We start from the raw sequence: 57339 nt of genomic DNA on the forward strand, positions 1-57339 counted from the left end.
AACCATCGAGGCAGCCGAATGCAGGAACTACTTCGAAAACGCAGGCTACGCTTCCGTCAAAACGTGAAAGGCTCTAGCCGGCCAAGGCGTGGTCTTTTTGCAACTTCAGATAGGAAAACATCCATGGGATACCCGGCCGTATTGCGCCGGAACCGAAGCAGTTTAGACTACAACACAGCTTCGGGGTGCTCCTATGAAATCGATTCTGCTCGCTTCAGCCATTCTTGCCGCCCTTCCGGGCAGCGCTTTTGCCGCGGATGCGCTGTCCTCCGGTCCGGCAGTCTATGAATGGAGCGGCCCCTATGTCGGCGTCCAACTGGGCTATGGCTGGGGCGATGTCGATAGCCACGATTCCCAGATAGGCAACGGCTTTTCGGACTGGGCTGACTCGTGGAGCTCCAACGGCGTGCTCGGCGGTATCCATCTTGGCTACAACCAGGCTTACGGTTCGTTCGTTCTTGGCGCTGAAGGCGACATCGAAGCCTCGGGAATGAGTGGCTCCGTCGATTCCGAATTTGCCGGCAATATCAAGACCAAGATCGACGTCCAAGGTTCTTTGCGGGCACGCCTTGGCTATGCGATGGGGCCGGCCCTGTTGTACGCGACTGGCGGTCTCGCGGTTGCTCACTTCAAGACCAAGTACGACGATGGTGGAACGACTGACGACTCGTCCAATACCAAAGCTGGGTGGACCGTGGGCGCCGGTCTCGAATATGCATTCATGCAGAACTGGACGACGCGCGTCGAATATCGCTACAGCGATTTCGGCAAATTCACCGACAATCCAGCGACCGACAGCGGCTTCCTGTACCCCACCGAGGTGAAGACTCAAGCTGTCCGCGTCGGCTTCAGCTACAAGTTCTGATATCGATTGAAGGCGGCGACATTGTCGCCGCCTTTTCTACTCCGCCGCGGCCCGTGCGCCAGCCTTTGCCGCCGCATGCAGGCGCACCGCATCACCGAAAGCGCGGAAGATCTTGGCCGAGTTGCTGTCCGATTTGACCCAGTATTCGGGGTGCCACTGGACGCCGACGGCGAAGGCGCGGGCTCCCTTGACCGAAACCGCTTCGACCGTGCCGTCGGTGGCGACTGCCTCGATCTCAAGCTTCGACCCCAACCGGTCGATCGCTTGCCGGTGCAACGAATTGACCTTGATGTCTCCGGCACCGAACACGCCGGCCAGGCAGCTGCCGGGCTTGATCGAAATGGTCTGGTGCATGGCGAAGCGCTCGTCTTGTTTGTCGCTCGCGGGAGCGCGATGGTCGAGCGAACCCTCGCGCTCCTGGATCTCGGTGCCCAGCGTGCCGCCGAGCGCGACGTTCAGCTCCTGGATGCCACGGCAAATTGCGAGCAGCGGCACGCCCCGCTCGATGGCCCGGCGGATCAGCGGCAGCGTGGTGGCGTCGCGCGCCGGATCATAAGGGCCGTTGGCTTCGCTGGCATCGCCGCCGTAGAGCGAGGGGTGCACGTTGGATTTCGAGCCGGTGACCATGACGCCGTCGACGGAGGACAAAAGCTCGTCGAAGTCGAGCCTGTCGCCGAACGATGGCACCAGCAGCGGGAACACGCCCGCACCGGCGATTGCGGCTTCGAGATATTGCTGAGGGGCGGCATGCCAGGTGTAGTTGTCGAACTGACGGACGTCGGTCGATATGGCGACGAGCGGCTGCTGCATTTTGGCTCTGGTTTCCATCTGGCAAGGTATGTCCTGGCTTCAAAATAGGCGATCCGCTGTGGTTTTTCCATGGCAAGTTTCGGCGTGTCGCATGGGCCACCAAATCCCTTGTTAGACTATAGTTGCAGGGTCGCATGGCTTGGTTACCAAATCAGGCCGCCGTGCTGGACTAGGCTTCTTGCCCGTGTATTGTTTCAGCCAACCGATATGGGAAGCCGAGGATTTCCCGAATGTCGGTCTGTTGATCCAAAAGGGAGGAACTGCATGGATCGTCGTTCGTTCATTCGCAAGGCCGGCGTGACCGGTGTCGGCGCCGCGGCGGCGGCGGCAACGCTTGCCGCCCCGGCAATCGCCCAGTCCAATCCCAAGATTACATGGCGGCTGGCATCGTCCTTCCCGAAATCGCTCGACACCATCTATGGCGGCGCCGAGGTCTTCTCCAAGATGCTGTCGGAAGCCACGGACGGCAATTTCCAGATCCAGGTCTTTGCCGCCGGCGAGCTCGTGCCCGGCCTGCAGGCGGCCGACGCCACCACGGCCGGCACAGTCGAAGCCTGCCACACGGTGGCATATTATTACTGGGGCAAGGACCCGACATGGGCGCTTGGTGCGGCGGTTCCCTTTTCACTCAACGCGCGCGGCATGAATGCCTGGCATTATCATGGCGGCGGCATTGACCTGTTCAACGAGTTTCTCGCCACGCAAGGTCTTTTCGGGCTGCCGGGCGGCAACACCGGCGTGCAGATGGGCGGCTGGTTCCGCAAGGAGATCAACACGGTCGCCGACCTCTCCGGCCTCAAGATGCGCATTGGCGGGTTTGCCGGCAAGGTGGTGCAGAAACTCGGCGTCGTGCCGCAGCAGATTGCCGGCGGCGACATCTACCCGGCGCTGGAAAAAGGCACCATCGACGCCGCCGAATGGGTCGGTCCCTATGACGACGAGAAGCTCGGCTTCTACAAGGTCGCGCCCTACTACTACTATCCCGGCTGGTGGGAAGGTGGTCCGACCGTCCACCTGATGTTCAACAAAGCGAAATACGAAGAGCTTTCGCCGACCTACAAATCGCTGTTGCACACCGCCGCGCAGGCCACGGATGCCGACATGCTGCAGAAATACGACTATGTGAACCCCGCAGCGGTGAAGCGGTTGGTGGCCGGCGGCGCGAAACTGCGTCCGTTCAGCCAGGAAATCATGGCGGCCTGCTTCGAAAAGGCGAACGAGGTCTATGCCGAAATGGAGGCCTCGAACGCGCCGTTCAAGAAGATCTGGGAATCGATCAAGGGCTTCCGCAAGGAGCACTATCTCTGGGCACAGGTGGCCGAGTACAATTACGACACCTTCATGATGGTCCAGCAGCGCAACGGCAAGCTGTAGAACTATCCGGAAAGACCTCGGGCTCGCGCCAGCTAATGGCTGAAGCCTGCGCCGCCCCTCAACCGCCTGCCGGCACCTTCTCCCCGTTTAGTGACGGGGAGAAGGTGGCTGCCGCACCCTTGGCGCATCTCCTGCAACGTTGGCAACTGGCGAAACCGGCGACGGAGGCGTCCTTCTCCCCGTCGCTATACGGGGAGAAGTGCCCGGCAGGGCGACGAGGGGCAGCGCTAACACTCGTAATTGACAATTTGCGAAGGCAATCGCTTCAGCCAAGGCCTGGCACCACCAGCACCTTGACCTCGCCCGGCGCCGGCGGATTGGCGATCACGTCAGCCGCCTCTTCGAGCGGCACCTGCCTGGAGATGAGACGGTCGATCTCGATCGCACCCGACGCGATCAGCTCGGCGGCGCGGCGGTGCGTGTAGGGGTTGAGGAAGGAGCCAACCACCTTCAATTCCCGGAACAGCAGGTCGAAGGGCTCGAATTCGACCTTCATGCCTTGCGGCGTCACGCCGACGATGACGACTGTGCCGCCGGCCCTTGCCAGCCGCATCGATTGCTCGACGGTCTCGCGCACGCCCGCGCATTCGAACACCACGTCGGCGCCGCCCGGCATCAGGCCCGCCGGTCCGGAAATGGCATCGATGACATCTTCGGCGGTGGGGTCGACCGTCGCCGTCGCACCGAGTTCCTCGGCAAGCGCGCGCCGCGAGGCCTGTCTGGTCGACAGGAGGATGGTCGTGGCGCCGGCCAGCCTTGCCAATTGCACGGTGAGCAGCCCGATGACGCCGCCGCCCAGCACGATCACCGAACTGCCGGGCTTGATCGCGGCAAGATCGATGCCATGCAGGCAGCAGCCGAGCGGCTCGCAGAATGCGCCATGCGTTGGAGGCAAGTCGGCGGGCAGGATGAAGGCCTGCTTCTGCGGCAGAACGACATACTCGGCAAAGCCGCCATCGCGATGGATGCCGATGGCATTGAGATTGCGGCAGAGATTGACCCGGCCGGCATGGCAATGCGGACATCTCCCGCAGGCGATGTTGGGATCGCCGGTGACGCGGTCGCCGACGGCAAAGCCGGAGACGCCGTTGCCGACCGCCTCGATGATGCCCGAAAATTCATGCCCGGGCGTCACCGGTGGCCGGCAGGGGAATTCGCCATGGAAGAGGTGGCGGTCGGTGCCGCAGACGCCGCAGGCTTCGATCCGGACCAGAAGCTCGTCCGGGCCAGGGACAGGTTTGACGACCTCGCGCAGCGCGATGCTGCCCACGGCCTCCAGCCGCACCGCTTTCATGGCATCGTCCCTCTCAATTGAAGCTCGGCGGTTGCGAGAGGTCTGGCGCCGGTGTCGCCGGCTTGGCCGGCGGCGCATCGCCGAAGCTCGGCGGTTGCGACAGGTCTGGCGTGGCGGGCGCGGTCGGTGCGCTGCCGCCACTGGCGGGCGCGCCACCATCCTGCGGGGCGCCGAGCCGCGACAGGCCGGGTACTTCCGGCACCTTGTAGTCGATCGTGCCGGGATCGATCGCCGTGCCCTTGTAGCGCATCACCATTTGCGGGAAGGCGATGGTCAGTCCGATCATCACCACCTGGATCAGGACGAAGGGCACCGCCCCCCAATAGATCTGGCCGGTGGTGACCGGCGCGATCTGCTTGCCGGTGATGCGGTCGAGATAGGGCACGCGCGCGGCGACCGAGCGGAGGTAGAACAGCGCGAAGCCGAAGGGCGGGTGCATGAAGCTGGTCTGCATGTTGACGCCGAGCAGCACGCCGAACCAGATCAGGTCGATGCCGAGCTTGTCGGCGGCTGGCGCCAAGAGCGGCACGATGATGAAGGCCAGTTCGAAGAAGTCGAGGAAGAAGGCCAGGAAGAAGACGAGGATGTTGACGCCGATCAGGAAGCCGACTTCGCCGCCCGGCAGCGAGGTCAGGAGATGCTCGACCCAGATCTGGCCGTTGACGCCGTAGAAGGTCAGCGAGAAGACGCGGGCGCCGATCAGGATGAACAGCACGAAAGACGACAGCCGCGTCGTCGAGGCCAGTGCCTGCTTGATCACGTCCAGCGACAGCCGGCCCTTTGCCGCGGCCATCGCCAGCGCGCCGACCGCGCCCATGGCGCCGCCTTCGGTCGGCGTGGCGATGCCGAGGAAGATGGTGCCCAGAACAAGGAAGATCAGCGCCAGCGGCGGGATCAGCACGACGACGACCTGCTGCGCCAGCCGCGACATCATGTTGATGTTCAACCTTCTGTCGGCGATCGCGACGACATAGATCAGGATCACGCCGACGCAGGCGCCAAGAATATCGGCATTGTCGCCATGGGTCGGTGCCAGATAGCTGTACGCCGCATAGGAGACGGCTACCGCCGCCGCCAGCGCCACCAGCAGCGAAATCACGCCATGGCCGAGCGTGCGCGCTTCGAGCGGCAGCGCCGGCATCATCTTCGGCCGGAAGATCGACACGATGAGAATGTAGAGTGCGTAGAGACCGGTGAGCACGAGGCCCGGGATCAGCGCACCCGCATACATGTCGCCGACCGAACGGCCGAGCTGGTCGGCCAGAACGATCAGCACCAGCGAGGGCGGGATGATCTGGGCGAGCGTACCGGAGGCGGCGATGACACCGGACGCCAGACGGCGGTCGTAGCCATAGCGCAGCATGATCGGCAGCGAGATCAGTCCCATGGCGATGACAGATGCCGCCACCACGCCGGTGGTCGCCGCCAGCAACGCGCCGACGAAGATCACCGCATAGGCGAGGCCGCCGCGGATCGGTCCGAACAGCTGGCCGATCGTGTCGAGCAGGTCCTCGGCCATGCCCGATCGTTCGAGCACGATGCCCATGAAGGTGAAGAACGGAATGGCCAGCAGCGTGTCGTTCGACATCACCCGGCTGCCGTAGAAATTGTCCGGCAACGCATGGAGCAGCGGCCAGGCGAGGTTGATCGCCCCGCCCGAATAGGGCGTCAAAAGCACGCCGATGAAGAAGAACATCAGGCCGTTGGCGGCCAGCGAGAAGGCGACGGGATAGCCGATCAGCATGAACAGGATCAGCGAGGCGAACATGATCGGCGCCATGTTCTGGGCGATGAACTCCATCACGAGCGCACCTCGTCGGCCAGCGCCTTGGCTTCGAGCTCAGCCTGTTCGTGCACGGAAATGAAGGGGTTGGGATCGTCCATGACGCCGCGCATGATGGCGATCTTCTTGATGATTTCGGAAATGCCCTGGAGTGCCAGCAGGAAAAAGCCGACCAGCAGGATCGCCTTGGCCGGCCAGACGATCAGGCCGCCGGCATTGGTCGACATTTCACCGCTGTGGAACGACAGCGACACGTAGGGCACGAAATAGACGACCATCAGCGTCACGAACGGCATCAGGAAGAGGATATGGCCGAGAAGGTCGATCCAGTGCTGCACGCGGCGTGAAAACAGGCCGTAGACGATATCGATGCGGATATGCTCGTTCTGCTTCAGCGTATAGGCGGCCGCCAGCATGAAGGCGGCGCCGAACAGGTACCATTGCAGTTCCAGCCACGCATTCGACGAGGTGTCGAACATCTTGCGGATGACGGCGTTGGCCGCGCTCACCAGGATCGCCAGCAGGATCAGCCAGGATACCGATTTGCCGATGAATTCGTTCAGGCGGTCGATGCCCCGCGACAGAGCGAGCGGCCCTTCCATGCAGTCCTCCCTTGTACCCGAGGCGTGCCGGCTCCCCCTTTTTCTGCCGTCACGCCGCGTGGCCCAACGGTATGCCGCGCGTGGCAGGACGGGTCAACACGGATGGCGGCGGCAAAACGGTATCGGATGAAGGGGGGCGCGGGACAAGGGCGGTCTGCCCCGGCGTCATGCAACCAAAGTCTGATGGGCAACCAAAGTCTGATGGGCTCAGACGACCTTGCCGGTATCGCGGCCGGCGCCGATCAGGATCAGCATGGCCACCAGGAACAGGTACATCCACGCATCGCGCCATTCGACCGGAAAATAGCCGGCCCATAGTGATTCGGCCATGCCGAAGGCGGCCGCGCCCACTGCCGCCCGAGGCGGCGAAAGATAGCCGCCGACCGCTGTCACGAACAGGATCTTCAGGCCGTAGACCAGACCTGAGCCGAAGCTGACATTGCCGTAGTAGAGGCTGGCCATGACGCCGGCCAGCGCGGCGCAGAAGCCGCCGAGCAGCACGGCACGCCGGAACACGCCGCGCACGTCGACGCCGCACAGGGCGGCTGCTCGTGGATCGTCCGAGACAGCGCGCCAGCACCGGCCGAAGTTGGAGTGGGCAAATGCTGAGGTGGCGAGTGCGACCGCCGCCAGCACCACCGCGCAGTCGAGCACCTGGATCAGCGTCAGCGTCGCCTTGAAACCGGAGCCTTCGGCGAAGACGATGGGCTGCGCCAACATTGGCGGCAGCCACAGATCATGCGTGTCGGCCGCGATACGGCTGGCCTCCGAAAGCACGAGCAGGATGCCGAGCGTGGTCACCACGATGGCATTGGGCGAGCGGTCCGCCAGCGGTTCGAAGATGCTGCGCGACAGGACATGGCTGATCAGCGCGGCATAGAGGAACGCCGCGACGACCCCGAACAGCACCGACGCCAGCAGCGTCAGCCACAGAACCTGATAGCCGAAGGCGACGCTCAGGATCATCGCCTGGCCACAGAACGCAAACAGCGCGCCATAGGCGAGGTTGGTGCGGTGCAGGATACCGTTGGTCAGCACGTAGCCGAAGGCGAGCAGCGCATAGAGCGCGCCCGAATGCAGCCCGTTCAGCACCTGCTGGAAAAAATAGAGCATGCTCAACACCAGAAGCGTATCGCCCGGAATGCGCGGTGGTCCGGGACGGCGAAAATGCTCAAGACAAAGCGACGATACCGTGCGCATTGGAGGTTTGCATCGTCGAATCTAACTTGTCAAACGCGATTTATCGGTTAGATTTTGCGATATGACAGTTGCCTGGACCCCGCACCGCTTCACCGGCGGCCTGCTCGCGCTCGACACGGCGAACACCGTCGTGCTGCGCGGCGATCCCCAACGCACATTCGACCGCTTCGACGATCAGGTCGAAATCGCCCGCTTTGCCGATGCGGCCAGCGGCTTCCGCGCCGCCGAGCTTGGCGACAGGCGGCTGGCTGTGTCCTCACCGGCGGCAATCGCGCCTGTCGTGCTGTCGATCCGCGAGGCGACCGACCGGCTGTTTCGCGGCGCGGTGTCGAAGGGCGCGCTCGCCACCGCTGACCTGCCGGATTTCCTGCGGGCCTGTGCCGAGGGCCTGGCCGGCAGCCGCACGGAGATCGGTGTACCGGGAAAGCCGTTCGGGAATCCCTCGACGCCGATCGCTTTCGAGGCGGCGCTGGCGGTTTCGGCGCTCTCGCTGCTGCGTGACGACACGATCGCGAGGCTCAGGATATGTCCCAACTGCACCTGGCTGTTTGTCGACAGAAGCCGCAATTCCAGCCGTCTTTGGTGCGACATGTCGGTGTGCGGCAACCGGCAGAAGGCAAGTCGTCACTATCGCCGCCGCCGCTTGGCGGCCCATGAGGTCAAGGATGCCTAGGGGATTTTCACGCGCGCTCGTTGCCGGCGCCATCTTGATCGCCGCCGCGGCGCTCGGCGGCTGCCGCGATACCGGCGGCGAGGGCAAGCTGTTCGAGGTTTCCGGCAAGATATTCGTCTTCAACTACCGTCTCGCCAGGGCAACCTACGTCGTGACGCTGCGGCCCTTGCAGCCGATGGGTGAGGGCCAGGTGGCGGTTGCCAGCTTCCAGAACCCTGCCGGCGGTGCGCCGTTGGTGGTCGAACAGAAGGTCTGGCCGAAGCTCGACAAGGTGAGCCTGGAGAGCCCGGCGCTGACCTGCATCGTCAAGAACAAGCCCTATGCCATCGCCATCAGCATCAAGGGCGCCGACGGTACCGTTTTGCAGACGATCGACACCACGCTGATGTCGACGGAGGACCAGTCGATCCTGCCCGACCGGCCGCTGGTCATCGACCAGCTCTATACGGCCAATCCCGACCTCGCCGGCCATCCCGACGGCAAGCTGCCGGGCGAGCCGAAGCCGGACTGCTCGAAAGCCGGCTGACAGCTTCCGACCGCACCGGTTTCGTCTGGAATTTTCGTGCGCCGTGGCGCTGTCGGCGCACGGTTTCATGCGTGGTCCGGTGCCCGCCGGACTGTTTGTTGCGCGTGGCCTGGCCCCTTCGATTTTGTTTGACCTGCCTTGCAAGGGGAGAAAGGATGCGCCATCCGATCCCGACGTTGGCTGCTGGCCGCGGCCTTCGCAGAGGAAATGCCCGATGACGCTGCATGATGTCGCGCTCGACGACAAGTTCGACCTTGGAAAGGAGCGCATCTTCCTGTCCGGCGCACAGGCGGTCATCCGCATGCTCCTGATGCAGCGCGAGCGCGACCGCCGCGCCGGCCTGAACACGGCTGGTTTCGTCTCCGGCTATCGCGGCTCGCCGCTCGGCGGGCTCGACATGCAGTTGTGGAAGGCGAAGAAGCAGCTCGCTGGGGCCGACATCGTCTTCCAGCCCGGCCTCAACGAGGAGCTTGCCGCCACCGCCTGCTGGGGATCGCAGCAGACGGAGCTGCTGGGCGAGGGCACTCATGACGGGGTCTTTTCGGTCTGGTACGGCAAGGGGCCGGGCGTCGATCGTTCGGGCGACGTGTTCCGTCACGCCAATCTCGCCGGCTCGTCCAGGCACGGCGGCGTGCTCGCGCTCATGGGCGACGACCACATGGCCGAATCCTCGACCAATGCGCACGCCACCGAATTCCTCTTCGTCGACACCATGGTGCCGATCCTCAATCCGGCCGGCGTCCAGGAGATCATCGACTACGGGCTGTATGGCTTTGCCATGTCGCGTTTCGCTGGCACCTGGGCGGCGATCAAATGCGTCAAGGACAACATCGAATCGACGGCCTCGGTCGACGCCTCGCTCGAACGGCTCAACATCGTCCTGCCGGAGTTCGACATGCCGCCGGGCGGCCTCAACATCCGCCACGAGATCGACATGCTCGGCCAGGAAGAGCGGCTGCACGAGTACAAGCGTGCCGCGGCCTCCGCTTTCATCCATGCCAACGGGCTGAACCACATCGTCTATTCGGGTGGCCGCAATCCGAAGCTCGGCATCATCACGCTGGGCAAGAGCTATCTCGATGTCCGCCAGGCGCTGGAGGATATCGGCATCGACGAGGCGGCCGCCAACCGCATCGGCGTGCGGCTGTTCAAGGTCGGCTGCCCCTGGCCGCTCGACCTGCAGCACATCGCGGACTTTGCCCGTGGCCTCGACGCCATCGTCGTCGTCGAGGAGAAGCGCTCGCTGATCGAGGTGCAACTGCGCGAGAACCTCTACGGTACCGCCATCCAGCCGGTCATCGTCGGCAAGAAGGACGAGCGCGGCGACTGGCTGTTTCCCGCCAAGGGCGCGCTCGACCCCAACGAGATCGCCATTGCCCTGGGCGAGCGCATCGTGAAAACCATCGGCCCTTCGGAAGAGATTTCGGCGCGGGTGGCGAAGCTGCGCCAGTTCCAGGCGATGCTGGCGGACGCCACCGACATCGGTTCGCGCACGCCCTTCTTCTGTTCGGGCTGTCCGCACAACTCCTCGACCAAGGTGCCGGACGGCTCGATCGCCGCCGCCGGCATAGGCTGCCATTTCATGGCGCTGTGGATGGACCGCAATACGCTGGGCTTCACGGCCATGGGCGGCGAAGGCGCGCAATGGGTCGGCCAGGCGCCTTTCTCCAAGCGCGATCATATCTTCCAGAACCTCGGCGACGGCACCTACAACCATTCCGGCACGCTGGCGATCCGCTTCGCGCTGTCGAGCGGAGCCAACATCACCTACAAGATCCTCTACAACGATGCCGTGGCCATGACCGGCGGCCAGCCGCACGAGGGCGGCCTGACGGTGGACATGATCGCCAGGCAGGTGCGGGCAGAGGGCGTCGACCGGATCGCCATCGTCACCGACGAACCCGACAAATATGCCGGCAAGGCCGAATTCCCCGCCGGCGCCACCATCCACCACCGCGACGACCTCGACCTCGTCCAGCGCGAGTTGCGCGACGTCAAGGGCGTGTCGATCCTGCTCTACGACCAGACCTGTGCGGCCGAGAAGCGCCGGCGCCGCAAGCGCGGCACCTTTCCCGATCCCGACAAGCGCGTCTTCATCAACGAACTGGTCTGCGAAGGCTGCGGCGATTGCGGCGTGCAGTCGAACTGCGTCTCGATCCAGCCGGTCGAGACCGAATTCGGCCGTAAGCGCAAGATCGACCAGTCGAGTTGCAACAAGGACTTCTCCTGCGTCAACGGTTTCTGCCCGTCTTTCGTCACCGTGCATGGCGCCAAGATCAGGAAAGCCGAGGGCCTGGCCGGCAAGACCGATCCGCTCGACGGCGTGCCGGCACCGGCCGAATTTCCTCTGGGTGCCGAGGGCTGGGCGGCGATCATCGATGGCGTCGGCGGCACCGGCGTCGTCACCGTCGGTGCCGTGCTCGGCATGGCGGCTCATCTCGAGAGCAAGGGGTGCGGCATGATCGACATGGCCGGTCTCGCCCAGAAGGGCGGCTCGGTGTTCACCCATGTCCGCATCGCCCGCACGCCGGACGATATCCATGCCATCCGCGTTTCGGCGGGGAAGGCCGACCTCGTGCTTGGCTGCGACCTCGTCGTGTCGGGCGCCAAGAAGGTGCTGACGGCGGTACGCGAGGGCCATACCATCTTCCTCGCCAACACCGCTGAGATCATGCCCGGCGAGTTTGCCCGCTCGGCGGATTTCTCGCTGCCCATAGAACGCCTGAAGAAAGCGATCCGCACCGCCGCCGGCGAGGACAAGGCGCATTTTTTCGACGCCACCCGCACCGCCACATCGCTGTTCGGCAATTCGCTGGGCGCCAACATGTTCATGCTCGGCTTTGCCTTCCAGCATGGCGGCCTGCCGCTGTCGGCCGAGGCCGTCGAAAAGGCCATCGAGCTCAATGGCGAAGCGGTGGCGATGAACATCGCCGCCTTCCGCTGGGGCCGCCGCGCGGCACACCAGCCGGATTTCGTGCGCGGCCTTGTCTCCCAGCAAGGCAAGGCGGGACAGACCGCCCCGGTCGCGCAGACGCTGGACGAGATCATTGCCCGCCGTGTCGCCTTCCTGACCTCCTATCAGAACGCCGCCTACGGCAAGCGCTATGCCGACAGGCTGGCGCAGCTGCGCGCCGCCGAGGCCAAGGCCGTGCCCGGCTCGACCGCCGTGACCGAGGCGGCGGCGAGGAACCTGTTCAAGCTGATGGCGATCAAGGACGAATACGAGGTGGCTCGGCTCTACACCGACGGCTCCTTTGCCGCCGAGCTTGGAAAGCAGTTCCAGAGCTACGAGAAGCTCGAATTCCATCTCGCGCCGCCGCTCATGGGACGTCGCGGCAATGATGGCAAACCGAGGAAGTCGAGCTTCGGCCCCTGGATGATGAAGGGTTTTCGGCTGCTGGCGGCGCTGAAGGGCTTGCGCGGCACTGCTTTCGACCTTTTTGGCTACACCGCCGAACGGCGTGCGGAGCGGCAGCTTTTGGCACAGTACGAGGGTGATCTGCAGCTCGTCGCCAAGTCGCTGGCACCCGATAAGGCCGATGCGGCGGTCGCTCTCGTTTCGGTTCCCGCGCTCATCCGCGGTTATGGCCATGTCCGGCAGGCCACCGCCGAAAAGGCCCTGGGCGAGCGCCAAAGGCTGCTCGATCGCTTGGCAAAAGCATCCGCAAGGCCGGAACTTCAGGCCGCCGAATGATCCAAAAAGCGCCTAAAATCAGGCGTTTCAGCCCAGGCTAAAGGTTTTTTAATGGGACTATGCCAAGGCTGGGGCTCATTGGGCGCCAGTAATGGGCAAAACAAAGACCGATAACATCCCAGTGGATGTTTATATCCAGTTTGTGCGCTCGTTGTTCGACAACGCGCATATGCTGGTTATCGGCGCGCTTTGCCACGCCACGATCAGCCTCATGGTCTACTGGCGCCACGGCCAGCCTATTTTCCTGGTTCTCGCCGGCGCTCTGCTCGGCATCGGCGTCTGGCGTTACTTCAGCCTGCGGCGATTCCACCGCTCGGGCGGCGAGATTCGCGACGCCGCCGATGCAACGAAGTGGGAGCGCGAATACATCCTGAAGGGTAGCCTTCAGGGGTTGTTGCTCGGGTTCTTTTGCTTCATTTCCATCTACGTCTATTCGGACTCCTATGCCGAGATCGGGGCGCTGTCGGTGACGATGGCCTCCCTGGTGACCGTCGTCGGCCGAAATTACGGCTCGCCGCGCATGGTCATGATCTTTGCGATCACCTTCGTCGGGCCGATCGCCGCGGCGCTCATCCTCAGGTTCGACTTACCCTATGTCGTGCTGGGCCTGCTGATCATCCCCTTCATGTTCATCATCAAGGGCAGCGCCGACCACGTCCGCAATGTGCTGTTTTCGGCCGTTGTCGGACACAAGCAGGCGAGACAGATCGCGCAGCGCTTCAACCGCGCCCTCAACACCATGTCGCATGGCCTGGTCATGCTCGGTCCGGACGGCAAGGTGGTCGTCGGCAACGCCGAGGCCGCCCGTCTGATGTCGCTGAAATCGCCCGACCAGTTGCTCGGGCGGTCGATCCATTCACTGTTGTTGCGCGGCGTTGCCGGCGGCATGCTGGCACCGAAGGACTGCCGCTATATCGAGGCGCAGCTGACGCGCGCCTTGCGCGAAGGCCGCGACCGCAAGGTGCTGGTTTCCTTTTCCAATGGCCAGCACTTTGAATTCTCCGCCCGCGAGGGCAACCAGGAATTGGGCGTCATCACCTTTGAAGACGTGACGGCGCGTGTCGAGACGGAGGAAAAAATCCGTTTCATGGCGCGCTACGACAACCTCACCGGCCTGCCGAACCGCGCCTATTTCCACGAACTGGTCGGCGAATTGATGGCCTCCGGCGAGCGTGACCGCCTGTGCGGCCTGGCGGTGATCGACCTCGACGATTTCAAGAGCGTCAACGACACGCTCGGCCATCCTGTCGGCGATGGCCTGATCTATGCCGTCGCGGAACGGCTCTCGGCGATCGCTGGGCAAGGCATTGCCGTCAGCCGCTTCGGCGGCGACGAATTCATGATGTTCTTCGATCGCATAGAGGACGAAAGCCATCTCGCCAGCCTGCTCGACCAGATTTTCGCCGACCTGCAGGGTGAGGTCGACGTCGCCGGCCACGGCTTGCGGATCCAGGCCAGCGCCGGCGCGGTGCTGTCGAAGGTCGAGGGAACCGACGTCGACGCCATGATCGTCAAGGCCGACCTGGCGCTCTACAAGGCCAAGGAACTCGGCAAGAACGGCTGGCGGCTGTTCGAGGCGGCGATGGACGCCGCGTTCCGCAACCGTCAGCTGATGAAGGCGGATCTGCGCACCGCCGTGGAAAGCAAGAACCTGCGGGTTGTCTATCAGCCGATCGTGGCGATGAAGACCATGCGCATCGCCAGCTGCGAGGCACTCTGCCGTTGGGACCATCCCGATCTCGGGCCGATTTCCCCCGGCATCTTCATCCCGCTGGCCGAGGAGATGGGAATCATTTCCGAGATCAGCACTTTCGTGCTCCAGGCGGCCTGCGCCGAATGCGCCAAATGGCCTGACCAGACTAGCGTCTCGGTCAACCTTTCCGCCAGGGATTTCCGCAATGGCGATGTCATCCAGAAGGTCCGCGATGCGTTGGCCAGTTCAGGCCTCGCCGCCGGCCGGCTGGAGATCGAAGTCACCGAAACCGCGCTGCTCGACGACAAGTCGCAGACGCGTCAATATATCGAGGAACTGAAGCGGCTTGGCGTGCGCATCGCCCTCGACGATTTCGGCACCGGCTATTCCAGCCTGAGCTATCTCCACAAGCTGCCTCTCGACAAGATCAAGATCGACCGCTCATTCGTGATGGATGTTACCCAGAATCCGCGCTCGCTGGAATTGTTGAAGGGCGTCGTCGACCTGACCCGTATCCTGGGTCTCACCGTCACCATCGAAGGCGTCGAGACATTCGAGCAGCTCAAGATACTGCTGCATTCGGTGAAACCGGATCTTGTCCAGGGCTTCCTGTTCGGTGCCGCACTCAGCGCGTCGGGCATCGAAACCATGTCCAATGTAACCTGGCCCTTCGCCGCCGAATTGCAGCCGATCGCCAAGCGCGCCGCCCCCTGAAATCCAGTCATCAAGACCCGGATCTTCCTGTGCCCGCAATTTACCATTTGTTAACGTTAATTTAGAGTAAACGCAAAAGCTCGGAATTTTGCTTCTGGTTCCTCCTGTGCTTCGCTATTGTCGTTATGCGGCGGTGCGAGGACAGAATGGAAAACAAGTTGTTGGGTACGCCCGTTGCGGCGGCTGCGGGCAAGGGCAAGAACAGCCCCTCAGTGTTTTCAGATCACGTCATGGATGTTCTGGAGCATGTGGAGTATCGCCTTTGCGATGGCGCCGAGGATCTAGAGGCGATCTATAGGCTTCGCTACAATTCCTATCTTCACGCCGGCATGGTCAAGCCAGATGCCTCCCGCATGGTGAAGGACGACTTCGACGACCTGCCCAATTCATACCGCTTCGGCGTCTTCTTCGACGGCGCGCTCGTCAGCACCATCAGAATCCACTACGCCAGCGCAAGATATCCTGTGTCGCCCAGCACCGATGTTTTCGGCGACGTGCTGGCGCGGCGACTGGCGACTGGCGAGACTTTCGTCGATCCGAGCCGGTTCGCGGCCGATCTCGAGTGGTCGAGCAGCTTGCGCGTGCTGCCGTATGTCACTCTCAGGCTGGCGGTGGTTGCTTGCAGCCATTTCAAGCCGACCTATTGCCTGACGGCGATCAAGGAAGAACACTCCGCCTTCTATCATCGCATCTTCCGATCGGAGCAGGCGGTGCCTCCGCGAAATTATCCCGGCCTCACCGTCCCCGTGCATCTCTTCCAGTCGAAGTGCTCCGAGAACATGCAGGCGACGCTGGATCGCTTTCCGTTCTTCAACTCGACGGCATTCGAGCAACGCATGCTCTTCCAACGTCCCAACAGGGGCGAGCTGGCACCGCTGACCATCTTGCCCACCGCCAAGTATTTCGAAGCAGCCTGAGCCAAAGCGGTCCTTGGTCGCCTCCTCGGGCATGTCCTCCGCTCTGAACCGGCCTCGGCTTTTGGGCAACGTGCATCACGATGGAGCCTTCCTGGCGTGACGGCGTTGTATAGGGCGACATAGCCGCAAGTTGGTGGCATCGCTTCTGGAAAGGATCCCGACATGCATATTTCCCAGCTCGCGCTCACGCCGCTTATCTCGCTGATCGCCGGCGTGCTGATCCTCATCATGCCACGGCTGCTGAACTACATCGTCGCGCTCTATCTGATCGTCGTTGGATTGCTCGGTCTTTTCCCGCACCTCGCCGGCTGAGGCTGACGATCAAGCCTGGCGCGAAGGCTGTCCCTGGCCGGAATATGCCTGCAGGTTCAATTTTCCGCAGTTTCAATGTTCCCTTGAGGCAGTTGTCGGCAGCGATGCGGCAATAGCGCCATTGCCCTCGGCCCGGCTTTTCGCTATGTGCCTGAAAGATGTCTTCGAAGGGGTATTCCTATGGCTGATCACTCGCCGACCGGTCCTGTCGAACTGGGCGCGAAGATGGACTATGCCGAACATGACCGCACCTATGCGGGCTTTCTCGCGCTGGCCAAATACGGGTCGCTTTTCTGCGGCGCGCTTCTTCTGGCGATGGCTTTCGGCTTCTTCGCTGGCGGCTTCTTCTCGGCGCTTATCCTGTTCTTCCTGATTATGGCCGCCGGCGCCTTCATTCTGCGATAGACCTTCCAAAACCCCGTTGCCGTTGACGTCGCCGGATGTTCCGGCCGACACTTTGCGCAAACAGGTTCCAGCCGAAAGGATCATGCGGTGGGACAGACGGTTTTCATCCCTCGTGAGCTTGACACGAACGAGCCGCGTGTCGCGGCCTCGCCCGATACGGTCAAGCGGCTTGCGGGGCTTGGCTTCGATGTGGTTGTCGAAACCGGTGCCGGCACAAGGTCGCGCATCCCCGACGAGGAGTTTGCCAAGGCAGGTGCCGCCATCGGCAAGGCCTCCGATGTCGCCAAGGCCGATGTCGTGCTGAAGGTGCGCCGGCCGACGGAAGCCGAACTGAAGAGCTACAAATCCGGCGCCGCCGTGATCGCCATCATGGATCCTTACGGTAATGACGCCGCCGTAGCGGCCCTGGCCAAGGCCGGTGTCACCGCCTTCTCGATGGAATTCATGCCGCGTATCACCCGCGCGCAATCGATGGATGTTTTGTCCTCGCAGGCCAACCTTGCCGGCTACCAGGCGGTGATCGACGGCGCTTCGGAATATGATCGCGCATTGCCGATGATGATGACGGCGGCGGGCACCGTGCCGGCGGCCAAGGTGTTCATCATGGGTGTCGGCGTCGCCGGCCTGCAGGCGATCGCCACGGCGCGCCGCCTCGGCGCGGTCGTCACCGCCACCGACGTGCGCCCCGCCGCCAAGGAACAGGTCGCTTCGCTCGGCGCGAAATTCCTGGCCGTCGAGGATGACGAGTTCAAGGCCGCGGAAACCGCGGGCGGCTACGCCAAGGAAATGTCGAAGGAATACCAGGCCAAGCAGGCGGCGCTCACATCAGAGCACATCGCCAAGCAGGACATCGTCATCACCACGGCGCTGATCCCCGGCCGTCCGGCGCCGAAGCTGGTCTCGGCCGCCATGGTCGCCTCGATGAAGCCGGGCTCGGTGCTCGTCGATCTCGCCGTCGAGCGCGGCGGCAATGTCGAAGGTTCCGAGCCGGGCAAGGTCGTCACCACGGCCAACAATGTGAAGATCGTCGGCCACCTCAATGTGCCGGGCCGCGTCGCCGCATCCGCCTCGCTGCTCTATGCCAAGAACCTGTTCGCTTTCCTCGAGACGCTGGTCGACAAGAACACCAAGACACTTGCCATCAACCGAGACGACGACCTGGTCAAGGCAACGATGCTGACCGACGGCGGCAAGGTTGTTCATCCCGCTTTCGCCAAGGCCGACCAGCAGCCTCGTGTCGAGCCGGCCGCGATCCCGGCCACGACCATGGTCGCCGATGCTTCCACGCCTGCCGCGCCGAAAAAGGCCGCGCCCAGGAAAACCGCCGCATCCAAGTCGTCCTCGCCCAAGTCGAAAGGCACCGCGTGATGGATCAGACCCTGCAGAAAGCCCTCGACCAGCTCGATCAGGCAAGTGCCGCCGTCCGGCTGGCGGTGCAGAACCTGGCAAATGCGCCGGGCGGTGCCGAAGCGGCGGGTGATGCCGCGCACGCACTTTCCGGCGGCGCCATCGATCCCTTCGTCTTCCGTTTCGCCATCTTCGTGCTGGCGATCTTCGTCGGCTACTACGTGGTCTGGTCGGTCACCCCCGCTTTGCACACGCCGCTGATGGCCGTCACCAACGCCATCTCGTCGGTCATCGTCGTCGGCGCGCTGCTGGCTGTCGGCATTGCTGCCTCCGGCGTTGCCGCCGGTTTCGGCTTCGTCGCCCTGATGCTGGTTTCGGTCAACATCTTCGGCGGCTTCCTCGTCACCCAGCGCATGCTGGCCATGTACAAGAAGAAGGAAAAGTGACGTGACCGTCAATCTCGCTTCCTTCCTCTATCTGGTCTCCGGCATCCTGTTCATCCTGGCGCTGCGCGGCCTGTCGCATCCGACCACCAGCCGCCAGGGCAATCTCTACGGCATGATCGGCATGGGCATCGCCATCGCCACCACATTGGCGCTGGCAACCCCGTCGGCCGGCCGCTTCGGCCTGATCGTGCTCGGCCTCGCCATTGGCGGTGGTGTCGGCGCCGTCACCGCGCGCCGCATCGCCATGACCTCGATGCCGCAGCTGGTTGCGGCCTTCCACTCGCTGGTCGGCCTTGCCGCCGTCATGGTGGCGGCCGCGGCCATCTATGCGCCGGAAAGCTTCGGCATCGGCACGGCGGGCGACATCCATGCCCAGGCCCTGGTCGAAATGAGCCTTGGCGTCGCCATCGGTGCCATCACCTTCACCGGCTCGGTCATCGCCTTTTTGAAGCTCGATGGCCGCATGTCGGGCAAGCCGATCATGATCGGCGGCCGCCATTTCATCAACGCCGCCCTCGGCATCGCGCTGGTCGTGCTGATCGTGCTGCTGGTCACGACCGAATCGAAACTGGTCTTCTGGCTGATCGTCGCCGCCTCGCTGGTGCTCGGCATCCTCTTGATCATCCCGATCGGCGGCGCCGACATGCCGGTCGTCGTCTCGATGCTGAATTCCTATTCGGGCTGGGCCGCCGCGGCACTCGGCTTCACGCTAGGCAATCTGGCGCTGATCATCACCGGCGCGCTGGTCGGCTCGTCGGGCGCCATCCTGTCCTACATCATGTGCAAGGGCATGAACCGAAGCTTCATCTCGGTCATCCTCGGCGGCTTCGGCGGCGAGACGGCCGCAGCGGCTGATGACGGCATCGAGCGCACGGTCAAGCAGGGCTCGGCCGATGACGCCGCCTATCTGATGATGAACGCGCAGAAGGTCATCATCGTGCCGGGCTACGGCATGGCGGTCGCCCAGGCCCAGCACGCGCTGCGCGAAATGGCCGACAAGCTCAAGGCCAATGGCGTCGACGTCAAATACGCCATCCATCCCGTTGCCGGCCGCATGCCTGGTCACATGAACGTGCTCTTGGCCGAAGCCAATGTGCCTTACGACGAGGTCTTCGAACTGGAGGACATCAACTCCGAGTTCGCGCAGGCCGACGTCGCCTATGTCATCGGCGCCAACGACGTCACTAACCCGTCCGCGCGCGACGACAAGTCCTCGCCGATCTACGGCATGCCGATCCTCGACGTCGACAAGGCGCGCACCTGCCTGTTCGTCAAGCGCTCGCTCGGCTCCGGCTATGCCGGCATCGACAACACGCTGTTCTACAAGGACGGCACCATGATGCTGCTCGGCGACGCCAAGAAGATGACGGAAGAGATCGTCAAGGCCATGGATCACTGATCCGGCCGATCGCACAAACGCCGCTATCAGAATAGCAAAGAGCCCGGCTTTAGCGAAACACCGGGCTCTTTCATTTTCGGGAGCGTGCCTGGGTTCAGCGGCTGGTCAGGAACACTGCTTCCTCTTCGTCGCGCTGCCTGCCGCCGAGGGCCGCGGCGGCGCTGGCGATGAAGGCGCCGATGGCAAGCGACAAGGCGCCGAGCAAGGCAAAGGTCGCGCTGGCCTTCCGGGCGGTGTCGGCGGCTTGCTTGGCCTTCACCTTGGCGTCTTCCACCTTGGCGACCATTGCATCGACACGCGCCTTGGCGTCGGCCTCCGAAAGACCGGTGCGGGCGGCAACCAGTTGCGACAGATAGGCCTTGTCGTCGGCCGAAATCTCGCCCGCCGCGGCGCTGGCGACCAGGATGCGCGAGGCCTGCCCGACCGCGGCGGCGTCGCTGTCCGGATTGGTTCCTGCGAGCTTGGCCGGATCGGCCGGACGGAAGAGCGAATCCACCAGATAGGAAGTCGCATTGTTGGCCGACGCGCCGCCGGCATTGGCGGAGGCGCCAGCCGAGGCACCCATGGCAGCGCCCGACGCCACTGTGGAAACCGCCTGCACGCCGGAACCAAGTGCAGCGGAGAGCGCCGAGCCCAGCACGCCAACCACAAGCAAGGTGGCCAATGCCCAGGCGAGGAAGCCATGAGCGGTGTCACGGAAATAGACCTCGTCGGTATGGATCCCGACCCATTTGGTGCGCAGGCGTCCGGCAAGATAGCCACCGACGCCGGAGGAGAGCCACTGCACGACGATCAGCCAGATCGCCGTCGATACCGCGAAGGTGGTAACCGACGCACCCGAGCCTGACCATGGCGAAACCATGCTGAGGCCCAGACCCGAGCCGAGCAGCATCAGGACGAAGGTTAATGTCGAGGCCGCGAAGGCGCCGGCAATGATCGGTCCCCAGCTGACGGCTGTAGCGGAGGATTCTTCTGACGCGGATAGGTCGATGGCCGATACGGTGGGCTGCATCAATGCCCCCTACCGTACGAACAGCATGATGAGGATGATGATCGGAATCGGAATGCCGAGCAACCAGAGCAAAATGCCACGTCCCATGAAGGCCTCCTGTGAGAAATTGTGATCGATGTTGTCACAATGTCCCGAGAGGACTTCCGTTCCGGCGGGCTATAAAATGATTTGGTTGCCGGCGATGGAACAATTCGGAGCGCCGCTTCGCACAAATAGCTCAAGCGATCATGGTGTTGGGATTTGGCCCATAGGTCCAGACAGGCGGAATCCGGGGCTTCGTCCCTGCCTGCCAATGGTGCCGGCCAGCCTAGCTAAGCCGGCTGGATCGATTCCATGCTGGAAGGACTGGCAGGGGAGCGCGCCTGAACGCCGCCCTGGCAAGCTTCTTCAGCGCATCGCTACAGTCTCGAAGCGCGTCGCACTGAAGCGGATTCAGGCGACGCGGCTTTAAGTTCTTGTGCATCTCGTTCCGCCAAAACCGCCGTGCGGTTTTGGGCAACATGCATCAAATATCCAGATTGGCCACCGACAGCGCATTGTCCTGGATGAATTCGCGCCGTGGCTCGACCTCGTCGCCCATCAGCCGCGAGAACAGGCTGTCGGCATCGGTCGCATCGTTGACCTTGACCTGGAGCAGCGAACGCACATTCGGATCGAGCGTTGTCTCCCAGAGCTGCTCGGCATTCATCTCGCCGAGACCCTTGTAGCGCTGCATGGTCAGGCCCTTGCGGCCGGTCGCAAAGACGGCGTTGAGCAGTGCCAGCGGCCCCGAAACGGTTTCGGCCACATCCTTGCGCCGCAACACCGGCGGCGTCCCGTAGACTTCGCTGAGGCGCTGCGCGTAGCGGTCGAGCTGGCGGGCATCGGCCGAATTGATCAGCCCCATGTCGAGATGGGCGTATTCCTTGACGCTGCGCACGGTGCGCTCGAAGACATAGCCGCCGCTGCCGTCGTTCGAGGTCGACATGCGGCCGGTCCAGCCGCGCTCGGTGTCCTCGGCGATGATGTCGAGGCGTTGTGCGATCCGCTCCGCCATGGCATTGGCGCGGCCGAGATCGCCGAAGACCTCGGGGTTGAGACCGCCAGCGATCGCCGCCTGCTCGACGACATTGCGGTTGTAGCGCGTGTGCAGGCCGTTGATCAGCTGGCGGACAGCCAGCGCATCGTCAACGGCACTGTGCAGGTCCTGTCCGGTCCGCACTTCACCCGAGCCCAGCGTGAGCGAGGCTTCCTCCAGCCCTGAATCGATCAGGAATTCCTCGAAGGCGCTCTCATTCTTGATGTATTGCGAACTCTTGCCGCGCGTCACCTTGTAGAGCGGCGGCTGGGCTATGTAGAGATGGCCGCGCTCGATCAGCTCCGGCATCTGCCGGAAAAAGAAGGTGAGAAGCAACGTTCTGATATGGGCGCCGTCGACGTCGGCGTCGGTCATCAGGATGATCTTGTGATAGCGCAGCTTGTCGGCGTTGAACTCGTCCTTGCCGATAGACGTGCCGAGCGCGGTGATCAGCGTGCCGATCATGTCGGACGAGAGCATGCGGTCGAAGCGGGCGCGCTCGACATTGAGGATCTTGCCGCGCAGCGGCAGGATGGCCTGGTTCTGGCGAGAGCGGCCGCCCTTGGCCGAGCCACCGGCCGAGTCACCCTCGACGATGAAGATTTCCGATTTTGCCGGGTCGCGCTCCTGGCAGTCGGCCAGCTTGCCCGGCAGCGAAGTGACGCCGAGCGAGGTCTTGCGGGTGATGTCGCGCGCCTTGCGCGCGGCTTCGCGCGCCGCCGCGGCCTGGATCACCTTCTCGATGACGACCTTGCCTTCGGTCGGATGCTCTTCCAACCAGGTGCCGAGCGCCTCGTTGACCAGCCCCTCTACCACCGGCCGCACTTCCGACGAGACCAGCTTGTCCTTGGTCTGCGAGGAGAATTTCGGGTCTGGAACCTTGACCGACAGCACCGCCGTCAGGCCCTCGCGGCAATCGTCGCCGATCAGCGAGACCTTTTCCTTCTTGGTCTGACCCGAGGATTCGCCATAGCCGGTGATCTGGCGCGTCAGCGCGCCGCGGAAGCCGGCCAGATGGGTACCGCCATCGCGTTGCGGTATGTTGTTGGTGAAGGCCAGCACGTTCTCGTGGTAGCTGTCGTTCCACCACATTGCCACTTCGACGGTGATGCCGTCGCGCTCGGCCTTGATGGCGATCGGCTTCTCGATCAGCGGTTTCTTGACCCGGTCGAGATATTTGACGAACTCTTCGAGGCCTCCATCATAGTGCAGTTCATGCCGCACGATGTCGGCGTGACGGGCATCGGTCAGAACGATGCGCACGCCGGAATTGAGGAAGGCGAGTTCGCGCAGCCGGTGCTCCAGCGTGCCGAAGTCGAACTCGACCATTGTGAAGGTCTCGGCCGACGGAAAGAAGGTGATCGAGCTGCCGCTGCGGCCCTCATAGGTGCCTGGCTGCTTGTCCTGCTCGTAGCTGCCCGTCGCCTTCAGCGGCGCATCGGCATTGCCGTGCGTGAAGCTCATTTCATAAATCTGGCCGTTGCGGCGGATCTTGAGCTTCAGCCATGCCGAAAGGGCGTTGACCACCGAGACGCCGACGCCATGCAGGCCGCCCGACACCTTGTAGGAGTTCTGGTCGAACTTGCCGCCGGCATGCAGCTGCGTCATGATCACTTCGGCGGCCGAAATGCCTTCGCCGGTGTGAATATCGGTCGGAATGCCGCGGCCATTGTCGATTACCGTCACCGAACCATCGGGGTTGAGCGTCACGGTGACGAGGTCGGCGTGGCCTGCCAGCGCCTCGTCGATGGCGTTGTCGACCACCTCATAGACCATGTGATGCAGGCCGGAACCGTCGTCGGTGTCGCCGATATACATGCCAGGGCGTTTGCGGACAGCATCCAACCCCTTCAAAACCTTGATGGAATCGGCGCCGTATTCGGCCTCGGCGCCGTTGGTGTTCTCGGTCTGGTCGCTCATGAAAACCTATTGTCTAGATGCCGCTTGTACAGCGCGAAAAAATCGGCCCCGAATCGCGCGTCTGATATGCACTAGATATAGGCGCTAAAGGCGGTTTTTCCAAGGTTTGCGGGCATTTCCCCGGGGATGAGCCGGCTGTCCAGGGCTGGCTCCCGACGGGCGCTATTTCGCCTTGGCCACGCGCTCCCTGAGAAACTTGATCATGAACTTGTATCGCGGGGCCAGCCGCCCGGTCCGCTCGAGTTCCAGCGTCATGTCGAGCGCCTGGGAGAGAACCACCTTGGGGTTCCTGGCGACCTGGGCGTAGTCGACCATGGCGACCACCAGGTCGCGCTGCCATGTCGCGTTGTCAGGGTCGGACCGGGCAAGCTGCTGGCGGATGGCGAGGCTGTCCTGAAAGGCCTGCCGTGCACCTTTGACGTCGCGCTGCTTGACCTTGAGCATGCCGATCTCGGACAGCGTGATCGACAGGTCGCGTTGCCAGTCGGCATTGCCGGGATCGAGCTTCGCCAGCCTGTCGGCGATGGCGAAACTGTCCATATAGGCTTTCAGCGCCCCGTTCTGATCGCCCTGAATGGCGAGAACCCCCGCGACCTTTTCAATGGATACCGAAAGGTCGCGCTGCCAGTCGGTGTTGTTCGGATCGCTCCCTGCCAGCACGCGGGATATTCGGAGCGCTTCTTGATAGGCGGCGAGTGCGTCCGGCCACTTCTCCTGGTCGCTCAGCGCATTGCCGATCTTGGCGTTGCCGACCGACAGGTCGCGTTTCAGCTCGCTGTTGTCGGGATCGCGGCCAACCAGTTGGTCGACGATGACGTGGCTCGCCTGGTAGGCCGCGAGCGCACCGGCGGCATCGCCGCGTTCGCGCTTGAGATCGCCGATCGTCTCATGGCTGACGGAGACGTCGCGCTGGCGCTCGGCATCCTGCGGCTTCTTCCCGGCCAGCGCCAGCCGGATCTTCAGGCTCTCCTCATAGGCCGCCTCGGCATTGTCGAACTGGCCGGCGCTGTGCGCCAGATTGCCGATCTCGTCATAGGTAATGGTGAGGTCGCGTTGCAGTTCGGCGCGTTCGGGTTCGTTGGCGGCGAGCTGTTTCTTGATCGACAGGCTTTCCTGATAGACCTGCGAGGCGCCCGCCAGATCGCCTTGCGTCACCAGCACGTTGCCGATCTTGTCGTCGGCCATGGCGAAATCGCCGAACCATGGCAGGCGGCCGGGCTCGGCCGCGGTCAAATCCATGAGCATGGATCTGGCGGTCCGGTAATTCTCCAGCGCGGCCGGCAGGTCGCCTTGCGCCATCCTGATATTGCCGAGCTTGATATGGCTGACGGCAAAGTCGCGCTTGACGCTCGGATCGGTTTCCCGGGCGGAGCGCAATTCGAGATTGGATACCAGCGCCGAAAAGGCGCGGCCCGCGGCGTCGGTGTTGCCGACGAGGGTGTAGAGCTTGCCGAGTTCGTCCAGGGTGCGGATCTGACGGTCGGCATCCTCCAGCGCCAATGAGGACTGCCCAGCCTCGCCATAGAGCGAGAGCACCGTTTCATAGTCCTTGATGGCGGTGGCGTAGTCGAAGTCGGCGCGCGCCGCACCGCCGGACAGATAAAGCGTCGCGGCCTCGGACAGGGTGCGGCTGACGAAATTGACCTTCAGCGCCTGGCGCGAAATATTGTCTATGTCGGCTGCCTTGGCGAGAAGGGCGCGGGCGCCATCGAAGGCGCCGAGCGAAAGCTGTTCCTCGGCCTGCCGGCGCAACTCCGCCACCTGCGGATCGTCGGAGGCGAGCGCCTTCATTTCGCTGCGCACCTTGACGAAGGCGTCGGCAGCCTCGCGCAGCCGGGCGTTCAGGCTGCCGGCGGAGAGATGGCTGGCGTCGGCGCTGATCAGCGCGCCATAGAGCGGCGCCAGCGGCATGTCGGCGTCGTTGGCGATCTGCTCGACCTCGCCGCGCATTTGCGGAGTCACATCGGCCATGGCCAGCAGCAGGCGTTCGCGCTCCGGCAGTTGCTCCTTGGCCTCAGCGGCAAAGAACAGCTTCGGCAGGCCGCTTTCGACATAGGGCAGCTGTTTGCCGCGTGTGAGGTCATAGACCTCCTGCTGCACCAAGGTCAGCACCGAGCGGATCTCGAGCCCGTCCGTGCCGAGATATTTGGTCAGCGCCGTCGTGAAGGGTGAGTTTTGCCCGGTGCCGTCGGCGGCCGCCTCGCCGGGTGCGGCCGAAAAGGCGAACAGGATGTTTTCCGCTCGCCCGACGCGGCCGAGGCCTGGCTTGACCTTGTTGACGACTTCCTTCGCCAGCGAGGTCGCGCCGCGACCGTTGCCACTGCTCCCCGAGAACGGATCGCTGCGGCAGGCGTCGAGCACGATCAGCCCGACCTTGGCGGTGGCGGCGACGGCGTCGCGCACCTCTTCCAGCGGCAGGCTGGTCTTGTCCAGTTGATCGAGCGAGGAGGAGTCGGCATCGACCGGCAGCAGCCGGTTGTCGCCGGAGATTTCGACACCATGGCCGGAGAAATAGACCAAGGCCACATCGGCGCCCTTGGCATCCTCGCGGAAATCGTCGAGGGCGCGCCGCATGCGCCTGAGGTCGCGATTGGTTTCGAGCACGACCTCGAAGCCGAGTTTCTTCAGCACCGCTTGCATGGCCTCGCCATCATGCAGGGGATTGGCAAGCGGCCGGACCAGCCGGTAGTCATCCTCGGCGATGACCAGCGCCACGCGCCGTTCCGCCGCAGCGGTGACGATGGTCGCGAGCATCAGCAGCAAGGCAAACAGCAAACGCAAGTCGAACCGCCCCCGGCTCAGTCCCTTGCCGACCATTCCACCTCTTTATGGCGCGAGCAAGCGAGGCACTCGGCCAAACCTGCTCTTTCAGCCGGCGCGCATCGGTTTCAACGCCTCGCTCCAGCGCAACAGCTCGTCCAGCATGGTCCTGGCGCCACCCGCCACCTGGTCGCTGGCGCTGAAGGCACCGTTCTCGTCGAGCAGCTTCTGGTACATCGGCAGCGCGACGCCCTCGGGGATCGGCATGATCCCCACGGCGGCCAACAGAGGCTTCAGCGCCTGCGCCGCGCGCAGGCCGCCGGAGACGCCGCCATAGCTGAAAATGGCGGCGGGCTTGTACTTCCATTCGCGCGCGAGGTAGTCGATCGCGTTGATGATCGCGGGCGCCGCGAAATAATTGTACTCGGGCGCCACGAAGACAAAGGCGTCGGCGGCGTCGATCGCCTTCGACCACGCCTTGGTGTGGTCGTTCTGATAGTTGCCCAGCCTCGGATGATGCGGCTCGTCGAGCACCGGCAGGTGGAACGCGGCGATGTCGGCCAGCACTGGCTCGAATTTCCCGTGCTCGCGCGCGAACGTCTCAAGCCATTCCGCAAAAACAGGACCGGCGCGGCCTGGCCGCGTGCTGCCGATGATGATGTTCAACTGGTGCTTCAAGACAGGCTCCTTTGTCGGCGGTATCTCTTGGTGACTGTCACTACGGCAGAGCGTCCTGTCGGACAAGGTTTGAACGCCAGGCGGAGCGGTCACGATCGGATGAACAGACTGTCTGCTTCGTGCCGCGCATTGCCTGCCGTTCGGTCACATGGACGTCCGGGGCGCCAGCCACTACATTCAAGCATCAGCGGAGCACTTCATGGACACTCAGCCCGCCCCCTTTGTTCCTCCCGCCCCGAAGCCGCGTACATCGCCGCCTTCGACGCTGGAGATGATCCGTATCGTCTACCGCAATCCGCTCGAACTCTGGGGCGAGCCGACCTACAACGAACCCTGGATTTCGGCCAAGGGCGCGGGCGGACCGCTGGTCATCGCCAACGATCCTGGTCTCATCCGCCATGTTCTGGTCGACAATGCCAAGAACTACAAGATGGCGACGGTGCGCCAGAAGATCCTGCGCCCGATCCTGCGCGATGGCCTGCTGACCGCCGAGGGCGAGGTCTGGAAGCGGTCGCGCAAGGCGATGGCACCGGTTTTCACGCCGCGCCACATCTTCGGCTTTGCCCAGCCGATGCTGAAACGCACGCTCGAGTTCGTCACCCGCTACGAGCAGGGCGGCACATCCGACATCGCCCATGACATGACGCTGCTCACCTATGACATCCTGGCCGAGACCCTGTTCTCTGGCGAGATCGCCGGCGAGCCGGGCAGTTTCGCCAACGAGATCGACCGTTTGTTCGAAACCATGGGCCGTGTTGATCCGCTCGACCTGTTGCGGGCGCCCGATTGGCTGCCGCGGCTCACCCGCATCCGCGGCCGCAAGACCATGGCCTATTTCCGCAAGATCGTGACCGATACCGTCAAGATGCGCGAAGAGAGATTCAGGCGTGATCCCGATGCCGTACCACAGGATTTCCTGACGCTGCTGCTCAAGGCCGAAGGCCCGGAGGGGCTGACGCGCCCGGAAGTCGAGGACAACATCATCACCTTCATCGGCGCCGGCCATGAGACGACGGCGCGGGCGCTTGGCTGGACGCTTTATTGCCTCGCCGAATCGCCATGGGAGCGCAACCGGGTCGAGCAGGAAATCGACCAGGTGCTGGCGCGCGAACCCGATCCGACGAAGTGGCTCGACGCCATGCCGTTGACCCGCGCCGCCTTCGACGAGGCGCTCCGGCTCTATCCGCCGGCGCCATCGATCAACCGCGAGCCGATCGTGCCTGAGATGTGGAAGAATCTCTATATCCCCAAGCACGCGGCCGTGCTGGTGATGCCGTGGGTCGTCCATCGTCATCGGAAGCTGTGGGACCGGCCAGATGCCTTCCTGCCCGAGCGTTTCCACCCGGGGAACCGTGAAAAGATCGACCGTTTCCAGTACCTGCCGTTCGGAGCAGGTCCGCGCGTCTGCATCGGCGCCAGTTTCGCCATGCAGGAGGCGATCATCGCGCTCGCCATCCTTTTGTCGCGCTTCCGCTTCGACACCACGGCCGAAACGAAACCCTGGCCGGTGCAGAAATTGACGACCCAGCCGCAAGGCGGGCTGCCGATGCGGGTCACGCCTCGCTAGGCATGCCGATATTCTGGTGATGCCCGAATGCGAACGGTGGCGGCCTGACCTGAATCTCAACGCACCTTGGGCTTACGCCGCGGGCTTGCGCTGCTGGAACTGGCCGGCGGCGCGGAAGCGCCAGAGGTAGCTCGGCAGGATCGTTGCGATCGACTGCGGCTGGATGCCAAGCCCGGCAAGTGTCCGGTTGGCCTTGGCGGCGGCGTCCGAAACGATGTTGTGCTCGCGCAACAGCATCACCTGGTCCCTGGTCAAGAGCGGATTGGGCAGCAGGCCGAGGACCGAGGCCTGGATGTTGGCCACCCACCACGGTACCGGGACCAGCAGGCGCTTGCGCTCGATCACCGCGAGCAACTCTTCCATGCACTCCTTGAAGGTGAGCACGTTGGGGCCGCCAAGCTCATAGATCTGGCCGCGATTGATCTTGCCATCGACCGAGCGTGCCACCGCTTCGGCGACGTCGCCGACATAGACCGGCTGGAACTTGGTCTGGCCGCCGCCGATCAGCGGCAGAACCGGCGAATAGCGAGCCATGTTGGCAAAGCGGTTGAAGAAGCTATCCTCGGGTCCGAAGTTGATCGACGGCCGGAAGATCACGGCGTCGTTGATCGTCTCCAGCACGGCCTTCTCGCCTAGCGCCTTGGTGCGCGCGTAATCCGATTCGGAGTCCGCGTCGGCGCCAAGCGCCGAAACATGCGTCAGCCCGGCGCCAACGGAGCGCGCGGCTTCGGCGACGGCGCGGGCGCCGAATTCATGCACGGCGGAGAATTTCTGCCGGCCGCTCTCATGCAAGACGGCAACGAGATTGACGACATGGTCGGCCCCTTGCACGGCGCGGTCGACCGACCAGCGCACCCGCACATTGGCCTGCACCGGCTGGATCTGGCCGACATTGCCGAGCGGCTGCAAATGGCCGGCAAGGTCGGGCCGCCGGCAGGCGACCCGGATGCGATAGCCGCGCTTGGCCAGCGCGCGCACCACGTGGCGGCCGACAAAACCTGACCCGCCAAAGACGACGACGAGCTTTGGGGTCTGCAGGATTTCGGTCATGGCGGGCTCCGGCGCACTTTCCAGATGGCTTGGCTGAAGCCGTTTCATAGTCCGTTTTGCGCCAAAGGCAAAGGGTGACGCGTCGTCGCGTCACCGCTCTCGAAAGCTTGTTAGAATGCCTTGCCGATACGGGCGTCGACCGAGTGCCGGTTGCCGCCGCGAATGACGAAGAAGAGCAGGATCGCGGCCCACAAAAGCGACTTTTCAGCACCCGAATAACCCTGGCCCATGGTCACCCAGTGGAACCAGACGGTCACCAGCAGCACGAACAGGCCGGCAAAAGCGGCCGGACGCGTCAAGAAGCCGATGGCGATGAAAATGCCACCGAAAAATTCGGTGCAGGCCAGAAGCAACGACCAGAAGGCGCCGGGATAGAAGCCGAGGCCTTCGACCATCTCGGCGGCGCCGAACGGATTGGTGATCTTCTGCGAACCGTGGATGGTAAGAAACCCGCCGGCGATGACGCGAAGAAGGGTTTCTCCGGCATCATGCAGCGACGAATACAGGCGGCCAAGCGCCGGAATGATCAGCTTGCCGTGGGAAGCGTCGGTGGTTGCGGACATCGTGGCTCCTGTTGTTGCGATGATCCCCTTGCAAACGCCCGATGGTCCCCGTCAAGTCAAGTTACCAAAAGTTAACTTTTATAATCACGTTTGTGCGCGCGAGATGAAAAAGCAGAAAACCCCGCCGAAGCGGGGTTTTCCGGGTGAAGCTCTTGTCGAAACCAGGGTCCAACGAGGCGGCATGACCTGAGACGGTATCAGCTGGCGTGAAGCAAGCACGCCCGCCCCAGCCCTGGACGCATCCGACAGAAGACACCGGCCGGGCACCCCAACCCGGACAGTCATGGGTCGCGGCGACGCGCGCGAAGGTTCACGAAGGCGCGGAAAAATCGTCGATTTCTTCAGGCCGAATAGCGTTCGGCGAATTCGGAAATACGCTGCACCACAGCCTTGGGCGCGGTGATGCCGCGCGCCTGCGCCTTCTCGGCCGCCTCGGCCCGGGCGCGGCCCGGCACATGCACGCCAAAGCGGCGGCGCAGGCGGTCAAGCTGGTCCTTCATGCGCTGCTCGAAATCCGGGTCGAGCAGCTTGGGCTCGATGGCCAGCACGAACAGGCCGGTTCCGGGGTTGTCCGGCCCACCGGTGAACCATGGCGCGTCGAGCGACCAATTGGCCCCGGAAATCCCCGCCGCCAGCACTTCGACCATCAGCGCGATGTTGGCTCCGCGCTGGCCGCCAAAGGCAAGCATGGCGCCTTTCATGGCCGCTGCCGGATCGGTGGTCGGGTTGCCGCTGGCGTCCAGCGCCCAGCCTTCGGGAATTTTCTTTCCGTCCTCGGCCGCCTTGCGGATGTTGACGAAGGCGGTGGCGCTCGAGGACTGGTCGATGACAAGCGGCGCGCCGTCGGCGGCCGGCGCGGCAAACGACATCGGGTTGGTGCAATAGACCGGCTTGACCGAGCCCGAGCCGGCAAGCACGGCCGGACCGTTGGTGGCGGCGAACGATACCAGTCCCTGTGCCGCCAGCCTTCCGGTGAAATAGCCAAGCGCGCCGCATGTGTAGGCATTCTTCTGCGAGAAGATGGCAACGCCGAACAGCCTTGCCGCCTTGGCGAGATCGTCGATCGTCCGGTCGAAGCCGGTATGCGCCAGACCGCCGCGTGCGTCGGAGAGATAGACGGCCAGCGCCGGCCTGGTGATAAGCGGATCGGCATTGCCGTCGATGCGGCCGGCCTCGAGGGCCTCGAGATAGTCGATGAAATGCGAAAGCCCGACGGTCGAAAGCCCTTCCGCCTCGGCTGCGATGATGGAGGCCGTGAGCGATTGCGCGGCCTCCTCATTGGCGCCTGCGCCGAGTGCCGCCATCCGGCACAGTCCTCTTGCCTGGTCGAGACTGAGTTGCATCATAGCCGTCCTGGGGTCGCGAGAACTGGTTGAGGTGGTCGGGTCCGTGCGTAGCAGCAGATGAGCCGGCGTTTGTGTTGAAAATCGTCCGCAACTGCAAGAAAAGCGGCGGATGTCTCCATCGAGCCGTGCGCGATCGGTGCGCCTCTAGCCGACCTTGACCGGTATCCGCGCTTCGATCCGGCTGAAGGCCAGGACGAGAATGCCGGTGATCGCCATATAGATCAACGCCAGCAGCAGCAAGGGCTCGTAGGTGAGGTAGGTATCCTGTCGCACCTTGGACGAGACGGCGAAGATATCGATCACGCTGATAGTCGCCACCAGCGGTGTCGACTTCAACTGCAGCACGGTCTCACCGGTCAGCGTTGGCAGTGCCCGGTAGAAGGCCTGCGGCAGCCAGACGCGCTGGAAGATCTTCCAGCGGCTCATGCCGAAGGCGCGGGCGGCTTCCAGCTGTCCCTTGGGCACGCCGGCAAAGGCACCGCGCATCACCTCGCCCTCGTAACCAGCGAAGGACAGGGTCAGCGCCAGCACGCCATACGGCCAGGCCTGTCTGAGATAGGGCCACATCCAGGATTCGCGGATCCATGGATATTGCGGGAACAGCGAGCCCAGCCCGTAATAGAGCAGCCACAGTTGCAAGAGCAGCGGTGTGCCGCGGATGATGGTGCAGAAAACCTTCGCCGGCGCCGCAACCCAGATTGAACCGGCGGCCTGCGCCAGCCCGACCGGCACGGCGATCAGGAAGCCGAGCACGCAGGTGACGGCCAGGATCCACAGGGAGCGCCAGATGCCCATCAGGCCCAGTGCCCAATATTGCGGCAGCCAGTCCCAGCGCATGAAAAAGGCGGCTGACAGCACCAGCCCCAGAGCGATCAGGATGAGGACGATGCGGTGCGGCTGCAGCCATAGCGAGGCGCGCGCCGCGGTGTTGATGATGGCGGCCTCGCCCACCATCAGCGTGCATCCTTGATCGAAGGCATGCCGCGCCGCGCCCATTTCTCGGCGCGGCCAAGCAGGAGGTTGGAAAACAGCGTCACCGCGAGATAGAGCACGCCGGCGGCGAGATAGAATATCAGATAGGCCTTTGTGACGCCTGCCGCCTGCCGTGTCGCAAGCGTCAGTTCGAAGAAGCCGACGACGGCCAGCAGGGCGGTGTCCTTGGTCGCGATCAGCCACAGATTGGCGAGACCCGGAATGGCAAAGGGCAGCATTGCCGGCAGCGTGATGCGCCGCAGGAGAAGGCCGGGAGACATGCCGTAGGCACGGGCGGCTTCGATCTGGCCCTGCGGGATGGCGAGAATCGCGCCGCGCATGACTTCCGTCGAGTAGGCGCCCTGGACGAAGCCAAGCACGGCTATGCCGGCCACCAGTCCGTTGATATCGACACGCTGGTAGCCGATCGCGGTGAGCACCTGGTTTATCAGGTCGGTGCCGGCGTAGTAGAGCAACAGGATCAGCACCAGTTCAGGCACGGCGCGCACCACGGTGGTGTAGACCGCAAGCAGGTCGCGCACGACAGGCCCGCCATAGAGCTTGCCATAGGCACCGCAGGTTCCGATGAACAGGCCGACAATCGTGGCGCCGACGGCGATCTCGATCGAATGCAGCAGCCCGAGCATGAGTGTCCCGCCCCAGCCGACGGGCGCGGGCGAGAGGAGTTCGATGATACCGGCCGCCGAGGCCGGAAGAAACGCGTCGATCAGCTTCGCCCCCGGATTGCTGGCGCTATTCGCCGACGTCAGTGGCCGACGGCAAGCATGCGTGGGAAGGGTCGGCCGGAGAGCATGACACTGGCGTCATGCCCTCCGGCTCGTGCGAGGGGCGTCAGTTCGACTGCGTCGAGCCGCCGTAAATGTCGAAATCGAAGTACTTCTTCGAGATTTCGTCATACTTGCCGTTGGCGCGGATCGCCTTGATGCCGGCGTTGATCTTTTCCTTCAGGGCGGTGTCTTCCTTGCGCACGCCGGCGCCGACGCCGGGTCCGAGCACTTCGTCGTCCGGAGCCACCATGCCCTTCAGGTCGCAGCAGGCCTTGCCCTGGTCGGACTTGAGGAATTCGCCAAGCGCGATGGAGTCTGCCTGCACCGCATCGAGGCGGCCGGCGGCGAGATCCTGGTTGGCTTCGTCCTGGGTCTGGTATTCCTTGATCTCGGAGGCCGTCGCGCCGAAGTGCTTCTTGGCGTAGACGGCGTGCACGGTCGACACCTGGACGCCGACGACCTTGCCCTTGAGGTCATCCGGCGTCGAGCCGAACTTCTGGTCCTTCGGTCCGATGATCGCCGTCGGCGTGTTGTAATACTTGTCCGAGAAGTCGATCGTCTTCTTGCGTTCGTCGGTGATCGACATCGACGAGACGATGAGATCGATCTTCTTGGTGGTCAGCGCCGGAATGATGCCGTCCCAGGCAACCGGCGTGATGACGCAGTCGAGTTTCTCCTCGGCGCAGACGGCGTCGATGAAGTCGATCTCCCAGCCGACCCATTTGCCCGAAGCATCCGGCGAGGTGAAGGGCGGATAGGGCTCGGCGGCGACGCCGATCTTGACCGGGTCGGCCTTGGCCACGCCCATGGCGGCGACGCCGAGCAGCAGTGCCGCGGCGAATGTCTTCAGAACAGTCTTCATTTCGTGACTCCCAGTTTGTTGTTGGTTCCCGGTTTTCTTCCGTCCCGGCCTGTCCCTAGCCGATGTTGCGGATGAACTGCTTGAGCCTTTCGGATTTCGGCGCGCCGAAGATCTGTTCCGGCGGGCCTTCTTCCTCGACCAGCCCGTTGTAGAGATAGACGACATGGGTCGCGACCTCGCGGGCGAATTTCATCTCGTGGGTGACCAGCACCATGGTGCGGCCCTCGCGCGCCAGGTCGCCGATCACCTTCAGCACCTCGCCGACCAGTTCGGGGTCGAGCGCCGAGGTCGGCTCGTCGAACAGCATGACGCGCGGATTGATGGCCAAGGCGCGCGCGATGGCGGCGCGCTGCTGCTGGCCGCCCGACAGATAGGCGGGATAGACGTCGCGCTTTTCGGCAAGTCCGACGCGTGCCAGCAGCTTTTCGGCCTGGGCGATCGCCTCGTCGCGCCTGACGCCAAGCACATGCACCGGAACCTCGATGACGTTTTCGATCAGCGTCATGTGGCTCCACAGATTGAAATTCTGGAACACCATGCCGAGCTTGGAGCGGATGCGCTCGATCTGCTTGCGGTCGGCCGGAACGGTGTGGCCGTGGCTGTCCGCCTTCAGCTTGATCTCCTCGCCATTGACGCGGATGATGCCGCTGGTCGGATTTTCGAGGCAGTTGATGCAGCGCAGCAGCGTCGATTTGCCCGAGCCTGAGCCACCGATGATGGCGATCACCTCACCATCGCGTGCCGACAGAGACACGCCCTTCAGCACATGCAGTTCGCCGAATTTCTTGTGCAGGTTTTCGACATGGATGGCTTCGGCGGCGCCGTCCTGCGCCGTTCTTTCGAGGACGGATGCAGCGCCCTGCGCCATCATCCCTTCGACGCTCCGCGGAGCGGTCGAGCCCATCGCTGCTGGATTGTTTTACCCATTACCCATCACTGGACAGAGTTCCCCTTCTCAAGATGGACCGTTCCGCTTGCCTCCGTCAACCATGGTTTTTGGACCATTGATCACGGCTTGCTGTAGTGGTTAGTGGCGGCAGGGATGTTTCGGGAGAATTTAGTGGGCAAAACATACGGTTCGCAGTCCATGGCAGGACCGCTCAAACGCGTGCTGATGCGGTCCGCGTCGAGTGCCATGCGCCACGCCAAGGCGCGGGAATGGCACTATGGCCCGGGCTTTGACCCGCAGAAAGCCGCCGCCCAGCATGAACGGCTCACGCAGCTGGTCGCGGCTTCAGGGGCCGAGATCGAATGGCTGACGGACGCCGATGACGGGTTGGCCGATTCCGTCTTCACCCACGACCCTTCGCTGATGACCGATCACGGCGCCGTCATCCTGTCCATGGGCAAGGCACTGCGCCGGCCGGAGCCCGGCCTGCACGAGGCCGCCTACACCAGCATGGGCATTCCGATCCTCGGCCGCATCGAGCATCCCGGCCAGGTGGAAGGCGGTGACTGCGTCTGGGTCGATGCCGGCACGCTGGCCATCGGCCGCGGCGTACGCACCAACCAGGACGGCATCCAGCAGCTCGCCAACCTGCTCTCCCCCAAGGGCATCCAGGTCTTTGGCTTCGATCTGCCGCTGTGGCATGGCGAGGAAGCCTGCCTGCATCTGATGTCGGTGATCAGTCCGCTCGCCGACGATCTGGCTTTGGTCTATTCGCCGCTCCTGCCGGCGGCCTTCTACCAGATGCTGCGGGCACGCGGCATCAAGCTGGTCGAGGGCGATGCCGATGAGTTCATGGCCTCCAACGGGCTCAGCCTCAACGTGCTGCCGACCGCGCCGCATCAGGTGATCGCCGTCGCCGGCTTTCCCAAGACGGCGGCGGCCATGGAAGCGGCCGGCTGCACGGTTTCCACCTTCGAGGCGGATGCGCTGTGCATCGCTTGCGAGGGCGGTCCGACCTGCCTGACACGTCCGGTGCTGCGCCAATGACGACCACCAAGACGATCACGGGGCCGACCATCGGCGAAGCCCTCATCACGCTGCTCGAAGCCCATGGCGTCGACACTGTCTTCGGCATTCCGGGCGTCCACACGGTCGAGCTCTACCGTGGCCTGGCGCGCTCGAAAATCCGCCATGTCACACCGCGCCACGAACAGGGCGCCGGTTTCATGGCCGACGGCTATGCCCGCGCCAGCGGCAGGCCGGGTGTCGCCTTCGTCATCACCGGACCGGGGCTGACCAACACCATCACCGCCATGGGCCAGGCGCGAGCCGATTCGGTGCCGATGCTGGTCATCTCGGGTGTCAACGCCACGCCGACGCTGGGCAAGGGGCTTGGCTTCCTGCATGAGTTGCCGGATCAGCGCGGCATGATGGAAAAGGTGGCGCTGTTGTCGCGGCGTGTCGCCGAGGCCAGTGAGTTGCCCGGGGCATTGGCACAGGCCTTTGCCCTGTTCTCGTCCTCGCGGCCAGGCCCGGTGCATATCGAGATCCCGACCGATGTCATGGTCAAGCCGGCTGACAATATCACGGCACTGCTGAGCAATGCGGCACCGCCGGCGCCGGACGGCGCGGCAATTGCCGGTGCAGCCAAACTCATCGCCGCCGCGCACCGCCCGCTGATCCTGGCCGGCGGCGGCGCCAAGGGTGCCGAAACGCCATTGCGGCGCCTTGCCGAGAAACTGGGTGCGCCGGTCGTCGAGACCACCAATGCGCGGGGTCTGTTGCACCACCACCCGCTCTGCGTGCCGGCAAGCCCCAGCCTGAAGGCGGTCCGCGCGCTGATGGCCGAGGCCGATCTGGTGATTGCCGCCGGCACTGAATTCGGCCCGACCGATTATGACGGCTACGGTGATGGCGGCTTCGTTCTGCCTTCCAACCTGATCCGCATCGACATCGGCGCCGACCAGCTCGCGCGCCGCCCGGTGACGATCGGCATCCAGGCCGACTGCGCCGAGGCGATCGAGGCCTTGCTTGCCGTGATCGGCTCCGCTTATCCTGCGGCGCCAGACGGCGAGGCACGCGCCGCCACGGCAAGAAAGGCGGCGTTCGCCGAGCTCAGCCCGGCCTATGTGGCGCAGGTGCGTGCGGTGGAGATGATCCGCGACGCATTGCCGGGCGCCATTGTCGTCGGCGATTCGACGCAGCCGGTCTATGCCGCCAACCTTTATTACGACCACGACCGGCCAGGCGGCTGGTTCAATGCCGCCACCGGCTTCGGCGCGCTTGGTTACGGCCCACCGGCCGCGATCGGCGCGGCACTAGCCGTGCCCGATGCACCGGTTGTCTGCCTGACCGGAGACGGTGGTTTCCAGTTCACGCTGCCCGAACTTGGCGCGGCGCTCGATGCCCAGGCCCCGGTTATCTTCGTGGTCTGGAACAACAGGGGCTATCGCGAGATCGAGACCTCGATGCTCGATGTCGGTGTCGAACCTGTGGGGGTCTCGCCGGCGCCGCCGGATTTCTGCAAGCTGGCCGAAGCCTATGGCATCGGTGCCGAGCGGCTGGCCGATATCGGCGCCTTGCCGCAGGCGCTGAGGCGGGCCCGGGCGACAGGGTTGCCGCGTGTCATCGAAATCACGGTCGATTGAGCGCCAAGGCCGGCGTTGATTTTTCAACCTGTACCGGCCATTCGCCGGCTTGCCTATCGCACGGCGCGAGCCGCGGGGCCGGCAAATCGCGGTGGCCGGCGAACTGACACATGCAAAGACGCAACAACTGCCATGTCGAGATATCAGTTGAGTGATTGCCCGAAAGGCGCGACGCTTCGCGTCGGCGCGGCGCAACAAGCGAAATAACCATAAGAATACGACAGGAGCGATCCAGGATGACGGAAACACTTCAAGGCAGGCATATCGTCGTGACCGGTGGAACCGGCGCGCTCGGCGGCGCGGTGGTTGGCCGGCTGCTGGAGCAGGGCGCGATCTGCCATGTGCCGAACGCACATGCCGCGGCACCCCACCATTTTCCATTCGCCGCGCACGAGAACGTCAAGCTGGCGCACAATGTCGACCTGTCGGATTCCGCCAAGGTTGAAGGCTTCTATACCCAGGTTCCCGCCTTGTGGGGATCGATCCATCTCGCCGGCGGTTTCGCCATGGCGCCGGTGGAAAAGATCGAATCGGCGTCCTTTGCCGAGATGATGGACACCAACGCCCGCACCACCTTCCTGTGCAGCCGAGCGGCTATCCGTTCGATGCTGGCTTCGGGCACATCAGGCCGCATCGTCAATGTCACCGCGCGCGCCGGGCTTGACCCCAGGCGCGGCGCCGGCATGGTCGCCTACACGGCCAGCAAGGCGGCGGTCGCGGCCATGACGGTGGCGATGGCCGAAGAGCTCAAGGCCAAGGGCATCCTGGTCAATGCCGTGGCGCCGTCGACGCTCGACACGCCGGCAAACCGCGCCGACATGCCGGATGCCGATTTCACCAAATGGGTCAGCCTCGAAGCGGCTGCCGAGGCCATCGCCTATCTCGCCTCGCCCGCCAACCAGGCGATGAGCGGAACGCTGGTGCCGCTCTACGGTCGGGCGTAGCTCCGCTATCGAACGACCTGGCTCTCGCCAAAGAAAAACCCCGCCGGATCGCTCCGGCGGGGTTTTTTCTTTGGGTGGAAGAAGAGGCTTAGTTGCCCTGCTTCTTCAGCGCGGCACCCAGGATATCGCCCAGCGAAGCGCCGGAATCGGTCGAGCCGTACTGGGCGACCGCTTCCTTCTCTTCGGCGATTTCCAGCGCCTTGATCGAGACCTGCAGCTTGCGGGTCTTCTTGTCGAAGGCGATGACGCGGGCATCGACCTTCTGGCCGACGGTGAAGCGCTCGGGGCGCTGCTCGTCGCGGTCGCGGCTCAGGTCCGAGCGCTTGATGAAGGTCTCGATGCCGCTGTCGACCAGCCGCACTTCCAGACCGCCATCCTTGACGCCGATGACCTCACAGGTGACGACGGCGTTCTTGCGCAGTTCGCCTGAAGTCGCCGCTTCGCCGACCGTGTCGCGGGCCAGCTGCTTGATGCCGAGCGAGATGCGCTCCTTCTCGATGTCGACGTCGAGCACCTGCGCCTTGACGATGTCGCCGCGATTGTACTCTTCGATGACCTGCTCGCCCGGACGGGTCCAGTCGAGGTCGGAGAGGTGCACCATGCCGTCCACGTCGCCTTCCAGGCCGATGAACAGGCCGAACTCGGTCTTGTTCTTGACCTCGCCCTCGACCTGGCTGCCGACCGGATGGTTGCGCGCGAAGGCTTCCCACGGATTCTCAAGCGTCTGCTTGAGGCCGAGCGAGATGCGGCGCTTGGCCGGATCGACCTCGAGCACCACCACGTCGACTTCCTGCGTCGTCGACAGGATCTTGCCGGGATGCACGTTCTTCTTCGTCCACGACATTTCCGAAACGTGGATGAGGCCTTCGATGCCCGGCTCCAGCTCGACGAACGCGCCGTAGTCGGTGATGTTGGTGACGGTGCCCTTGATCTTCTTGCCGATCGGGAACTTCGTGCCGATCTCGGACCACGGATCGCTCTCGAGCTGCTTCATGCCGAGCGAGATGCGGTGGGTTTCCTGGTTGATGCGGATGATCTGCACCTTGACCGTCTGACCGATGTTGAGGATTTCGGTCGGGTGGTTGACGCGGCGCCATGCCATGTCGGTGACATGCAGCAGGCCGTCGATGCCGCCGAGGTCGACGAACGCACCGTAGTCGGTGATGTTCTTGACGACGCCTTCGACAACCTGGCCTTCTTCGAGGTTCTGCACGATTTCCGAACGCTGTTCGGCGCGGCTTTCCTCGAGTACGGTGCGGCGCGACACCACGATGTTGCCGCGGCGGCGATCCATCTTGAGGATCTCGAAGGGCTGCGGGTTGTGCATCAGCGGGGAGACGTCGCGGATCGGGCGGATATCGACCTGGCTGCGCGGCAGGAAGGCCACGGCGCCGTCGAGGTCGACGGTGAAGCCGCCCTTGACCTGGTTGAAGATGACGCCTTCGACGCGCTCACCCTTGGTGAACTTCTCTTCGAGGCGGACCCAGCTCTCTTCGCGGCGGGCCTTCTCACGCGAAAGCATCGCTTCGCCAAGCGCGTTCTCGATGCGCTCGACATAGACTTCGACGGTGTCACCGACCTTGAGGGTGGTGTCCTTGCCCTTGACGCCGAATTCCTTCAGCGGCACGCGGCCTTCGACCTTGAGGCCGACGTCGATGATGGCCATGTCCTTTTCGATCGCGGTGATCGTGCCCTTGACGACCTGACCTTCACCGGAATGGCCGGTGGTGAATGATTCTTCGAGCAGGCTCGCGAAATCGTCGCGAGTGGGATTTGCAGCTGACATTGTTTCTCCTGGAGTGCCCCGCATCTCTGAGCGGGACGGCGCCGTGGGTTAGCGTTGCGTTGGCCTGCCGGCGTTCCGGGCTTTAAAAAGCCCTGGGCCGCTTTGAAGCGGCAATTCCGGCGCATGAAGAATGCTGGCAGGCTGGTTCGTGCCCGATATGGGTATTTTCTTCGCTTCCGGCAACGGAAACAGCATGAAAACCCGGATCAGGCCTTGTTTCTCTTGGCCAGCACGTCGTCGATGACAGCCATGGCCGCGAGAAACGCGGCTTCTATAGCCATTTCGCTGGTATCAAGCAAGTGCGCGTCTGCGGCCGGCTTCAAGGGCGAGTCGGCGCGGCCCATGTCGCGCTCGTCGCGGCGCACGATGTCGGCGAGGATTTCGGCGAAATTGGCGGTACCGCCGATGCTTTCGATCTCGGCCAGCCGGCGTCGTGCCCGCACTTCGGCGCTCGCCGTCACATAGAGTTTGATGTCGGCGTCGGGGCAGACGACCGTGCCGATGTCGCGCCCGTCCAGCACCGCGCCTGGCGGCGTCTTGGCGAACGCGCGCTGCTTCTCGACGAGGATGCGCCGCACCGTCGGGAACACCGCGACCTTCGAGGCCGCCTCGCCAACGGCATGCGCTGACAGCACCGCGCGGTCGAGCTTTGCCAGGTCGACCTGGCGGGCGGCGGTTTCGGCCGCCGAGACATTGTCGAGCGGCAGCGCGTGCTGGATCAGCGCATAGGCGACCGCGCGATAGGTGAGGCCGGTGTCGAGCAGGTTCAGCCGGTAGTGGTCGGCGAGCCGCCGGGCCAGCGTGCCCTTGCCGGCGCCGGCGGGACCGTCGATGGCTATGGTGAAGGTATGGGTCATTGGCAGGCCAACGCTTCGCAAGGCTTGGCGCCCGGCCCACGCGCCTTCGTCATCCCAAGGCGGAGCAGGAGCGCAGCTCCGTCGCGGAGACCCTGGGATCCATGCCGTGACATCAGTCGAAGAGTGCCGCGGTCCAAAACTCTGCACCGTCGAGACGCTTTGGCGTCACGGCATGGATCCTCGGGTCTGCGCGTCCGCTTCGCTCCCGCTCCGCCCGTGGATGACGAAGGGAAGGATGTCGGCCCCCATTCTCCAAAGTTCGTGATTGCCACGACTGTCACCCGATCTCCGCGCCGAGCTCCGTCATCAGGCCCATGAACTCCGGGAAACTCGTCGCGATCATGGCCTGGTCGTCGATGGTGACAGGCTTTTCCGTCGCCAGTCCCATGACCAGAAAGCTCATGGCGATGCGGTGGTCGAGATGGGTTTGCACCGTCGTGTCCAGGCCGTTGGGATGGCCGCCCAGCCCCTTGCCGCCCGGCCTGCCGCGCACCGCGAGCGTTGCTTCGCCCTCGGTGCAGTCGACGCCGTTGAGCTTCAGCCCGTTGGCGACGGCCGACAGCCGGTCGGATTCCTTCACCCGCAGCTCTTCCAGGCCCTGCATCAGCGTCTCGCCTTCGGCGAAGCTCGCGGCAACGGCCAGCACCGGGTACTCGTCGATCATCGACGGTGCCCGCTCCGGCGGGACGGCGACGCCCTTCAATTCGGAATAACGCACGCGCAGGTCGGCGACATCCTCGCCCCCGGCATTGCGCGGGTTGAGGATGTCGATCTTGCCGCCCATTTCCTGCAGCGTCAGAAGCAGGCCGGTCCGGGTCGGGTTCATCAGCACGTTTTCGATTGTTATGTCGGAACCCGGCACGATGAGTGCCGCGACCAGCGGGAAGCCGGCCGAGGACGGGTCGCCGGGCACAGCGATCGTCTGGCCCGTCAGCTTGCCCTGACCCTCGATGAAGATGTGGCGCACGCCGCGCTCGTCGGTCTCGACCGACAGGTTGGCGCCGAACCCCTTCAGCATCTTTTCGGTGTGGTCGCGCGTCATCACCGGTTCGATCACCGTGGTGATGCCTGGCGTATTGAGGCCGGCGAGCAGCACGGCCGACTTCACCTGCGCCGAGGCCATCGGCACGCGGTAGGTGATGGGTGCGGCGTGCTTGGGACCATGCAGCGTGATCGGCATGCGGTCGCCCGGCGTCGCCTTCAGCACCTGCACGCCCATCTGGCGCAGGGGCTCGAGCACGCGACCCATCGGCCGGCCGGACAGCGAGGCGTCGCCTATGAAGGTGGTTTCCATGTCGTAAGTGCCGACCAGGCCCATGGTCAGCCGTGAGCCGGTGCCGGCATTGCCGAAGTCGAGCGGGCCTTCCGGCTGCAGGAGCGCGCCATTGCCGGTGCCGCGGATCACCCACTCGGCGCCGCGCTTCTCGATATGCGCGCCCATCGCCTTCATGGCCGCGCCCGTGCGCATCACGTCCTCGCCCTCCAGCAGGCCGGTGATGCGGGTTTCGCCGGAGGCGAGACCGCCGAACATGAAGGAGCGGTGCGATATCGACTTGTCGCCCGGCACGCGTGCCGTGCCGGAAAGTGCTTGAGATTTGCGGGCGGTGGCCGGCTTGGCAGCGGCGGCGTGAGACATGGAATTTCCCTGGACGGAATGCCGGCGGGCCGGCGCTTTTCATTTGTTGCGGCGGTCTCGTATCACGGCGGGGCGAAATGGTCATCCCCATGGTCGTCACTTGCCGCGAGGCCTTTTACTGCTTGGTTTTGTGACGCCGGCTTTTGGCTTTGACAGCGCCGCAAACAGTGGTTAAGGGGACCACTCTTTTATTCACGAGGCTTGCCGTGGCAAAAACCGAACTTGGCACAAAGCGTATCGACCCCGAAACGGGTCGAAAATTCTACGACCTGAACAAGGACCCGATCGTCTCGCCCTACACCGGGAAGACCTATCCACGTTCCTATTTCGAGGAAGGCAAGATCGCCGCCCTCGAGGAGGAAGAGGAAGTGGCCGAGAAGGAAGTGGACGCCGAGGACGAAGAGGGCGTTGAAGTCGTCTCGCTCGAAGAGGCCGACGAGGACGTCAAGGGCGACGACCTGCCGGATCTCGGCGACGACGAGGACGTTGATCTCGGCGACGACGAGGACGACACCTTCCTCGCCGACGAAGAGGAAGAAGACGACGACGTTGCCGACATGATCGGCGTCGGCGACGACGACGACGAGGTCTGATCGACCCGAGAGACAAGCGTTTGCAGGCTTTCTTGGCCTGTGAACAAAAAGCCGGCATTGAAGGCTTGATATCTGGGAAAGGCGGGGTTAGAAGCCGCCTGCACTAACGGCGCGGTGTTCCAACCCGCGCTGATCTCTTCGCCGGAAACGGCGCCGGTTGACTGCCGGAAGTGGGGCCATAGCTCAGTTGGGAGAGCGCTTGAATGGCATTCAAGAGGTCGTCGGTTCGATTCCGATTGGCTCCACCATCAGTCTCTATGTGAATAAAATCAAGTAGTTAGATGGGTCAGAAATGACCCCATGATCCCTATTTCTGACCCCGCCGCGAGCGGGGCGCAGCATAGAGCATAGACGGCGACCCCTGCCGCGCGTACGCGCATGTCTGCTTTGGCTCTGTGCTGCTATCATGTTGCCATGGAATCAAACGGCCAAAGGACACCTACTCGGAACAGCCCGTGCCCTTGCGGGAGCGGGAAGCGGTACAAGCACTGTCACGGGCGGCTCCAGCGTCCGGGCGTAGAACGCGACAGTGAGGAGCAGCTTCGTAACGATTTGCGGCTCATAGAGGCGCGGGAAATGCTGCGTCGACGGCATCAAGGGTATGGGCGCCCAATCATCACACTGGTCGTTGGTGGGGCCCGGATAGTGGTCTGCGGCAAACGGCTCCTGTCATCGCCGACTTGGCGTTTCTTCCCGGACTTTCTCATTGAGAATCTGAAGGACGTGCTGGGCCGACAATGGGGTGCAACTGCGTCGAAAGTGATGCCGGATCATCCCATTTTCCGCTGGCTGAAACTTTTACAGGACGCTCGCAGCCGACAGCCGCTTCCAGCAGCCCTTCCCATGACCGGCGGCCTTTCAGCCCTCAACCGGCTTTCCTACGCGCTTTACCTCATCGAGCATAACGACAAGCCTCCCAAGAGCCTTATCAAGAGATTGCGAAGACCGTCCGAGTTCCTCCCAGCGTGCCAGGAGGCGCTCGTGGCCTCGGCCTTCGCTCTGGCCGGTGCCACGATTGAAGGGGCGGAGGAGGTCAAGAGCCGAGGAAGCAAGCCGGAGTTTTTCGCGTCGTTCGCAGCAGGACCTAAGTACGCTGTCGAGGCCAAACGCAAGAGCGATTGGAAAACCCCTTGTGATCCCGATAACGCCGATTTCGTGTTGGAGCTTCGCGCGTGGCTGCGCCACAGGCTTTATTCGGCCTCGGTCAAGAAATTGTCTAAGCCGGTGTTCTGGTTCGAGTTGGGGATCAGCCATGGCCTCACTGAGGAAAAGGGTGAGAAGGTCGGGAATCTAATTACCGAAGCTGTGAGAGATTCTGAAAGCTTGACCATCGACGGTCAGCCGGTTCGGCCAGCTTACGTTGTGGTGACGAACAATGCGGACTTCGCCGACGATCATTCCCCAGCAGGGCTGCAATTTGGCCTGTTGATGGGCTTCGCAATGCCAGACTTTCGCGGTGGTAAGCTCGATTTGGAGACGGCGATGCAGCGCCACGACAAGCACCGGCCCATACGGCGCGTAGTCGAGTGCCTTGTGGAGGTGCAGCAAGTTCCCAACAGTTTCGATAACGTTCCTGATGAGTTGCTAGACGACAGCGGGCGACCTATCGACCCGCCAAAGATCGGGAGACGGATAGAGTATCCGGCCCAGGACGGTTCCATTAGGACCGGTGTTATTGAGGAGATAACCTCGGCCTGGAACGGGACAGCGATGGCGGCCGTGTGCGGCGATGAAGACGGAGAACGGGTGGTCATTTCCATTCCCCTCACGCCGCAGGAAGTCAAAGCGGCAAAGAAGCTTGGCGATGCTGTTTTTGGAAAGCCGGAGGGGCCGCGAAGTGAAGGTACGTCCGACCCCCTCAAGCTTTATGACCGCATGCTCGAAATCTACCGCGACTATCCGCAAGAGTCGCTTCTGCTGCATCTCGAAAGGCATCCACAGGCGGATGAATTTAGGAATATGCCCCTTGCCGACCTTCGCGTGAGGACCGCCCGTGAGATGGTCAAAACCATAGTTTACGCCAGCGAGCGGGACGAGAAAAAGGACCCCGGTGGTTAGCCGGGGCCACCCCAGCCCAACCCATCGATAGGGCGGACAAGAGACAAAGCTCGTGATGGAGAGGGCCCGGCCCGATCTTGACCGGGGCCTCGGTAGCTCAGCTACTATTCGCCAACGCCCGTTGCGGGATACGGCAGTGGCACCTTGGGGGTCCCGTCTCCCGGTTTCGGACCGAAGTCTGGGATGACGATCCCCTCCTCCTCCATCGGCCCCTTTCGGCGACCCGCTTGAATGTCGCGCACCCGCTTCTCGCTGGCCGCACGGTGCGCCGCTTCGCGATCGGCAGCGCTGCGCTCGAAATATTCCTGGTCGCGGCGGTCTTCGAGCATGCCGGCGAACACAGCCGACAGGCCGCCGCTGCGCTTGAGGCTTTCGATGCGGCGGGCGCGGGAGGCATCCATGATGCGGTAGTCGGCAAGGGCCTTCTCTCGCTTCGCCTGATCTGCGGCGCGCATCCCCTCATAGATTTCGTGCCGCTTCCTCTCCATCTTGCTCCGCACGATTGCCAAATCGTTCAGAGACACGGAAGCGCCCCCGCCGATAGGCATGCCCCCGAGCGACTTACTGAGGATCACCCAACGGCCACTATCGGATATCTCCGACACGTAGAGGTCATCCGCTGACGGCAAGTTGTACTGCTTCCCGAACACATCGAATGCATCCTGCAATGCCGAGAGCATCAAATCAGGGAAGTCCTTCGGCAGTCCTCGGCGGTCCGGGACCAACGCGCCGTTGATCACAAACGCCTTGGTGCGCACTTCTTCGGCCACACGGTCGGTCGCTTTGTCGATTGTCAGCCCGCGTCTGGTGTATCGTGCAATACGCTCTTGGACGAATTCGACGTTCTCCGGCGACACCGCCGCGCCCTCATCAAGCGAGACACCGCCGAAGCCGAGGAAGCCAGGGCCGCCCGCTGCCTCCTTGAGTACCTTCTTGGACGCCTCCATAGCCTCGGTCGTGCTAAGGGTGCTCCAGGCTCTCTCGAATGGCGACCGGTTGGATATCTTGGCCCCAAGGATTAGCGCCTCGTTCTTATCCGCACCATCCGCCACCGCGTCCGCATATGCCTCGAAGAATTCGTGCGACCGCTCGTCCCTAACCAACTTGTCGGCATAGGCAGGATTGGCGGTCCTCAACTGTCGATAGGTTTCTGCCGAAGCCGCTAGATAGTCGCTGGAGTCTCCCTTCTCCAGTATGCGGGCGACGGAGGCCGACACGTTCGTGGAGTTCAGCCGGTCATCCCATTCCGGGTTCATGATGCCGTTGCCGTCGAACCAAGCGAGCTTCGCCTTCATGACTTGCTCGTCCGCGTCCTCTTTGCTCGCACCCTGGGTGATCAACCTGTCGTGTACGTCCTCGAACTGCGACAGCTTGCGCTTTACCACCTCGTCCTGCTGGTCCTTGGCCGTAAGGGTCCTCATGTTGCCCTCTGGCCCCATGTACTCCACGTCCTTGAGCCGCTGGGCGCCCCCAAGGGTCTCCAGTTCGGCAAAGGCGTTAGCGTAGGCTTGCGTACGCTGTCCCGTGGACTGGAAAGCCAGCCGACGCTTCTCTTCCTCTCGCTGCTGTCCCGCGAGCAGTTCGGCCTTGTTGCGCTTAGAGGTTTCCAGGTAGTCGGCGGCCCTGCTGTCAGTCAGCCACTCGTTACCCTTGGCCTGCTGGACCGCCTTGATCTGCTCCTCGGTCAAGCGGCCGTACATGGCGTCCTCGTCCAGTTTGGTCCGCGCCGTGAAGCTTTTGGCGTTCGACGCCTGTTGCTGCTCCGTCTCGGCCTGCTGAATGAGTTGAAGGCCGCGATCGGTGTACCCCGTGACTTCGAGAAGGGGGCCTATGCCGCCCCGCTTGTTGCCGAGAAGGGCTTTCACCAACTCGGGCTGACCCTTCAGGGCATACTCCTGCGCGAGGCGGAACAGCGTGTCGTTCTGCGACTTGCCGTCCAGGCCCCGGAAGGTGCGGTTCTCGCTCGACTGTTTGATGATTGCGTCGGCGATCTCCTCCGCGGACTTGCCACCGCTTAGACCGTCGTCAGCAATCATACGGAACTCGTCCACGACAGCGGTGTCCCGCTGCATCGCGGCATTTTCAAGCTTCCGCTTCATATCAGCTTCGCCGAATTGCTGCGCCCAATCGTCGGTGCCCCGATAGAACGCGGCTTGCATGGCGGGATCTTGGAGGCGAGCGGCGTACTGCTTTCGGTGCCCCTCAACCCACGAGTTGAAATCCCCCTGGTTCTGATCAAAGCCGCCGTTGTTGTACTGCTCTGTGACGAACTTGCGGAACTCATAGGCCGCCTTCGACCCCACGAGCGAGAGAACGCCGTCCTTCTGGATGCGGTTCTTAGCGTTAGGGTACTTTTTCATGGCATCCTCCAGCGACATGCCGGCGATGCTGTCAGCGAAGGCCCGATTGGCTTCGCTGTCGGGGTCCTTGTCAGCGCGAGCCGAGGCGGCACCATAGTTCTGAAGGGCGCTGTTGAGCCCGCCCAAGGCGTCCGCGAGGCGTGAGAGATTGCCTCCCGCTTCCTTCTGTTGGGGGCGGACGAATGTGTTACCGGGAATGCCAGCGGGGGTGGTTGCGATGGGGCGGATGCTGGGTGCAGCTACGCCGGTTCCAAATAGGCCATCAGCCATTAAGAGGTGGTCTCCGTTTTGAATTGACGATTTGATGGGAAACCTCGGCACATCGCTGCACCCGAGGCTCAAGTTTCAGTAAGGTTGTTCAGGCGAAGTCGGGGAAGCCTTCGAGCAGCCATTCGTCGTGGCGTTTCTGGTCCGGGCGGGACGGCTCCGAGCGCGGCGCGGGCTCCGGCGCATTGGCGACAACAGGTTCGGCCGCCGGTGCCGGGGTGTCCTGGTCGGCGGGGAAGTGGATGGGCTTGTCTTTGTAGGCGCTTGGACATGTCACGGTCCAGTTGCCGCGCCCGTCGTGAGCGGCTCGATAAAGGTGTGCATCCTTCGTCCCTGCAACCCGCGCCTGCCAATTGAGGAAAGCGCGGGGGTAGTGGATAGCCGATGGCACTGTCAGGCTTTGCGGGCTGCAAGCGTGGCGGCGTGAATGGCTGCACCACGTTCGGCGGCGCTAAGGCCGGGCGCGTCGGCTGCCCTGATTAATTCGTTCAGTTCGAGCGATGCTATCATAGCGGCATACGCAGCCGCCTCTCTGGCCTGCTTCTCGTGTTTGTTTTCCATAAGGGATGGTCCTTTGCGTTGGTGGTTTGCGCTTAGCCGACTTGCGGCATGGCACAGCGTCTCGCCCTATAGGCCGCCGCATGTCGCCGAGCGGTCTCCCGAGAGGCTTCTCTGTCGGCGTCCCTGCGGGCTTGCTGTTCCGCTAGCAGCCGATCACGGTTGGCGACGTAGTGGCGACGTAGTGGCGACGGCGGGCGGCCTTGCGGGCTAAAGGGCTGGCGTAAGGCATATGCTCAACCGACGCGGACAATACCGGCGCGGACGGCAGAGCCGAAGGACATGGCCGCCTTGCCCGGAAGCTTGACCATCCACTCGCGCCGCCCCTCGTCAAAGGACAGAGCCTTGCGTTCGGCTGCGGGCATGTCGGCGATAAGGGCCTCGAAGCTCTGCGCGTTCTGGTAGGGCATCGTTTCCATGCGGCCGAGCGCGACCTTGCCAAGGTGAGCGAGCTTCTCCCTGTCGTTGTAGATGGTTGCCATGCGGGCTTCTCGAAGCTCCGCGTTGTCCAGGGTCTCCTGGAGCATGGCGACGGAGGCGGAACCCGCCGGGAGTGTTCCAAGAATGGCGTTAGCCTGTGTGGTGAAGCCTTCCACAATGGAGGTCATCGCGTCTTCGGTCACACCGGTCGGAGTGCTTGCATCAAAGTCACCGGTCTCGGCGGCCTGCCAGATACCGCTCTCCACCGCATCGGCACCCAAGGCACCCGCAAGGCTGTCCATCACGGCGGCGGCAAGGTCTGTTGCGTCACCTGTAGTGGCCTTGGGGGTATCGTCTTTCGACTGCTGCTGCTTGTCGCCCTGTTCGTTGCCTGCCGGGTTGGCGTTCGTATTCCCGACAGGCCCGTCAAAACCCAGGGGGAGCAGTCCTGCGGCGCGGGCGGCCTCGATAGAGGTCTCAACGCCTCCAATAAGGACGTTGCCAGGGCGGACTTGTCGCTCAACCATTACGCTGCGGGCGCTCTGGTTTTTCACGACCTGTCTACCGTCGCCGAAGGTGTCAATCTGCACTTTTTGGTGGCGCTCGACAGTCGCCGGCGTGGAGCCGGAATTGAGGTGTGCCTGTAGGGCTTGGTCGGATGCGGCCATCGTATCGACGGCGGTGTCTCCGGTAACCTGGAAGTTGAATGAATTGCCCATAGTGGTGTGTCTCGCTTGTTCGTTGGTGTTGATGATTGATGGTGGATGCGTGGGCGCTAGCCCATATGGATTTCAGGGAGCCGCTCGATGGCCCCAATGAAACCCTTGTCAGGCAGGTCGCCCAAGTCGCGGAGGAGTGAAGTCTTGCGCCTGTAGTAGGCTTGCGACCGCCAACGACCGCCTGCGATGTCTCGGCGCTGGACAATCCATTGGATGCCGTCTTTGCAGTTGATCACGCGGTAGCGGCGGTCGGCGGTTACGGCCAGGACGGCCCGGTAGGCTTCGTCGGTTTCCCGACAGGAGGATGGTGGCATTGCTGCTCGTGTTTGTGGGGTGAAGGATGCGGGCCAATATGGTCGCCCCTTGGGTCGCCGAGCGTGGCTGGAGCGGCTTGGGGCATGTGGATGGCGTACGACACCGGGCGCAACGAACGCCTCTCCAGCCACGGCCTTTATGTGAGGCTGTGAGCCGTCTTGTAGGAGGTTGGGACAGGATGCGGCGACGGTGGCCGAGTGTTGACCACTAGGCTGTCGAAGGTGGGCTGGGGTGAGAACTGTTCGGGCAGATGGGCCAGGGCGTCGTCTATTGCCTGCTGGGTGATGCCGTGGTCGCGGACATAGCCGCTGTGCATCAGGGGCAGAGTGACGTTAGACAGGTTCTTGCGGGATTGGATTATAGCAGCGACAGCGAACCAACGCCCATGACCTCCCCCACGCGCTCGGCGCTGCTGGAGGGACCAACCGAATCCCCTACGATCCACTATGACGCGGTAACGGGGGCCTATTGTGGCGATTACAGCGCCATAGTCATCCGACCACTCACATGTCTGTAGGAGGCTCATCGCGAGAAACCCTCTTTGATTAGAGCGAGATCGTGCCGCCGACAGTTCTTGCCCATGCCGCCGGTCTTGAGCCGGAGATTGGTCTTGCGGATGTCAAGGCGATTGCCGTTGATGTTCTGGACATACTCTCCCGCCTTCGCGTTCATGATGAGCCGTGGAATGGTCACGAGCCGGCCACCGATCATGGCGCGGACAGAGACCTGCAAGTCGTCGGAGGCGGCGCCGTCCTTCACGACCACCCAACGAGCCCTTTGGACACGCTCGGGAAGGCTATCAAAGGACCGCTGGTCCACCTTAGCGGTAAGCACTCGGCCACGCTTCGGATCATTGATCGGCACTAGAACGAGCTGGCTGGATACGCCCCACTTGCGGTGGTCGTTTGGGGCCTTGAGATAGGTTTCGGGGCGCCCTGGGATAGGGCCGCCACCCTGAGTGGTAATGGTCATTGTTACGGGGTCCAAAAATATAGAGGGAGGGGTTCGCTCGCGTGGGCCTGAAGTGGGATTGAGGGGCCTTACGGGCGCCGGGAAAATAGATAGTCTTGCACATAGACAGAAAGCCCCCCCGGACCACTGCCCCGCCTTGAGCCCCACCAGCGATGCGAACAACGGCGCCTGGAGACAAAGAGCGCCGAAGCTCGTGCGGTGGGGAGTGGAACAAATGAGCCGGAGAACGCCTGTATTTGGATGCGGTAGGGGTTCGATCTGGCTGCGGGATGGTGGTCCGGGGAGAAAGGAGCCGTATGTGGAAGACGCTTTCGGCAACCTCATTACGGGAAAGAAAACGATAGATCGCAGCACGACCGGAGAGCGCATAGCTTCAACCCGCAATGGGGAAGCCTTGGCTCATCTGCGATGAGGGAGTGGTGGGAGATGTCCGCTACGGAAAGCAAAAAAGGAAGCGGACGGAACACGATCAGGAAAGCGATCACATTCAACGTCCAATACACGTTAGGGCAGCGGGAGGGGTCGGTTCCTGAAGGGAGTGGTAATCACCCGACAGGCCACGCCTATCAACGTGTATATGAAACCGGAGGAACTGTTTCCTAGGGCGTGTCGCAATCAAATCGGTAGGCCGAACAGGCCACGCCCATGAACATGTTTAAGCACGACCGTGACCGACTGTTCCTAGGGTGGCCCCCAATCGATCATCACAATCACGTATATGAAACCGGGGGCCGGCATTCCTGGGTGAAGTCGTAATCACGTTTAGACCCACAACCGGGGCCGCCATTCCTAAGGGGAGGGGTAATCGATCTTGTATGCCGTCAGGCCTTTTAAAGCCGTTCGGGTCCGGACGGTACATTCTACCTCCCGAACCCGAAGCTACTGAAACAGGCCCACGGCTGACGAATGAAAGCCTATCGCAGCCGAACGGGCATCGCCTCTCGGCCCCACACTTCGCGAACGGTTCCCGTATACTCGTCCGCAGGGATCATGCGGACAAGGCCGGTGAGCTGCCCGTCCGCCATGATGATATGCCGGAGGGTGTCCGCCGAGCCTATGGGTGCCCCAGCGGCGAGAACCTCCAGCGCCTGGGCGAGAGTTTCCACCACCGTGGACAGCCGACCTACGGCTTCCCGCGTCAAGGTGTGCCCCTCTCCGGCTGCTGTCTGGTCGATGTCGCGCCCAGCCTTCTCCCCGCGACTACGCTCCCGCTCTCGGGATGCCCTGGCAAGCTTGTCGTACTCGGAAAGGCTCTCTCCGGTCCACCCAAGGGGCTCAAGGGTGAAAGGCGTGTGAAGCTCTCGGCCCCCCGCCACGGCCCGAAGGGTGGTCGTAAGGCCGCCCATGGCTCGTGCTAGGTGCCTAACGGCGTTCCCTTCATGGTCCGAAAGGGGCCGAGCGGTGGCTGGCGTGGTGGTCGGGGCTTCGTCGGTGGTGTCTACTTCATGATTGGGCATGTTGGAGTCCTCGTGGTGTTGAATGACACTCACGGGATGCAGCACGGTTCCCCGTCAATCAAGCAATATAAAGCTCCCGTGGACGGGCCAATAATCTGATAGTCCCGTTGACGGGCCAAATATATCCACGGTGCAATCTGGTGAAGTGCTCCCGGGGCCAAAGTCTGTCCCGTGGACGGGAGCATCTGATACAAGGTATTTTTCTTCTGGACCAACGGCCTACTAGTTCGATAATATCTTCTGGACCGCAGATGACGAACAGCCGGCCTCTTTAGCGATCTTCCGGACTGACAGTCCCTCGGCCTTCAAACGCTTGATCAAGTCGTGGTCTAGCGTCACGGGCCTCCCACCGATCGTCCTACCCTCAGCCTTCGCCCTGGCGATACCTTCCAGCTGCCGCTCCTTGCGCAGTGCTGTCTCAAACTCCGCGATGCTGGCGAGGATGCCAAAGACAAGGCGTCCAGTTCGCGTGGTGGTGTCCAACGACTGGTCGTCTAGCACCTTGAAGCCCACACCCTTGGCGTTCAGCCTCTCAACAATCTCGTGTAGGTGCGATGCAGAGCGGGCCAGCCGATCAAGCTTGGTGATCAGCAAGGTGTCGCCTTCCCGCACGTAGTCCAGGCACTTGGTGAGCTCGGAGCGATCACGGTCCAATCCGGACTGCTTCTCCTCGAACAGCTTCGTTGCCCCCGCCGCTTTGAGCTTCTCTATCTGTGTGGCGTGATCCTGCCCTGTCGAGCTAACCCGCGCATATCCGACTACCGCCATGCTGTATCCTTTCCTCTGAGACATTTGGTGCGCATTAGATAGTGGACGCCTAGTGCACATGTCAATAGCGATGTTCACCAACGTAAACCTTTGTGGACACCCCAAGGCCTGGACCTGTGGCTGGAGTGGCATTCATGTCGGGACGATCCATTCCACCTCCCGCACCCACCAAGCTCCTCCAGCCGCACTGCCGGACAGGAAGGTGAGCCATCCGGTGCCCTAGTGTGGTCGGAAGGCGGCACGAGCGCAGAGGCGGGACGCGCGGACCCACGCGGGGGGTTTTCTTAGCCGAGACTTTCGAGTCCGACCCCTCGGATTTTTCCGTCAGTTTTAGTCAGCCACAAGGGCTGTCCGCTAATGGCCATCTGGCTTATCTTTGCGCGACCAGCCCCTCAAACCAAAGACCGCGAACACAGCCGCGCCAACTAAATCAAAGACGGCCCAGACCTCGCGAGCGAGATAAACGGGAGCGATAGGGTTGAACAGTGCCGCCACAGCCGCGAAAGAAATGACCCACGGCGTCCACCGCTTGGCGCTTTGATATTGATCCCACGCGATGGCCACGGCCCAAACCGTGACGACAACCCGAAGCAATTGATAGTAAGCATAGGGCCACGTGGCCAGCGCCAGAACGAGGGCGACAGCCGGGATAAACGCGGCTTGATACTTGGTCATCTTCGGGTCACGCCCTCGGTTTTATGGGTGAACAGATGGGGGCCGTTAATGCCCCGCTAGCGGGTCGGGTCCGTGCCGGTTCGGTCCCACAGTTCCAGGCACGACACATAGCACGAGAATGAACGCCAACGTCGCGGCGCCCCCGATGTAGTTGTCGGCGATCCCAACAGGTAGCCACAAAAGAGCTAGCCAGCCGGTAAGCCCCATGTCTCGAAGACGCTGGCCTGTAAGGAAGTATTGGCAGAGAACAAACGGCACGAAAAAAGCGAGCAAGATGAGATAGCCGTTTCGCTTCGAGGGTGCGAAGACCCACAGCACCAAGACGACGCATGCGAGGACGCCGACAAGAAGCAGGTTTGCCACTACGAAGCTCTGCCTATTTCTCCGGATTGATGTGGAGAACCATTCCTCATGCGCCGCCACTGCCATCAGCGGCCAACCACAGCTTGGACAATGGAAGCGATGACGGCGACTATCACGTACCAGAAGAACAAAATAAGGGCCTGCCAGATCGGCCACCCCCACGCCGTCACGGCTCCGTAAACTCCGAAACCGGCTCCAACAATTGGAATGTACGTAAGCAGCCCCGCGACAATGAAACTCGCGAATCCTCCTACTCCAAAGGCGTGTCCTGCGCCGTCCGCAATGGCGAAAAGCTGTATGAACCCTATGATGAAATAAGCTATTACAAAAAATACTTGCATGTCCTGCCCCCGTCATCCCGCGACGAATGTATCACCGCGATACGTTTAGGCATCAAGTGCCGCCACCAAGATGCCTTTGGATATCACAGCTTTTTCTAGGGGGAGCTGAAGTGGTCTAACTGGTATCCGAAGTGGTCCAGCGCCTCGGTCTTGGGCAATTATTGCTCCTGCTACCATTGTGGGAGATAAAAAGCCGCCAGGGAAAAAAGGGGTGGTGGGATGTCCAAGTATCGTGGATTTGCAAGTGCAGCGCTCGGAGTGGTCCTCGGTCTAGGGCTCGCACTTCTTTTCCTAGTTTGGACCGTGCCCGAGTTTCGGACCCCCTCCAACACCGAAGCTAGGCAGCAGCACAACAGCGTGCAGGGCAGCATTGACCAACCAGCCGAAGCGCTTGGCTTCTGGAAGACCTACACAACGCCTTCTGATACGTACGCACAGTGGATAGCGGCTGTTTCCGCAGCGCTCGGCTTGGGTGTCAGCATAGCTGCCGTAGCGCTTGTTTGGCGTACACTCGCACTCAATAGGGAGGCCACTAATGCCGCCGTGGAAGCGGCGAAGGCTACCTTCGTCGCCAATGAGATTTCCGAGCAAACCTCCGTCGCCCAGCTACGTCCCTACGTCGTGGTCGATGGCATTGACTGCAAGTTCGAGCCCGCCCCCAGGCACATCGGGATGGATGTTCGCGTCTTCGTATGGTGGAAGAATTGCGGGCAAACTCCTACTCGGGCAATGCGGTGGGATTTGAACTACAAGAGGACCATAGCCAAAAGGGGATTGCCAGACGGCTTCGATTTTCCACCTGCCGACATTCAATACACGACACTTGGCCCCGGCCAAACGACAAGAGACGTATCTATGCTCATCAAAGTTGGCGATTACCTAGCCGCCGTTAAAGGTGCGGTCCAACTTCACCTATGGGGTTGGGTTGAGTACAGCGACGGCTTTCCGGGAAGCGCGAGACACAGGAGCGAAGTCTGCGTCACATTGGTCCCCAGTACGGGGGACGATATTTTCCAACCTCACACACACGCCCAACACAACGGGGCGGATGCAGACTGCCTCAAGCAGCCTATGACGACAGTCTAAAATCGGGCCGGCTACTGCTTCGCGGTGGGGAGTTTCACTGCCTCGACACAGGCCCGCATTTGCACATCAGATGGCCCCCGCGAGTAGACCCCGAAGGTCATCCCTTTGCGGCCTTCCTCGTGGCCTACGACAGCCGCGATGGTGCTCTCTGGAATGTCGCCGCGCTCCGCTTCGGTGATGAACCACCTGCGGAAGCTGTGGAAGTTGACCAAGCTCCGGCGCTTCCCCTCCCGCTTGTCGTCAACCTTAAGCCGTTCCCTGTAGCGGGCGAAACGCTTGCCGAAGGTGTCGCCGGGGTCCCGCTCATCTTTCAGCTCCTCAAAGAGCCAGTCCTTCGGCTGCTTGCCCTTAGTGCGCCGCTCCACGATCTTCGCAAGATCAGGATGAATGGGAACACGCCGCACCGCCGCACTGGTCTTGCCGTGGCCGATAGAGAAGAACCCCTCGTCCACCTCCTCGCACCAGAGCGTGACAACCTCGGCAAGCCGCATTCCGGTAAGCGCCGCGATGCACATGGCGTCGTCAATGAGCGGGGCAGGGGTCCGCCCCAGTGCTGTGGCCTTGTCCTCGGCCGAGGGATAGAGGAGGGCTTGCATTTCCTTCGTGGTAAATGGCCGTTCGTCATTGTCCCGCGCCCCACGCTCGACCCTGCGGCTCCGGTCAGGCAACTGCTGGCCCTCCCAAGGATTGTTGGTAGCCTTCCCCCTGACCACGGACCCGGCGACATGGCCGCGCACGGTTAGCCAGTCCCAATATCCCCGCAAACTTGACAGATGCTTGATCACGGTCCCTCGGTCCCTGCCGGCAAGCTCCGACGTGAAGTACCTCCCTGCAGTCCTGCGGTCGATGTCTGCCAGTCGTAGCCCCTCGGCGTCCGCCCACCTCGCGAACCTGTTGAGATGCCCTGTTCGGTCGAGGCGGGTCTTTCGGGCAACCTTCACTTCGCCAAGGTAGTCGTCGCGGAAGCGGTCAACATCAACACGGCCAAACGCCTCATT

At 63.0% G+C, this 57339-nt stretch carries 49 protein-coding genes, 1 tRNA gene and 1 pseudogene (1 of these 51 only partly in view); 21 read left to right on the top strand and 30 right to left on the bottom strand.

The features are described 5' to 3' along the window. Positions 1-193 precede the first annotated feature (193 nt). Complete coding sequence (locus AC07SZ_RS31085) at positions 194-865, top strand: outer membrane protein (RefSeq protein WP_494917332.1); 672 nt, start codon at positions 194-196, stop codon at positions 863-865. Between the two features lie 36 nt (positions 866-901). On the opposite strand, the gene AC07SZ_RS31090 is transcribed toward AC07SZ_RS31085, so the two are convergent. Then, the gene (locus AC07SZ_RS31090) at positions 902-1675 is read right to left on the bottom strand and encodes a gamma-glutamyl-gamma-aminobutyrate hydrolase family protein (RefSeq protein ID WP_494917333.1); all 774 of its coding nucleotides are present in this window, start codon (positions 1673-1675) and stop codon (positions 902-904) included. Positions 1676-1939: 264 nt separating this feature from the next. On the opposite strand from AC07SZ_RS31090, the gene AC07SZ_RS31095 reads away from it, so the two are divergent. Then, positions 1940-3049, top strand: a complete 1110-nt coding sequence (locus AC07SZ_RS31095; protein WP_494917335.1) for a TRAP transporter substrate-binding protein — start codon at positions 1940-1942, stop codon at positions 3047-3049. 265 nt (positions 3050-3314) lie between these two features. On the opposite strand, the gene AC07SZ_RS31100 is transcribed toward AC07SZ_RS31095, so the two are convergent. The 4 genes from AC07SZ_RS31100 to AC07SZ_RS31115 all read right to left on the bottom strand — a co-directional run bounded on the left by AC07SZ_RS31100 (position 3315) and on the right by AC07SZ_RS31115 (position 7841). Beyond that, on the bottom strand, positions 3315-4343 hold the full coding sequence (locus tag AC07SZ_RS31100; RefSeq protein ID WP_494917336.1) for a zinc-dependent alcohol dehydrogenase family protein: 1029 nt from the start codon (positions 4341-4343) through the stop codon (positions 3315-3317). 13 nt (positions 4344-4356) lie between these two features. Then, positions 4357-6144: a TRAP transporter large permease gene (locus tag AC07SZ_RS31105; protein ID WP_494917338.1), complete on the bottom strand. Its 1788-nt coding sequence runs from the start codon at positions 6142-6144 to the stop codon at positions 4357-4359. Further along, entirely contained in the window at positions 6144-6728 is a 585-nt protein-coding gene (locus AC07SZ_RS31110) for a TRAP transporter small permease subunit (RefSeq protein WP_056569216.1), read from the bottom strand. Before AC07SZ_RS31110 ends, AC07SZ_RS31105 begins: the two co-directional genes overlap by 1 nt. Positions 6729-6935: 207 nt before the next feature. Continuing rightward, on the bottom strand, positions 6936-7841 hold the full coding sequence (locus AC07SZ_RS31115) for a branched-chain amino acid ABC transporter permease (RefSeq protein ID WP_494917449.1): 906 nt from the start codon (positions 7839-7841) through the stop codon (positions 6936-6938). A gap of 148 nt (positions 7842-7989) precedes the next feature. On the opposite strand from AC07SZ_RS31115, the gene AC07SZ_RS31120 reads away from it, so the two are divergent. The 10 genes from AC07SZ_RS31120 to AC07SZ_RS31165 all read left to right on the top strand — a co-directional run bounded on the left by AC07SZ_RS31120 (position 7990) and on the right by AC07SZ_RS31165 (position 20054). Beyond that, on the top strand, positions 7990-8601 hold the full coding sequence (locus tag AC07SZ_RS31120; protein ID WP_056569222.1) for a CGNR zinc finger domain-containing protein: 612 nt from the start codon (positions 7990-7992) through the stop codon (positions 8599-8601). Continuing rightward, positions 8594-9127, top strand: a complete 534-nt coding sequence (locus AC07SZ_RS31125) for a hypothetical protein (protein WP_494917340.1) — start codon at positions 8594-8596, stop codon at positions 9125-9127. The genes AC07SZ_RS31120 and AC07SZ_RS31125 overlap by 8 nt, the downstream gene beginning before the upstream one ends. A 214-nt stretch (positions 9128-9341) precedes the next feature. Next, positions 9342-12821, top strand: coding sequence for an indolepyruvate ferredoxin oxidoreductase family protein (locus AC07SZ_RS31130; RefSeq protein ID WP_494917341.1), 3480 nt, complete (start codon positions 9342-9344; stop codon positions 12819-12821). Between the two features lie 91 nt (positions 12822-12912). After that, on the top strand, positions 12913-15228 hold the full coding sequence (locus AC07SZ_RS31135) for a putative bifunctional diguanylate cyclase/phosphodiesterase (protein ID WP_494917342.1): 2316 nt from the start codon (positions 12913-12915) through the stop codon (positions 15226-15228). Positions 15229-15374: 146 nt separating this feature from the next. After that, positions 15375-16145, top strand: coding sequence for an N-acyl amino acid synthase FeeM domain-containing protein (locus tag AC07SZ_RS31140; RefSeq protein WP_056569231.1), 771 nt, complete (start codon positions 15375-15377; stop codon positions 16143-16145). Between the two features lie 162 nt (positions 16146-16307). Next, positions 16308-16457, top strand: coding sequence for a DUF3096 domain-containing protein (locus tag AC07SZ_RS31145; protein WP_019862764.1), 150 nt, complete (start codon positions 16308-16310; stop codon positions 16455-16457). Positions 16458-16637: 180 nt separating this feature from the next. Then, the gene (locus AC07SZ_RS31150; RefSeq protein WP_056569234.1) at positions 16638-16862 is read left to right on the top strand and encodes an aa3-type cytochrome c oxidase subunit IV; all 225 of its coding nucleotides are present in this window, start codon (positions 16638-16640) and stop codon (positions 16860-16862) included. Between the two features lie 87 nt (positions 16863-16949). After that, the gene (locus AC07SZ_RS31155; RefSeq protein WP_494917343.1) at positions 16950-18230 is read left to right on the top strand and encodes a Re/Si-specific NAD(P)(+) transhydrogenase subunit alpha; all 1281 of its coding nucleotides are present in this window, start codon (positions 16950-16952) and stop codon (positions 18228-18230) included. After that, positions 18230-18655, top strand: a complete 426-nt coding sequence (locus AC07SZ_RS31160; protein ID WP_056570342.1) for a proton-translocating transhydrogenase family protein — start codon at positions 18230-18232, stop codon at positions 18653-18655. Before AC07SZ_RS31155 ends, AC07SZ_RS31160 begins: the two co-directional genes overlap by 1 nt. Before the next feature lies 1 nt (position 18656). Then, entirely contained in the window at positions 18657-20054 is a 1398-nt protein-coding gene (locus AC07SZ_RS31165) for an NAD(P)(+) transhydrogenase (Re/Si-specific) subunit beta (RefSeq protein WP_056569240.1), read from the top strand. A 94-nt stretch (positions 20055-20148) separates the two neighbouring features. Here AC07SZ_RS31165 and AC07SZ_RS31170 read toward each other — a convergent pair whose 3' ends face one another. From AC07SZ_RS31170 to AC07SZ_RS31185, 4 genes are all read right to left on the bottom strand, one after another. Continuing rightward, complete coding sequence (locus tag AC07SZ_RS31170; protein WP_494917344.1) at positions 20149-21066, bottom strand: hypothetical protein; 918 nt, start codon at positions 21064-21066, stop codon at positions 20149-20151. 505 nt (positions 21067-21571) lie between these two features. Continuing rightward, positions 21572-24043: a DNA topoisomerase (ATP-hydrolyzing) subunit B gene (gyrB, locus tag AC07SZ_RS31175; RefSeq protein ID WP_056569248.1), complete on the bottom strand. Its 2472-nt coding sequence runs from the start codon at positions 24041-24043 to the stop codon at positions 21572-21574. A 162-nt stretch (positions 24044-24205) separates the two neighbouring features. Next, a complete protein-coding gene (locus AC07SZ_RS31180; protein ID WP_494917346.1) occupies positions 24206-26824 on the bottom strand; it encodes a caspase family protein in 2619 nt (872 codons plus the stop codon). A gap of 87 nt (positions 26825-26911) precedes the next feature. Next, on the bottom strand, positions 26912-27481 hold the full coding sequence (locus AC07SZ_RS31185; protein ID WP_056569251.1) for an NADPH-dependent FMN reductase: 570 nt from the start codon (positions 27479-27481) through the stop codon (positions 26912-26914). A 199-nt stretch (positions 27482-27680) separates the two neighbouring features. Here AC07SZ_RS31185 and AC07SZ_RS31190 point away from each other — a divergent pair, with 199 nt between their 5' ends. Further along, positions 27681-29048 (top strand): cytochrome P450, encoded by a 1368-nt coding sequence (locus tag AC07SZ_RS31190; RefSeq protein ID WP_494917348.1) that lies wholly within the window; start codon positions 27681-27683, stop codon positions 29046-29048. 72 nt (positions 29049-29120) lie between these two features. Here AC07SZ_RS31190 and AC07SZ_RS31195 read toward each other — a convergent pair whose 3' ends face one another. The 7 genes from AC07SZ_RS31195 to AC07SZ_RS31225 form a co-directional block, all read right to left on the bottom strand. Next, positions 29121-30098 (bottom strand): complex I NDUFA9 subunit family protein, encoded by a 978-nt coding sequence (locus AC07SZ_RS31195; protein ID WP_494917350.1) that lies wholly within the window; start codon positions 30096-30098, stop codon positions 29121-29123. 110 nt (positions 30099-30208) lie between these two features. Continuing rightward, positions 30209-30661: a DoxX family protein gene (locus tag AC07SZ_RS31200; RefSeq protein WP_494917351.1), complete on the bottom strand. Its 453-nt coding sequence runs from the start codon at positions 30659-30661 to the stop codon at positions 30209-30211. Positions 30662-31002: 341 nt separating this feature from the next. Further along, positions 31003-32004: an Ldh family oxidoreductase gene (locus tag AC07SZ_RS31205; protein WP_494917353.1), complete on the bottom strand. Its 1002-nt coding sequence runs from the start codon at positions 32002-32004 to the stop codon at positions 31003-31005. Positions 32005-32151: 147 nt separating this feature from the next. Then, the gene (locus AC07SZ_RS31210; RefSeq protein WP_056570350.1) at positions 32152-32961 is read right to left on the bottom strand and encodes an ABC transporter permease; all 810 of its coding nucleotides are present in this window, start codon (positions 32959-32961) and stop codon (positions 32152-32154) included. After that, positions 32961-33626, bottom strand: coding sequence for an ABC transporter permease (locus AC07SZ_RS31215; protein WP_056569260.1), 666 nt, complete (start codon positions 33624-33626; stop codon positions 32961-32963). Before AC07SZ_RS31215 ends, AC07SZ_RS31210 begins: the two co-directional genes overlap by 1 nt. A 205-nt stretch (positions 33627-33831) precedes the next feature. Continuing rightward, complete coding sequence (locus AC07SZ_RS31220; protein ID WP_056569263.1) at positions 33832-34629, bottom strand: transporter substrate-binding domain-containing protein; 798 nt, start codon at positions 34627-34629, stop codon at positions 33832-33834. A 55-nt stretch (positions 34630-34684) separates the two neighbouring features. Continuing rightward, positions 34685-35497: an ABC transporter ATP-binding protein gene (locus AC07SZ_RS31225; RefSeq protein ID WP_056570352.1), complete on the bottom strand. Its 813-nt coding sequence runs from the start codon at positions 35495-35497 to the stop codon at positions 34685-34687. A 219-nt stretch (positions 35498-35716) separates the two neighbouring features. On the opposite strand from AC07SZ_RS31225, the gene AC07SZ_RS31230 reads away from it, so the two are divergent. From AC07SZ_RS31230 to AC07SZ_RS31240, 3 genes are all read left to right on the top strand, one after another. Next, positions 35717-36565 (top strand): dimethylarginine dimethylaminohydrolase family protein, encoded by an 849-nt coding sequence (locus AC07SZ_RS31230; protein WP_056569266.1) that lies wholly within the window; start codon positions 35717-35719, stop codon positions 36563-36565. Then, complete coding sequence (locus AC07SZ_RS31235) at positions 36562-38166, top strand: 5-guanidino-2-oxopentanoate decarboxylase (RefSeq protein WP_172371122.1); 1605 nt, start codon at positions 36562-36564, stop codon at positions 38164-38166. Before AC07SZ_RS31230 ends, AC07SZ_RS31235 begins: the two co-directional genes overlap by 4 nt. 236 nt (positions 38167-38402) lie before the next feature. Then, a complete protein-coding gene (locus tag AC07SZ_RS31240) occupies positions 38403-39110 on the top strand; it encodes an SDR family NAD(P)-dependent oxidoreductase (RefSeq protein WP_056569271.1) in 708 nt (235 codons plus the stop codon). Positions 39111-39198: 88 nt separating this feature from the next. On the opposite strand, the gene rpsA is transcribed toward AC07SZ_RS31240, so the two are convergent. From rpsA to aroA, 3 genes are all read right to left on the bottom strand, one after another. Next, positions 39199-40896, bottom strand: coding sequence for a 30S ribosomal protein S1 (gene rpsA / locus AC07SZ_RS31245; RefSeq protein WP_056569274.1), 1698 nt, complete (start codon positions 40894-40896; stop codon positions 39199-39201). Between the two features lie 206 nt (positions 40897-41102). Further along, positions 41103-41753: a (d)CMP kinase gene (gene cmk / locus AC07SZ_RS31250; RefSeq protein WP_494917355.1), complete on the bottom strand. Its 651-nt coding sequence runs from the start codon at positions 41751-41753 to the stop codon at positions 41103-41105. Between the two features lie 277 nt (positions 41754-42030). Further along, complete coding sequence (gene aroA / locus AC07SZ_RS31255; RefSeq protein WP_494917357.1) at positions 42031-43389, bottom strand: 3-phosphoshikimate 1-carboxyvinyltransferase; 1359 nt, start codon at positions 43387-43389, stop codon at positions 42031-42033. Between the two features lie 206 nt (positions 43390-43595). Here aroA and AC07SZ_RS31260 point away from each other — a divergent pair, with 206 nt between their 5' ends. The 4 genes and pseudogenes from AC07SZ_RS31260 (at position 43596) to AC07SZ_RS31275 (ending at position 46040) form a co-directional block, all read left to right on the top strand. Beyond that, positions 43596-43982: a TIGR02300 family protein gene (locus tag AC07SZ_RS31260; protein ID WP_056569283.1), complete on the top strand. Its 387-nt coding sequence runs from the start codon at positions 43596-43598 to the stop codon at positions 43980-43982. A gap of 172 nt (positions 43983-44154) precedes the next feature. After that, a tRNA-Ala gene (locus tag AC07SZ_RS31265) sits at positions 44155-44230 on the top strand. 166 nt (positions 44231-44396) lie between these two features. Next, positions 44397-44483: pseudogene (locus AC07SZ_RS31270) on the top strand (SEC-C metal-binding domain-containing protein); the annotation flags it as partial. Between the two features lie 75 nt (positions 44484-44558). Beyond that, positions 44559-46040: a hypothetical protein gene (locus AC07SZ_RS31275; RefSeq protein WP_494917451.1), complete on the top strand. Its 1482-nt coding sequence runs from the start codon at positions 44559-44561 to the stop codon at positions 46038-46040. 104 nt (positions 46041-46144) lie between these two features. Here the strand turns inward: AC07SZ_RS31275 and AC07SZ_RS31280 are convergent, their stop codons facing one another. The 10 genes from AC07SZ_RS31280 to AC07SZ_RS31325 all read right to left on the bottom strand — a co-directional run bounded on the left by AC07SZ_RS31280 (position 46145) and on the right by AC07SZ_RS31325 (position 55255). Continuing rightward, the gene (locus AC07SZ_RS31280) at positions 46145-48670 is read right to left on the bottom strand and encodes a hypothetical protein (RefSeq protein ID WP_494917358.1); all 2526 of its coding nucleotides are present in this window, start codon (positions 48668-48670) and stop codon (positions 46145-46147) included. 88 nt (positions 48671-48758) lie between these two features. Next, the gene (locus AC07SZ_RS31285; RefSeq protein WP_494917359.1) at positions 48759-48944 is read right to left on the bottom strand and encodes a hypothetical protein; all 186 of its coding nucleotides are present in this window, start codon (positions 48942-48944) and stop codon (positions 48759-48761) included. 116 nt (positions 48945-49060) lie between these two features. Next, the gene (locus AC07SZ_RS31290; RefSeq protein WP_494917360.1) at positions 49061-49228 is read right to left on the bottom strand and encodes a hypothetical protein; all 168 of its coding nucleotides are present in this window, start codon (positions 49226-49228) and stop codon (positions 49061-49063) included. Positions 49229-49461: 233 nt separating this feature from the next. Next, positions 49462-50364, bottom strand: coding sequence for a hypothetical protein (locus AC07SZ_RS31295; RefSeq protein WP_494917361.1), 903 nt, complete (start codon positions 50362-50364; stop codon positions 49462-49464). Between the two features lie 56 nt (positions 50365-50420). Continuing rightward, the gene (locus AC07SZ_RS31300; RefSeq protein WP_494917362.1) at positions 50421-50678 is read right to left on the bottom strand and encodes a hypothetical protein; all 258 of its coding nucleotides are present in this window, start codon (positions 50676-50678) and stop codon (positions 50421-50423) included. Between the two features lie 523 nt (positions 50679-51201). Further along, positions 51202-51651 (bottom strand): hypothetical protein, encoded by a 450-nt coding sequence (locus tag AC07SZ_RS31305; protein ID WP_494917364.1) that lies wholly within the window; start codon positions 51649-51651, stop codon positions 51202-51204. Positions 51652-53330: 1679 nt separating this feature from the next. Beyond that, positions 53331-53876 carry a recombinase family protein gene (locus AC07SZ_RS31310; protein WP_494917366.1) on the bottom strand — a complete coding sequence of 182 codons (546 nt, stop codon included), beginning with the start codon at positions 53874-53876 and terminating at the stop codon, positions 53331-53333. A 354-nt stretch (positions 53877-54230) separates the two neighbouring features. Then, positions 54231-54551 carry a DUF6804 family protein gene (locus tag AC07SZ_RS31315; RefSeq protein ID WP_494917367.1) on the bottom strand — a complete coding sequence of 107 codons (321 nt, stop codon included), beginning with the start codon at positions 54549-54551 and terminating at the stop codon, positions 54231-54233. A 45-nt stretch (positions 54552-54596) separates the two neighbouring features. Then, positions 54597-54980: a DUF805 domain-containing protein gene (locus tag AC07SZ_RS31320; RefSeq protein WP_494917368.1), complete on the bottom strand. Its 384-nt coding sequence runs from the start codon at positions 54978-54980 to the stop codon at positions 54597-54599. After that, entirely contained in the window at positions 54980-55255 is a 276-nt protein-coding gene (locus tag AC07SZ_RS31325; RefSeq protein WP_494917369.1) for a hypothetical protein, read from the bottom strand. Before AC07SZ_RS31325 ends, AC07SZ_RS31320 begins: the two co-directional genes overlap by 1 nt. 219 nt (positions 55256-55474) lie before the next feature. Here AC07SZ_RS31325 and AC07SZ_RS31330 point away from each other — a divergent pair, with 219 nt between their 5' ends. After that, complete coding sequence (locus AC07SZ_RS31330) at positions 55475-56341, top strand: hypothetical protein (RefSeq protein ID WP_494917371.1); 867 nt, start codon at positions 55475-55477, stop codon at positions 56339-56341. An 11-nt stretch (positions 56342-56352) separates the two neighbouring features. On the opposite strand, the gene AC07SZ_RS31335 is transcribed toward AC07SZ_RS31330, so the two are convergent. Next, positions 56353-57339, bottom strand: partial view of a DUF6538 domain-containing protein gene (locus tag AC07SZ_RS31335; RefSeq protein ID WP_494917372.1) — the 3' portion only. Its footprint extends 411 nt past the window's final position; the window shows 987 of its 1398 coding nt (coding positions 412-1398); its start codon lies off the right edge, out of view; the stop codon is at positions 56353-56355.

The sequence above is a fragment of the Mesorhizobium sp. GW821-FHT07A06 genome, assembly GCF_059419085.1.

Excerpts from the sequence above, each read along its gene's own strand:
- rpsA (WP_056569274.1), bottom strand. The coding sequence starts at position 40,896 with ATGTCAGCTGCAAATCCCACTCGCGACGATTTCGCGAGCCTGCTCGAA.
- AC07SZ_RS31220 (WP_056569263.1), bottom strand. The coding sequence starts at position 34,629 with ATGAAGACTGTTCTGAAGACATTCGCCGCGGCACTGCTGCTCGGCGTC.
- AC07SZ_RS31095 (WP_494917335.1), top strand. The coding sequence starts at position 1,940 with ATGGATCGTCGTTCGTTCATTCGCAAGGCCGGCGTGACCGGTGTCGGC.
- AC07SZ_RS31115 (WP_494917449.1), bottom strand. The coding sequence starts at position 7,841 with ATGCTCTATTTTTTCCAGCAGGTGCTGAACGGGCTGCATTCGGGCGCG.
- AC07SZ_RS31100 (WP_494917336.1), bottom strand. The coding sequence starts at position 4,343 with ATGAAAGCGGTGCGGCTGGAGGCCGTGGGCAGCATCGCGCTGCGCGAG.
- gyrB (WP_056569248.1), bottom strand. The coding sequence starts at position 24,043 with ATGAGCGACCAGACCGAGAACACCAACGGCGCCGAGGCCGAATACGGC.
- AC07SZ_RS31275 (WP_494917451.1), top strand. The coding sequence starts at position 44,559 with ATGCTGCGTCGACGGCATCAAGGGTATGGGCGCCCAATCATCACACTG.
- AC07SZ_RS31190 (WP_494917348.1), top strand. The coding sequence starts at position 27,681 with ATGGACACTCAGCCCGCCCCCTTTGTTCCTCCCGCCCCGAAGCCGCGT.
- AC07SZ_RS31235 (WP_172371122.1), top strand. The coding sequence starts at position 36,562 with ATGACGACCACCAAGACGATCACGGGGCCGACCATCGGCGAAGCCCTC.
- AC07SZ_RS31280 (WP_494917358.1), bottom strand. The coding sequence starts at position 48,670 with ATGGCTGATGGCCTATTTGGAACCGGCGTAGCTGCACCCAGCATCCGC.
- AC07SZ_RS31195 (WP_494917350.1), bottom strand. The coding sequence starts at position 30,098 with ATGACCGAAATCCTGCAGACCCCAAAGCTCGTCGTCGTCTTTGGCGGG.
- AC07SZ_RS31230 (WP_056569266.1), top strand. The coding sequence starts at position 35,717 with ATGGCAGGACCGCTCAAACGCGTGCTGATGCGGTCCGCGTCGAGTGCC.
- AC07SZ_RS31315 (WP_494917367.1), bottom strand. The coding sequence starts at position 54,551 with ATGACCAAGTATCAAGCCGCGTTTATCCCGGCTGTCGCCCTCGTTCTG.
- AC07SZ_RS31105 (WP_494917338.1), bottom strand. The coding sequence starts at position 6,144 with ATGGAGTTCATCGCCCAGAACATGGCGCCGATCATGTTCGCCTCGCTG.
- AC07SZ_RS31330 (WP_494917371.1), top strand. The coding sequence starts at position 55,475 with ATGTCCAAGTATCGTGGATTTGCAAGTGCAGCGCTCGGAGTGGTCCTC.
- AC07SZ_RS31240 (WP_056569271.1), top strand. The coding sequence starts at position 38,403 with ATGACGGAAACACTTCAAGGCAGGCATATCGTCGTGACCGGTGGAACC.
- AC07SZ_RS31120 (WP_056569222.1), top strand. The coding sequence starts at position 7,990 with ATGACAGTTGCCTGGACCCCGCACCGCTTCACCGGCGGCCTGCTCGCG.
- AC07SZ_RS31130 (WP_494917341.1), top strand. The coding sequence starts at position 9,342 with ATGACGCTGCATGATGTCGCGCTCGACGACAAGTTCGACCTTGGAAAG.
- AC07SZ_RS31215 (WP_056569260.1), bottom strand. The coding sequence starts at position 33,626 with ATGCTCGGGCTGCTGCATTCGATCGAGATCGCCGTCGGCGCCACGATT.
- AC07SZ_RS31150 (WP_056569234.1), top strand. The coding sequence starts at position 16,638 with ATGGCTGATCACTCGCCGACCGGTCCTGTCGAACTGGGCGCGAAGATG.
- AC07SZ_RS31300 (WP_494917362.1), bottom strand. The coding sequence starts at position 50,678 with ATGCCACCATCCTCCTGTCGGGAAACCGACGAAGCCTACCGGGCCGTC.
- AC07SZ_RS31170 (WP_494917344.1), bottom strand. The coding sequence starts at position 21,066 with ATGCAGCCCACCGTATCGGCCATCGACCTATCCGCGTCAGAAGAATCC.
- AC07SZ_RS31160 (WP_056570342.1), top strand. The coding sequence starts at position 18,230 with ATGGATCAGACCCTGCAGAAAGCCCTCGACCAGCTCGATCAGGCAAGT.
- AC07SZ_RS31295 (WP_494917361.1), bottom strand. The coding sequence starts at position 50,364 with ATGGGCAATTCATTCAACTTCCAGGTTACCGGAGACACCGCCGTCGAT.
- AC07SZ_RS31135 (WP_494917342.1), top strand. The coding sequence starts at position 12,913 with ATGGGCAAAACAAAGACCGATAACATCCCAGTGGATGTTTATATCCAG.
- AC07SZ_RS31205 (WP_494917353.1), bottom strand. The coding sequence starts at position 32,004 with ATGCAACTCAGTCTCGACCAGGCAAGAGGACTGTGCCGGATGGCGGCA.
- AC07SZ_RS31290 (WP_494917360.1), bottom strand. The coding sequence starts at position 49,228 with ATGGAAAACAAACACGAGAAGCAGGCCAGAGAGGCGGCTGCGTATGCC.
- AC07SZ_RS31210 (WP_056570350.1), bottom strand. The coding sequence starts at position 32,961 with ATGGTGGGCGAGGCCGCCATCATCAACACCGCGGCGCGCGCCTCGCTA.
- AC07SZ_RS31110 (WP_056569216.1), bottom strand. The coding sequence starts at position 6,728 with ATGGAAGGGCCGCTCGCTCTGTCGCGGGGCATCGACCGCCTGAACGAA.
- AC07SZ_RS31200 (WP_494917351.1), bottom strand. The coding sequence starts at position 30,661 with ATGTCCGCAACCACCGACGCTTCCCACGGCAAGCTGATCATTCCGGCG.
- AC07SZ_RS31145 (WP_019862764.1), top strand. The coding sequence starts at position 16,308 with ATGCATATTTCCCAGCTCGCGCTCACGCCGCTTATCTCGCTGATCGCC.
- AC07SZ_RS31320 (WP_494917368.1), bottom strand. The coding sequence starts at position 54,980 with ATGGCAGTGGCGGCGCATGAGGAATGGTTCTCCACATCAATCCGGAGA.
- aroA (WP_494917357.1), bottom strand. The coding sequence starts at position 43,389 with ATGTCTCACGCCGCCGCTGCCAAGCCGGCCACCGCCCGCAAATCTCAA.
- AC07SZ_RS31325 (WP_494917369.1), bottom strand. The coding sequence starts at position 55,255 with ATGCAAGTATTTTTTGTAATAGCTTATTTCATCATAGGGTTCATACAG.
- AC07SZ_RS31310 (WP_494917366.1), bottom strand. The coding sequence starts at position 53,876 with ATGGCGGTAGTCGGATATGCGCGGGTTAGCTCGACAGGGCAGGATCAC.
- cmk (WP_494917355.1), bottom strand. The coding sequence starts at position 41,753 with ATGACCCATACCTTCACCATAGCCATCGACGGTCCCGCCGGCGCCGGC.
- AC07SZ_RS31085 (WP_494917332.1), top strand. The coding sequence starts at position 194 with ATGAAATCGATTCTGCTCGCTTCAGCCATTCTTGCCGCCCTTCCGGGC.
- AC07SZ_RS31305 (WP_494917364.1), bottom strand. The coding sequence starts at position 51,651 with ATGACCATTACCACTCAGGGTGGCGGCCCTATCCCAGGGCGCCCCGAA.
- AC07SZ_RS31125 (WP_494917340.1), top strand. The coding sequence starts at position 8,594 with ATGCCTAGGGGATTTTCACGCGCGCTCGTTGCCGGCGCCATCTTGATC.
- AC07SZ_RS31225 (WP_056570352.1), bottom strand. The coding sequence starts at position 35,497 with ATGGCGCAGGGCGCTGCATCCGTCCTCGAAAGAACGGCGCAGGACGGC.
- AC07SZ_RS31090 (WP_494917333.1), bottom strand. The coding sequence starts at position 1,675 with ATGCAGCAGCCGCTCGTCGCCATATCGACCGACGTCCGTCAGTTCGAC.
- AC07SZ_RS31140 (WP_056569231.1), top strand. The coding sequence starts at position 15,375 with ATGGAAAACAAGTTGTTGGGTACGCCCGTTGCGGCGGCTGCGGGCAAG.